Annotated in this window: 48 protein-coding genes, 1 tRNA gene and 12 pseudogenes (2 of these 61 only partly in view); 33 read left to right on the top strand and 28 right to left on the bottom strand. The window is 44.7% G+C overall.

What is annotated here, in order from left to right:
* Nucleotides 1-267: the 3' portion of a M28 family peptidase gene (locus tag AC0IYG_RS28885; protein WP_471714521.1), read on the top strand. The gene continues 732 nt to the left of window position 1, outside the view; only the last 267 of its 999 coding nucleotides appear in the window; the start codon falls outside the window, past its left edge; it ends in the stop codon at nt 265-267.
* A gap of 45 nt (nt 268-312) precedes the next feature.
* Here AC0IYG_RS28885 and AC0IYG_RS28880 read toward each other — a convergent pair whose 3' ends face one another.
* From AC0IYG_RS28880 to AC0IYG_RS28855, 6 genes are all read right to left on the bottom strand, one after another.
* A complete protein-coding gene (locus tag AC0IYG_RS28880) occupies nt 313-603 on the bottom strand; it encodes a hypothetical protein (protein ID WP_471714520.1) in 291 nt (96 codons plus the stop codon).
* A gap of 95 nt (nt 604-698) precedes the next feature.
* Entirely contained in the window at nt 699-1016 is a 318-nt protein-coding gene (locus AC0IYG_RS28875; protein ID WP_471714519.1) for a hypothetical protein, read from the bottom strand.
* Between the two features lie 59 nt (nt 1017-1075).
* Nucleotides 1076-1210: a hypothetical protein gene (locus AC0IYG_RS28870; RefSeq protein ID WP_471714518.1), complete on the bottom strand. Its 135-nt coding sequence runs from the start codon at nt 1208-1210 to the stop codon at nt 1076-1078.
* A gap of 7 nt (nt 1211-1217) precedes the next feature.
* Nucleotides 1218-1523: a hypothetical protein gene (locus AC0IYG_RS28865; RefSeq protein WP_471714517.1), complete on the bottom strand. Its 306-nt coding sequence runs from the start codon at nt 1521-1523 to the stop codon at nt 1218-1220.
* The gene (locus tag AC0IYG_RS28860; RefSeq protein ID WP_471714516.1) at nt 1495-2034 is read right to left on the bottom strand and encodes a hypothetical protein; all 540 of its coding nucleotides are present in this window, start codon (nt 2032-2034) and stop codon (nt 1495-1497) included. Before AC0IYG_RS28860 ends, AC0IYG_RS28865 begins: the two co-directional genes overlap by 29 nt.
* A complete protein-coding gene (locus tag AC0IYG_RS28855) occupies nt 1940-2293 on the bottom strand; it encodes a transglycosylase domain-containing protein (protein WP_471714515.1) in 354 nt (117 codons plus the stop codon). The genes AC0IYG_RS28860 and AC0IYG_RS28855 overlap by 95 nt, the downstream gene beginning before the upstream one ends.
* 398 nt (nt 2294-2691) lie before the next feature.
* Here AC0IYG_RS28855 and glpK point away from each other — a divergent pair.
* The 7 genes and pseudogenes from glpK to AC0IYG_RS28820 all read left to right on the top strand — a co-directional run bounded on the left by glpK (nt 2692) and on the right by AC0IYG_RS28820 (nt 11696).
* Nucleotides 2692-4218: pseudogene (gene glpK / locus AC0IYG_RS28850) on the top strand (glycerol kinase GlpK).
* 130 nt (nt 4219-4348) lie between these two features.
* The gene (locus tag AC0IYG_RS28845) at nt 4349-5158 is read left to right on the top strand and encodes an exonuclease domain-containing protein (protein ID WP_471714514.1); all 810 of its coding nucleotides are present in this window, start codon (nt 4349-4351) and stop codon (nt 5156-5158) included.
* Between the two features lie 105 nt (nt 5159-5263).
* A pseudogene (gene nuoK, locus AC0IYG_RS28840) lies at nt 5264-5618 on the top strand (NADH-quinone oxidoreductase subunit NuoK).
* 30 nt (nt 5619-5648) lie between these two features.
* A pseudogene (gene nuoL, locus AC0IYG_RS28835) lies at nt 5649-7568 on the top strand (NADH-quinone oxidoreductase subunit L).
* A 46-nt stretch (nt 7569-7614) separates the two neighbouring features.
* Nucleotides 7615-9061: pseudogene (locus AC0IYG_RS28830) on the top strand (complex I subunit 4 family protein).
* 6 nt (nt 9062-9067) lie between these two features.
* A pseudogene (locus AC0IYG_RS28825) lies at nt 9068-10466 on the top strand (NADH-quinone oxidoreductase subunit N).
* Nucleotides 10467-10580: 114 nt separating this feature from the next.
* Complete coding sequence (locus tag AC0IYG_RS28820) at nt 10581-11696, top strand: polysaccharide biosynthesis protein (protein ID WP_471714513.1); 1116 nt, start codon at nt 10581-10583, stop codon at nt 11694-11696.
* Between the two features lie 16 nt (nt 11697-11712).
* Here AC0IYG_RS28820 and AC0IYG_RS28815 read toward each other — a convergent pair whose 3' ends face one another.
* Together AC0IYG_RS28815 and AC0IYG_RS28810 are read right to left on the bottom strand one after the other, a co-directional pair.
* Nucleotides 11713-12066 carry an alpha/beta hydrolase family protein gene (locus AC0IYG_RS28815; RefSeq protein WP_471714512.1) on the bottom strand — a complete coding sequence of 118 codons (354 nt, stop codon included), beginning with the start codon at nt 12064-12066 and terminating at the stop codon, nt 11713-11715.
* Complete coding sequence (locus AC0IYG_RS28810; protein WP_471714511.1) at nt 12029-12643, bottom strand: alpha/beta hydrolase; 615 nt, start codon at nt 12641-12643, stop codon at nt 12029-12031. The genes AC0IYG_RS28815 and AC0IYG_RS28810 overlap by 38 nt, the downstream gene beginning before the upstream one ends.
* Nucleotides 12644-13007: 364 nt before the next feature.
* Here AC0IYG_RS28810 and AC0IYG_RS28805 point away from each other — a divergent pair, with 364 nt between their 5' ends.
* From AC0IYG_RS28805 to AC0IYG_RS28780, 6 genes and pseudogenes are all read left to right on the top strand, one after another.
* The gene (locus AC0IYG_RS28805; protein WP_471714510.1) at nt 13008-13781 is read left to right on the top strand and encodes an alpha/beta fold hydrolase; all 774 of its coding nucleotides are present in this window, start codon (nt 13008-13010) and stop codon (nt 13779-13781) included.
* A 111-nt stretch (nt 13782-13892) separates the two neighbouring features.
* Nucleotides 13893-14261 carry a CBS domain-containing protein gene (locus AC0IYG_RS28800; protein ID WP_471714509.1) on the top strand — a complete coding sequence of 123 codons (369 nt, stop codon included), beginning with the start codon at nt 13893-13895 and terminating at the stop codon, nt 14259-14261.
* A complete protein-coding gene (locus AC0IYG_RS28795) occupies nt 14221-14520 on the top strand; it encodes a hypothetical protein (protein WP_471714508.1) in 300 nt (99 codons plus the stop codon). Before AC0IYG_RS28800 ends, AC0IYG_RS28795 begins: the two co-directional genes overlap by 41 nt.
* A 109-nt stretch (nt 14521-14629) precedes the next feature.
* The gene (locus AC0IYG_RS28790; protein ID WP_471714507.1) at nt 14630-15505 is read left to right on the top strand and encodes an NAD kinase; all 876 of its coding nucleotides are present in this window, start codon (nt 14630-14632) and stop codon (nt 15503-15505) included.
* 11 nt (nt 15506-15516) lie between these two features.
* Nucleotides 15517-16537, top strand: a pseudogene (locus tag AC0IYG_RS28785) (dipeptide epimerase).
* Between the two features lie 55 nt (nt 16538-16592).
* Entirely contained in the window at nt 16593-17636 is a 1044-nt protein-coding gene (locus tag AC0IYG_RS28780; RefSeq protein ID WP_471714506.1) for an aminotransferase class I/II-fold pyridoxal phosphate-dependent enzyme, read from the top strand.
* A gap of 1 nt (nt 17637) precedes the next feature.
* Here AC0IYG_RS28780 and tatC read toward each other — a convergent pair whose 3' ends face one another.
* Together tatC and pdhA are read right to left on the bottom strand one after the other, a co-directional pair.
* The gene (gene tatC, locus AC0IYG_RS28775) at nt 17638-18507 is read right to left on the bottom strand and encodes a twin-arginine translocase subunit TatC (protein WP_471714505.1); all 870 of its coding nucleotides are present in this window, start codon (nt 18505-18507) and stop codon (nt 17638-17640) included.
* A 137-nt stretch (nt 18508-18644) separates the two neighbouring features.
* Nucleotides 18645-19679, bottom strand: a pseudogene (pdhA, locus tag AC0IYG_RS28770) (pyruvate dehydrogenase (acetyl-transferring) E1 component subunit alpha).
* Between the two features lie 129 nt (nt 19680-19808).
* Between pdhA and recF the strand changes: the two are divergent.
* Nucleotides 19809-20913, top strand: a pseudogene (gene recF / locus AC0IYG_RS28765) (DNA replication/repair protein RecF).
* Here the strand turns inward: recF and AC0IYG_RS28760 are convergent.
* The 3 genes and pseudogenes from AC0IYG_RS28760 to AC0IYG_RS28750 all read right to left on the bottom strand — a co-directional run bounded on the left by AC0IYG_RS28760 (nt 20910) and on the right by AC0IYG_RS28750 (nt 22581).
* Nucleotides 20910-21191 carry a type II toxin-antitoxin system RelE/ParE family toxin gene (locus AC0IYG_RS28760; protein WP_471714504.1) on the bottom strand — a complete coding sequence of 94 codons (282 nt, stop codon included), beginning with the start codon at nt 21189-21191 and terminating at the stop codon, nt 20910-20912. The pseudogene recF and the gene AC0IYG_RS28760 overlap by 4 nt on opposite strands.
* Nucleotides 21151-21420, bottom strand: coding sequence for a hypothetical protein (locus tag AC0IYG_RS28755; protein WP_471714503.1), 270 nt, complete (start codon nt 21418-21420; stop codon nt 21151-21153). Before AC0IYG_RS28755 ends, AC0IYG_RS28760 begins: the two co-directional genes overlap by 41 nt.
* Nucleotides 21421-21512: 92 nt before the next feature.
* A pseudogene (locus AC0IYG_RS28750) lies at nt 21513-22581 on the bottom strand (mannose-1-phosphate guanylyltransferase).
* 235 nt (nt 22582-22816) lie between these two features.
* Here AC0IYG_RS28750 and AC0IYG_RS28745 point away from each other — a divergent pair.
* The 3 genes from AC0IYG_RS28745 to AC0IYG_RS28735 are packed head-to-tail and all read left to right on the top strand — an operon-like array spanning nt 22817 to nt 25900.
* On the top strand, nt 22817-24568 hold the full coding sequence (locus AC0IYG_RS28745; protein ID WP_471714502.1) for a carboxypeptidase-like regulatory domain-containing protein: 1752 nt from the start codon (nt 22817-22819) through the stop codon (nt 24566-24568).
* Between the two features lie 2 nt (nt 24569-24570).
* The gene (locus AC0IYG_RS28740) at nt 24571-24900 is read left to right on the top strand and encodes a TonB-dependent receptor domain-containing protein (RefSeq protein WP_471714501.1); all 330 of its coding nucleotides are present in this window, start codon (nt 24571-24573) and stop codon (nt 24898-24900) included.
* 49 nt (nt 24901-24949) lie between these two features.
* The gene (locus AC0IYG_RS28735) at nt 24950-25900 is read left to right on the top strand and encodes a hypothetical protein (protein WP_471714500.1); all 951 of its coding nucleotides are present in this window, start codon (nt 24950-24952) and stop codon (nt 25898-25900) included.
* Here AC0IYG_RS28735 and upp read toward each other — a convergent pair.
* Nucleotides 25897-26548: pseudogene (gene upp / locus AC0IYG_RS28730) on the bottom strand (uracil phosphoribosyltransferase). The gene AC0IYG_RS28735 and the pseudogene upp sit on opposite strands and share 4 nt — an antisense overlap.
* A 71-nt stretch (nt 26549-26619) precedes the next feature.
* Here upp and AC0IYG_RS28725 point away from each other — a divergent pair.
* The 9 genes from AC0IYG_RS28725 (at nt 26620) to AC0IYG_RS28685 (ending at nt 34564) form a co-directional block, all read left to right on the top strand.
* Nucleotides 26620-26913: a hypothetical protein gene (locus AC0IYG_RS28725; RefSeq protein WP_471714499.1), complete on the top strand. Its 294-nt coding sequence runs from the start codon at nt 26620-26622 to the stop codon at nt 26911-26913.
* A 325-nt stretch (nt 26914-27238) separates the two neighbouring features.
* Complete coding sequence (locus AC0IYG_RS28720; RefSeq protein WP_471714498.1) at nt 27239-27424, top strand: hypothetical protein; 186 nt, start codon at nt 27239-27241, stop codon at nt 27422-27424.
* Nucleotides 27425-27637: 213 nt separating this feature from the next.
* Nucleotides 27638-28453, top strand: a complete 816-nt coding sequence (locus AC0IYG_RS28715; protein WP_471714497.1) for a hypothetical protein — start codon at nt 27638-27640, stop codon at nt 28451-28453.
* Between the two features lie 45 nt (nt 28454-28498).
* A complete protein-coding gene (gene nadC, locus AC0IYG_RS28710) occupies nt 28499-29362 on the top strand; it encodes a carboxylating nicotinate-nucleotide diphosphorylase (RefSeq protein ID WP_471714496.1) in 864 nt (287 codons plus the stop codon).
* Nucleotides 29363-29386: 24 nt separating this feature from the next.
* Nucleotides 29387-29710 (top strand): hypothetical protein, encoded by a 324-nt coding sequence (locus tag AC0IYG_RS28705; protein WP_471714495.1) that lies wholly within the window; start codon nt 29387-29389, stop codon nt 29708-29710.
* Nucleotides 29707-31470 carry a ComEA family DNA-binding protein gene (locus AC0IYG_RS28700; protein WP_471714494.1) on the top strand — a complete coding sequence of 588 codons (1764 nt, stop codon included), beginning with the start codon at nt 29707-29709 and terminating at the stop codon, nt 31468-31470. The genes AC0IYG_RS28705 and AC0IYG_RS28700 overlap by 4 nt, the downstream gene beginning before the upstream one ends.
* Nucleotides 31471-31531: 61 nt before the next feature.
* Nucleotides 31532-33682, top strand: coding sequence for a DNA helicase RecQ (recQ, locus tag AC0IYG_RS28695; protein WP_471714493.1), 2151 nt, complete (start codon nt 31532-31534; stop codon nt 33680-33682).
* A gap of 31 nt (nt 33683-33713) precedes the next feature.
* Nucleotides 33714-34097 carry a RidA family protein gene (locus tag AC0IYG_RS28690; protein WP_471714492.1) on the top strand — a complete coding sequence of 128 codons (384 nt, stop codon included), beginning with the start codon at nt 33714-33716 and terminating at the stop codon, nt 34095-34097.
* A gap of 152 nt (nt 34098-34249) precedes the next feature.
* The gene (locus tag AC0IYG_RS28685; protein WP_471714491.1) at nt 34250-34564 is read left to right on the top strand and encodes a hypothetical protein; all 315 of its coding nucleotides are present in this window, start codon (nt 34250-34252) and stop codon (nt 34562-34564) included.
* Here the strand turns inward: AC0IYG_RS28685 and AC0IYG_RS28680 are convergent.
* The 6 genes and pseudogenes from AC0IYG_RS28680 to AC0IYG_RS28655 all read right to left on the bottom strand — a co-directional run bounded on the left by AC0IYG_RS28680 (nt 34554) and on the right by AC0IYG_RS28655 (nt 41488).
* Nucleotides 34554-38132 (bottom strand): annotated as a pseudogene (locus AC0IYG_RS28680) (DEAD/DEAH box helicase). The gene AC0IYG_RS28685 and the pseudogene AC0IYG_RS28680 overlap by 11 nt on opposite strands.
* A 318-nt stretch (nt 38133-38450) precedes the next feature.
* On the bottom strand, nt 38451-38654 hold the full coding sequence (locus AC0IYG_RS28675) for a hypothetical protein (RefSeq protein WP_471714490.1): 204 nt from the start codon (nt 38652-38654) through the stop codon (nt 38451-38453).
* Between the two features lie 13 nt (nt 38655-38667).
* Nucleotides 38668-38892 carry an NUDIX domain-containing protein gene (locus AC0IYG_RS28670; protein ID WP_471714489.1) on the bottom strand — a complete coding sequence of 75 codons (225 nt, stop codon included), beginning with the start codon at nt 38890-38892 and terminating at the stop codon, nt 38668-38670.
* A gap of 39 nt (nt 38893-38931) precedes the next feature.
* Nucleotides 38932-39515, bottom strand: a pseudogene (gene lpcA, locus AC0IYG_RS28665) (D-sedoheptulose 7-phosphate isomerase).
* A gap of 15 nt (nt 39516-39530) precedes the next feature.
* Nucleotides 39531-40187 carry a tRNA (5-methylaminomethyl-2-thiouridine)(34)-methyltransferase MnmC2 gene (gene mnmC2, locus AC0IYG_RS28660; protein ID WP_471714488.1) on the bottom strand — a complete coding sequence of 219 codons (657 nt, stop codon included), beginning with the start codon at nt 40185-40187 and terminating at the stop codon, nt 39531-39533.
* 32 nt (nt 40188-40219) lie between these two features.
* Nucleotides 40220-41488 (bottom strand): aspartyl protease family protein, encoded by a 1269-nt coding sequence (locus AC0IYG_RS28655; protein ID WP_471714487.1) that lies wholly within the window; start codon nt 41486-41488, stop codon nt 40220-40222.
* A 297-nt stretch (nt 41489-41785) separates the two neighbouring features.
* On the opposite strand from AC0IYG_RS28655, the gene tpiA reads away from it, so the two are divergent.
* On the top strand, nt 41786-42547 hold the full coding sequence (gene tpiA, locus AC0IYG_RS28650) for a triose-phosphate isomerase (RefSeq protein ID WP_471714486.1): 762 nt from the start codon (nt 41786-41788) through the stop codon (nt 42545-42547).
* A 6-nt stretch (nt 42548-42553) separates the two neighbouring features.
* On the opposite strand, the gene AC0IYG_RS28645 is transcribed toward tpiA, so the two are convergent.
* The 4 genes from AC0IYG_RS28645 to AC0IYG_RS28630 form a co-directional block, all read right to left on the bottom strand.
* The gene (locus tag AC0IYG_RS28645) at nt 42554-43600 is read right to left on the bottom strand and encodes an OmpA family protein (protein ID WP_471714485.1); all 1047 of its coding nucleotides are present in this window, start codon (nt 43598-43600) and stop codon (nt 42554-42556) included.
* Nucleotides 43601-43687: 87 nt separating this feature from the next.
* Nucleotides 43688-44446: a DUF5672 family protein gene (locus AC0IYG_RS28640; protein ID WP_471714484.1), complete on the bottom strand. Its 759-nt coding sequence runs from the start codon at nt 44444-44446 to the stop codon at nt 43688-43690.
* 12 nt (nt 44447-44458) lie between these two features.
* The gene (locus AC0IYG_RS28635) at nt 44459-45436 is read right to left on the bottom strand and encodes a glycosyltransferase family 2 protein (protein WP_471714483.1); all 978 of its coding nucleotides are present in this window, start codon (nt 45434-45436) and stop codon (nt 44459-44461) included.
* 73 nt (nt 45437-45509) lie between these two features.
* Nucleotides 45510-46781: a hypothetical protein gene (locus AC0IYG_RS28630; protein ID WP_471714482.1), complete on the bottom strand. Its 1272-nt coding sequence runs from the start codon at nt 46779-46781 to the stop codon at nt 45510-45512.
* A 122-nt stretch (nt 46782-46903) separates the two neighbouring features.
* On the opposite strand from AC0IYG_RS28630, the gene AC0IYG_RS28625 reads away from it, so the two are divergent.
* From AC0IYG_RS28625 to AC0IYG_RS28610, 4 genes are all read left to right on the top strand, one after another.
* Nucleotides 46904-47455: a hypothetical protein gene (locus AC0IYG_RS28625; protein ID WP_471714481.1), complete on the top strand. Its 552-nt coding sequence runs from the start codon at nt 46904-46906 to the stop codon at nt 47453-47455.
* Between the two features lie 12 nt (nt 47456-47467).
* On the top strand, nt 47468-48256 hold the full coding sequence (locus AC0IYG_RS28620) for a cysteine hydrolase family protein (RefSeq protein ID WP_471714480.1): 789 nt from the start codon (nt 47468-47470) through the stop codon (nt 48254-48256).
* A gap of 117 nt (nt 48257-48373) precedes the next feature.
* Nucleotides 48374-51238, top strand: a complete 2865-nt coding sequence (gene uvrA, locus AC0IYG_RS28615; RefSeq protein WP_471714479.1) for an excinuclease ABC subunit UvrA — start codon at nt 48374-48376, stop codon at nt 51236-51238.
* A 92-nt stretch (nt 51239-51330) separates the two neighbouring features.
* Nucleotides 51331-52167 carry a fumarylacetoacetate hydrolase family protein gene (locus tag AC0IYG_RS28610; RefSeq protein ID WP_471714478.1) on the top strand — a complete coding sequence of 279 codons (837 nt, stop codon included), beginning with the start codon at nt 51331-51333 and terminating at the stop codon, nt 52165-52167.
* A gap of 62 nt (nt 52168-52229) precedes the next feature.
* Here AC0IYG_RS28610 and AC0IYG_RS28605 read toward each other — a convergent pair whose 3' ends face one another.
* From AC0IYG_RS28605 to era, 3 genes are all read right to left on the bottom strand, one after another.
* A complete protein-coding gene (locus tag AC0IYG_RS28605) occupies nt 52230-52610 on the bottom strand; it encodes a hypothetical protein (RefSeq protein ID WP_471714477.1) in 381 nt (126 codons plus the stop codon).
* Between the two features lie 328 nt (nt 52611-52938).
* Nucleotides 52939-54249 (bottom strand): ribosome biogenesis GTPase Der, encoded by a 1311-nt coding sequence (der, locus tag AC0IYG_RS28600; RefSeq protein WP_235161860.1) that lies wholly within the window; start codon nt 54247-54249, stop codon nt 52939-52941.
* Nucleotides 54250-54313: 64 nt separating this feature from the next.
* The gene (gene era, locus AC0IYG_RS28595; RefSeq protein ID WP_471714476.1) at nt 54314-55237 is read right to left on the bottom strand and encodes a GTPase Era; all 924 of its coding nucleotides are present in this window, start codon (nt 55235-55237) and stop codon (nt 54314-54316) included.
* A 161-nt stretch (nt 55238-55398) separates the two neighbouring features.
* Between era and AC0IYG_RS28590 the strand changes: the two genes are divergently transcribed.
* Nucleotides 55399-55471: transfer RNA gene (locus AC0IYG_RS28590), tRNA-Met, on the top strand.
* Between the two features lie 56 nt (nt 55472-55527).
* Here AC0IYG_RS28590 and AC0IYG_RS28585 read toward each other — a convergent pair.
* A protein-coding gene (locus AC0IYG_RS28585; RefSeq protein ID WP_471714475.1) for an ABC transporter permease crosses the window boundary here: on the bottom strand, nt 55528-57671 show its 3' portion. Its footprint extends 265 nt past the window's final position; only the last 2144 of its 2409 coding nucleotides appear in the window; the start codon falls outside the window, past its right edge; it ends in the stop codon at nt 55528-55530.

Raw genomic sequence — 57671 nt, 5'->3', positions numbered from 1 at the left:
ACAGCGAGCAGACTTGGTTACAACAATTTCTTTATCAACGAAAGAGGCGGTTCCATCACGGATGACCATTTGGCCGTAAATAAAATTGCCAAAATCCCGATGATCGACATTATCCATACGCGTGCTAATAACATGTCAAAAACATTCTTTGACCAATGGCATACGAATGATGATACAATGGAACACATTGATCCTAAGACATTAAAGGCGGTTGGACAAACATTGATTCAGGTCGTATATCAGGAAGCCGAAGGCGAAGCGCTGTAACATTACATTTTCTTTACAGTCACCCAAATATTCGAATTCCGGCCCTTATCGTCGCTGCACGAGATCTTTACGCTGTCCCAATGGAAGGCTCACAAAAACGCTTTCATGCGGAGCTGATTTCTTGCTCAGCTTATCATTAATATACCAAAAAACTTCCTGCACGTCATTGGACGTCTGGCAAGCCAGCTGAATTTGCTGCGGCTCGTCAGGTCGTAAATAATATTCGCTCCCGTCATTCGGGCTCACAATCAAGGGCGGACCTTCGTCGAACACGCGCTCGCAATCGAGGTAGTTGCGGCGGGGGAATTTTTTGGTAAGGGATTTTTTGCAGCTCATTATAGGCAATCAATTCCGGCGCCAGATTAGCATATGCACGTTTTTCAAATCCATTTTCCGGAATGCAATAAGTGCAGTAAGAAATCTTCTCTGCCTTATCCGTAAAAATCCATACTCAAATGCTGGCATTTCTTATAAGCAGAAACACCTGTAATGTATTGATCCAGAATCTGATGCGTGCAAAAATCAGAGGGAATGTCGCCGCTCTCCGCACAGACTTTTCTTAATGATACATTGGCAGGCGTTTGATACCAGCCTTTTGGCGAATTATAATCCAATGCATTGAAAATAGAGGAGAACAGCAATGGTGTGGCCGTGTTCGCACCACTCAACTCGGGAACGCCTTCGCCGGAAAAATTTCCTACCCAAACGCCAATCGTATATCGGCGGTTGTAACCAGATGCTCCACGCATCCCGCTTTCCGTAAGAAGTGCCCGTTTTCCAGGCGATTTTGGGCAAATGATAGGTGTTATCAAAGTTCGTAGGCAAATCGGGCCGGGTGATTTGGGTAAGAATGTTGGTTAATAAATAGGGCGGCTTCGGGGGAAATGATCGGCGTTCCTTTCTTGTCCAAAGGCGTTTGCGATGTGTAACGTAATTTTTTCAATTCGCCTTCATTGGAAAAAGCTGCAAATAAACGCGTTGAACTCTTCCAATGTCACGCCACATCCGCCCAGGATCATAGAAAGTCCAAGGTCTTTTGCCTGCTTGTCAATGGTTTTGAAACCCGCTTTTCGCAGTTTTGAAATTAAAATGGGTGTGCTTACTTCTTTCAAAATCTTAACCGCCGGAATGTTCAAAGAATTGGCCAAGGCAAATTCCGCGGTAACCGGGCCATTGAAATGTTGATCAAAATTCTCCGGTTCGTAACCGCTGAAATTGCTTGGAACGTCATTTACGATGTTTTTCGGAGTGATCATTCCCTGATCGAATGCCGTTGCATAAATCAATGGTTTCAAGGCGTCTTCCCGGCGAACGAACCGCCCGAATACCGTCCACCTGACCGCCATCAAACACATCATGAAAATCCGCCGAGCCAACGTAAGCCTCCACTTCCATCGTCTCATTATTCACCACCAGCACCGACGCATTGTGAATGTTCATCATCTTTCGTCGGTTAATGTAATTTTTAACCTGCTCCTCTATCTGGCTCTGCAACTGAATTTTTAGCTGACTATGAATCACAGGCTGATCCGGATTTTCTTTTTTCAATCTCAACGCCAGATGCGGAGCTAGCTTAGGCGCCTGCAAACGCTTTATGACCAACGGCTCATTCAAAGCATCCTGAACAATGTTTTTATCAAAAAGCTGCTCGTATTCAAACCGGCGTAACCATTCATTTCTGGCCGCTACCAATGCTTCGTTCCGCGTTCCTGGTCGCAGGCTCGACGGACGGTTCGGCACAATCGTCAATGCAGTGATTTCCGACAAACTGAGCAGCTGAGGCGGTTTTCCCGAAATACAGCAGCGAAGCCGCCTTAATGCCTTCAATGTTGCCGCCATAAGGCACCAGATTGAGATACATTTGCAGGATCTCGGCTTTCGAATAATGCAGTTCAAGCTGGAATGCTCGATGTATTTCAAGGATTTTGTTCAGATAGGTCCGTCGGCGCGGCTCTAAAAGTCGCACAACCTGCATGGTAATCGTGGAGGCGCCGGAAGTTCTTCGGCCGGTGAAAATGTTGCGCATTCCTGCCCCGGATAATCGCGAAAGGATTTACGCCCGGATGATAGTAGAAATATTGGTCTTTCCTTATAAATCAGTGTTTTACGAAGCAAGGGCGTGATATCTGCGACATTCGTGTAGAAGCCGCCATTTATCTTCTTTGCTTAAAAAAGCGTGGATCACATTGCCTTTGTGGTCGGTAACCTGCGTCGCATAATTGATTTTGGGCTGAAAGCTGGAAAGGCGAAATCGACAATTAGAAACAAGCAAATGGCGGCCAGCAAGATCAGTCCTGCCATTTTGAATTTACGCTTCATTTTCAGAATGTGTGTGAGGGTTCATTTGGGTTCTGATTTGTCGCTATCAGGTAATTTTCTCTAATTACTGACTTTATTGCAAAAAAAGCCAATCAAAATACCACCATGTCGAAATACGTAGCCGCCATTGACCAGGGAACGACCAGCACACGTTGCAGGACTTTTCAATCACCAGGGTAACATTGTTTCAGTAGGGCAAAAGGAACACGAACAAATTTACCCGCGTATCTCCGGGCTGGGTGGAGCATTAATCCGACCCAAATCTGGAAAAATACATTGGAAGTGATTGCGATTGCAAGGATTAATGTGTCGGCAACGGCGGCGGACATTGCGGCGATTGGCATCACCAATCAACGGGAAACGACGGTGGTCTGGAACAGACGCACGGGAAAACCTTATTATAATGCATTGGTTTGGCAAGATACAAGAACGACTGAATTCAGTAGCAAAATACGAACGGGAAGGCGGTTTGAACCAGTTCAGGGACATTACCGGACTTCCGGTTTCCACCTATTTCAGCGGCCTTAAACTAAAAAAATGGCTGCTCAACGATAATGTGGAAGCAATCCGGGAAGATGCTGAAAAAGGCGATGCCGTTTTTGGTAATATGGACACATTCCTGATCTGGCACCTCACCGGCGGGACGCATGGCGAGGGCGGCATCGACACGTAACAGACGTCACCAATGCAAGCCGCACGCAACTCATGAATCTCAAAACGCTGCAATGGGACAAGGAAATGCTCGCGGATTACGACATTCCCGAAAATATGCTCCCGGCCATCAAAAGCAGCAGCGAAATTTATGGTTATGTAAACAATGAAATCCTGCCTGGCGTGCCCGTTGCGGGTGATCTGGGCGATCAGCATGCCGCGTTGGTTGGTCAAACCTGCTTCAAACCGGGCATGGCCAGAAACAGCTTACGGAACCGGCTGCTTCCTGGTTATGAAACACGGGTAACGAGCTTAAAACCTCTGAAAATGGCTTGCTAACAACGATTTCTTGCAGATTTGGCGACAATCCGGTCCAGTATGCACTGGAAGGCAGTGTCGCGGTCACCGGTGCATTGGTCCAATCGGTCCGGGACAATTTGGGTTTGATCAAAAAAAGCAGCGACATTGAAAAATTCGCGCGAAAACCGTCGAAGATAATGGTGGCGCTTACTTCGTCCCTGCGTTTTCTGGTTTGTATGCGCCTTACTGGCGGAATGATGCCCGCGGCGTCATTGCCGGGTTAACACGTTACGTCAACAAAGGCCACATTGCACGGGCCGTTCTGGAAGCATCTGCATATCAGACTGTTGACGTTGTACGAGCCATGGAACAAGACTCCGGCATTGAACTTACGTCCCTACCGCGTCGACGGCGGAATGGTTGCCAACGAACTCCTCATGCAATTCCAGGCCGATATTCTTAAACACCCAAGTCGTGTCACCAGCCATCGCCGAAACCACCGCATTAGGAGCAGCCTACGCCGCCGGCCTCGCTGTTGGTTACTGGAAAAACACCGACGAACTCACCGCCAACTGGGCCATAGCCCACACCTGGAACCCGGATATGGAACAAGAAACCAGGGATAAATTTTACAAAGGCTGGCAAAAAGCAGTTACCAAATCTTATGGGTGGATGGATTAAGCGTTCTTTGCTTCTCACACCGGATAGCAGGATTTTAACTTTTTTATAATCTATATAAACTAACCTCTTTCTTGCGCTATCTTATGTTTCGGCGTAACTTCACGGCTCGAAAATCTAATTTGAGTGCCCTATGCATACCCTCCGTCTGAAAAAGCCGCTCGCTTTTTTTGATCTTGAAACGACCGGAGTCAATATCGTCCGCGACCGTATTGTTGAGATATCTGTCGTAAAGGCACTTCCGAACGGCGAAACCGAAATCCGTACAAGAAGGATCAATCCTGAAATGCCTATTCCGCTGGAAAGCAGCCTTATCCACGGCATTTATGACGAGGATATCAAGGACGCGCCTACATTCAAAGGCATTGCCAAAAACCTGGCAACATTCCTGGAAGGCTGCGACCTGGCTGGTTTCAATTCCAATCGATTTGACATCCCGATGCTTGTGGAGGAATTCCTGCGTGTAGGCGTTGAGTTTGATTTGAAAAACCGCAAAACGGTTGATGCACAACGCATTTACCACATGATGGAGCCTAGAAACCTGGGCGCTGCTTATAAATTTTATTGCGGCAAAGAGCTTCTGAATGCACACAGCGCAGAAGCGGACACCGTTGCTACATTTGAGGTTTTACAAGGTCAGATCGCGCGTTATGAAGGGGTGAAAGTCGTTGATTCACACGGCGTTGAAACCGAACCAATCAAAAATGACGTGGCCGCACTGCACGAGCTGACAGCTTCAAAACTGATCGATTTCGCAGGCCGTATGTGCTATAACGATAAAGGAGAAGAAGTTTTCAATTTTGGTAAACACAATGGAAAGAAAGTAGTAGATATTCTAAAAAACGAGCCTTCTTTCTTCGACTGGATGATGAAAGGTGAGTTTCCGTTGGACACCAAAAGAAAACTGACCGAAATTAAACTAAGGGCATTAACCCAGCGCTGACATAATCGTTACGAATCTGACTTTAGTAAGTAGTATTTATGTCTATTTTTGCCGGAAATCTATTTTTGACTATTTTAACCGAATATCCAACAAGGTAAACCTGCTATCATCCCAAACCCCAATATTCCAGAGGTCAATATACCGGCGGTTATTCAGAACATTCCACTTCAACATTATCTAATTCTCAGCACTTTACTTTTTGTGATCGGCATTATTGGCGTGTTAACACGGCGCAATGCGATCATCATTTTCATGTCCGTAGAATTAATGCTTAATGCTGCGAATTTGCTCCTTATTGCATTTTCATCTTACAGATCTGATCCTTCCGGGCAGGTTTTTGTGTTTTTCATTATGGCCGTTGCCGCTGCGGAAGTGGCCGTCGGGCTTGCTATCATCGTGATGATTTACCGGAAACACAAGAAATACGGACATTGGATTTCTTAACAAACTGAAGTGGTAAGCATCCGCTAATAAAGATTAAATATTTAACATGTCTGCATCATTACTCATTCTGATTCCCTTGTTGCCGCTGATCGGTTTCCTGATCAACGGAATCGGATTTAAGAATATACCCAAAGGCGCTGTCGGAGTTATAGGAACATTGGCTGTTGTGGCTAGTTTCGTGCTGTCTGTGATGACGTTCCAAGCATTTTTAGCCACTGGAAGTCAGCCCATTATTGTTCCGCTTTTCGACTGGATCTCCTGTAGGCGACCTCAACATTCCATTCTCTTTCCAGATCGATCAGCTTTCGCTTTTGATGCTCATGATCATTACCGGAGTGGGTTCGCTGATCCACATTTATTCCATTGGTTACATGCATCATGACGAAGGTTTTGGTAAGTTTTTCGCTTATCTGAACCTGTTTTTGTTCTTCATGTTGCTGCTCGTTTTGGGTTGCCAATTACGTGATCATGTTCATTGGCTGGGAAGGCGTTGGATTGTGCTCTTATTTGCTGATCGGGTTTTGGAATAAAAACACGAAATTACAATAACGCTGCTCGTAAGGCATTCATTATGAACCGTGTAGGAGACTTGGGTTTCCTGTTAGGGATTTTCACGATCATTTCCACATTCGGTTCGGTTGAATATCTTGAGGTGTTCAGCAAGGCAACGGATTTTGAAATCGGTGATCCGATCATCATTACCATTACATTGTTCCTGTTTATTGGTGCAATGGGAAAATCGGCGCAGATTCCACTTTACACGTGGTTGCCAGACGCGATGGCAGGTCCAACACCAGTTTCTGCACTTATTCACGCGGCGACGATGGTTACGGCGGGCATTTATATGGTGATCCGTTCCAATGTCCTCTATTCGCTGGCGCCGTCTACATTAGAAATCGTCGGCATTATCGGTGCGGCAACAGCATTGTTCGCAGCTTCGATTGGTCTATTACAAAATGACATTAAGAAGGTTTTGGCTTATTCGACTGTAAGTCAGTTGGGTTATATGTTCATGGGCTTGGGCGCGATGGCTTATTCGGCTTCCATGTTCCACGTAATTACCCACGCATTTTTCAAAGCATTGCTATTCCTTGGAGCCGGAAGCGTGATTCACGCCATGTCTGATGAGCAGGATATCCGTTCGATGGGTGGCTTGCGGAAAAAGCTTCCGATCACGTTCCTGACATTCCTGATTGCAACCATCGCAATTTCTGGAATTCCGCCATTTGCAGGGTTTTTCTCCAAAGATGAGATCCTTGCCCATGTTTTCGAACACAACAAATTACTTTGGGGAATCGGAGTTTTAGGCTCATTAATGACCTCTTTCTACATGTTCCGTTTACTGTTCCTGACATTTTTCGGAACATTTCGTGGGACGCATGAGCAGGAGCATCATTTGCACGAATCGCCTGCATCCATGACTATTCCCTTGGTTATCCTGGCTGTTTTATCCGCATTAGGCGGTTTTATTGGTGTTCCGGAAGCATTGCACGGCACGCATCATTTGGCCGAGTTCATGAGTCCGTTATACGACGCATCGCGCATGGTTAATCCTGAGGCCTTCTTGCCAACGGAACTTTCACATTCAGAGGAATATTTGTTAATGGGCGTTTCGGTGGCCGTAGCATTGGTTTCGGCAGTTGTGGCTTATGTCATGTATGTTCAAAAAGCATCCGTTCCAGCTCCCGACTCTCAGCCAAAAACAGCATTACAGGGTTTGGTTTACAACAAATATTATGTGGACGAGCTTTACGACAATGTGTTTGTGAAGCCAATCAAAACCTTATCCAATATCCTTTACAGTTTCGGAGAATTTTTCATTGATCTCGTTGTAAATGCATTCGTCCGGCTGACGCAGTTTTTCGCAGGACTTTTGAAAAAAACACAGACAGGATCCACGGGAGACTATGTTTTTGCGATGGTTCTGGGCATTGTGGTCATATTATTCTGGAAGCTTTTACTTTGATCAATAAAATCCGTTCACCATTTGTTGCTGACCGTTGACTTAAAATATGCTTACTCTTCTTTTAATACTTTTACCCATTGCCACAGGTGTTCTTACGCTGCTTTCAGGCGAACGCCTGGCGAAGCAGGTTGCTTTGGTGAGCGGTTTGGCCATACTAGGCGTTTCAGTGGCCACGTGGCTGCAATTTGATCCGGCTGCGGGTACGCAATTTGGTTTTAAATATGCCTGGCTGGCATCAGGAGGCATTTCCTTCGCCGCCGGCATTGATGGGATCAGCCTTGTGCTGGTTTTGCTTACAACATTTCTGACCCCGCTTATTATACTTTCGGCATTCAATCACGATTACAGAAAACCGGCTTCATTCTATTCGCTGATTCTGTTTATGGAAGCAGCATTAATCGGGGTTTTCACTTCAACTGATGCGTTTTTGTTCTATTTGTTCTTCGAAGCAGCGCTGATTCCGGTTTATTTCCTTGCTGCGATCTGGGGTGAGAAAATCGTTTGAAAGTAACATTCAAGTTCTTCATTTACACCATTTTCGGAAGCTTGCTAATGTTGGTCGGACTGGTTTATTTGTATTACCAAACACCCGGCACGCATACATCTGAGATCACGGCATTTTATCAGCTGCAACTTCCGCAGCAAACACAAGGTTTCATATTCTGGGCATTCTTCATTGCATTTGCGATTAAAATGCCATTATTTCCTTCCACACCTGGCAGCCCGACACTTACACAGAATCGCCGACGCCAGCAACCATGCTGCTTTCAGGGATCATGTTGAAAATGGGGGTTTACGGTCTGATCCGGTTTTTACTTCCGATCGTACCGGGAGGCATGGAAATCTGGGGCACGATGGCGATGGTCCTTTCAGTGATCGGCATTATTTACGGTTCTATCATTGCCATTCAGCAAAGCGATATGAAGCGTCTGATCGCTTATTCTTCCTTCGCGCACGTGGGCTTGATGGCAGCAGGTGTTTTCTCTTATTCGATCAATGGCTTGCAAGGCGCATTGATTCAAATGCTTGCGCACGGGATCAATGTAATCGGTTTGTTTTTCATCATTGATATTATCTATTCCCGCACCAAAACGCGTTATCTGGATCAATTAGGGGGAATTACGCAAAGCACGCCGCATTTGAGCGTTTACTTTATGATCTTGCTGCTGGGAAGTGTTGCGCTTCCTTTGACCAATGGTTTCGTAGGCGAATTCCTGCTTTTATCGAGCGTTTTCCAATATGACGGCTGGTTAGGCACGATTGCCGGTCTTACCATCATTTTAGGCTCAGTTTATATGCTGCGCATGTTCCAAAAATCAATGTTTGGGCCGCGTTCCAAATGGGTTGAAGGTTTTCAGGACCTGACCATGAGCGAGCGCGCTGTGCTTTTGCCTTTGGTTATCATGGTTTTCTGGATTGGCATTTATCCCAACACGTTTCTGAAATTAACAGAGCCAGCTGTAAGCCAGCTTTTACAAATGGTTAATAACTAATAAAATATGTATCCCATTATATTATTGTCCGTTCTTGGCGTCGTAACCCTCTTTTTGGGCTTTTCGAAATCTAAGAACATTTTACTTCCTGCCACATTATTCTTCCTTGTCCTTGCCATAGCCAGCAATTTTCTGGAATGGAACAAGGGGCCGTTGCTTTACTTCTACGACATGCTCCGGGTTGATAATCTGACACTTGCATTCAATGGCATTGTGTTGTTGTCAGCATTTATGATTGTGGCCATTTCTGGCGGTTTTCAAGACAATGCAGATTCCGAGCCTGCAGAATATTATGGATTGATGCTTTTTTCACTGGTTGGCGCATTAATGATGATCGGTTTTGAGCACATGATCATGCTTTTCATCGGGGTTGAAATTTTGTCTGTTGCCATGTATGTTTTGACAGGAAGCAACAAGCGTAACCTGCGTTCCAATGAAGCTGCATTGAAATATTTCTTGATGGGCGCGTTTGCAACAGGATTTATGCTTTTCGGGATTACACTCATTTATGGTGCAACGGGTTCTTTCAAACTTGTTCACATTCAAGGCTTTGCTTCCAATATTCAGGCAAATAGCCAGCCTTACATTCTATATGCAGGCTTGCTGCTTTTGCTGATCGGCATGCTGTTTAAAGTTTCTGCCGCGCCGTTCCACTTCTGGACGCCGGATGTTTACGAAGGAGCTCCGACGATCTTTACAACATTCATGTCAACGATCGTAAAGACAGCAGGTTTTGCAGCACTTTTCCGATTACTAAGCACTTCTTTCAGTGGTGTTTACAGTTTCTGGTGGGTTGTTATTGCGGCCATTGCCGTCCTCACATTACTCGTCGGGAACATTGGTGCAACGAGCCAAAACAGCTTTAAAAGAATGCTGGCTTACTCAGGGATTTCACACGCAGGTTACATGCTGATCGCATTAACGGCATTGACAAAGCCTTCTCAAAGCGCTATCGTGTTTTATTCGCTGGCCTATTCGCTGTCAACGATCTGCGCATTTGGTGTGCTGATGTTGGTTTCGAAAGAAAAAACATTCGAGGGATTGCCTAATGAGCGTTATGAAGCATTTAACGGCTTGGCCAAAAACAATCCGCTCCTCGCATTCATTCTGACTGTTTCAATGCTTTCCCTTGCCGGAATCCCGCTTACAGCCGGTTTCTGGGGTAAGTTTTTCATTTTTACAAGCGCAGCAGACAGAGGGATCATTTGGATCACGGTCATTGCCGTTCGTGATGTCAGCCGTTGGTATTTACTATTATTTCCGCGTGATCATCTCGTCCTATTTGCGAGAAGGCGATTTGTTAAAGATCCGTGTTGCGCCGTTTTACCAGGCCATTTTATTGTTGGCAACCGTCTTAACCATCTTGTTTGGACTTGCACCCGGCATATTCGAAGGGTTGATTTAATCATCCTAAGCATTCACAAAAAAAGAGCTGTAAAATTTACAGCTCTTTTTTTGTGACCGATTTTCAAGCGCCGCGTATCAATGTAAAATCCGCTTTATCGATTTTACAAAACATATGCAACATCCTACTTCTGGCGCGCAGCGCTTACACGAACATTGCGCTTTTACTGTTGAAGATTTGTTGGGCAGAGCACCCATTGCACTGGACATGTCCAATGTCCGGGAGGAAATTGAAGGCAACAAAATCCTGATCACAGGCGCAGCAGGCTCGATCGGGAGCGAGCTGGTGATGCAGTTAGCAACTCTTAATCCAGCCACATTGATCTTAATTGACCAAGCCGAAACGGCTTTGAATGATCTCGATTTACAATTACGGCAGGAGTTTCCAGCGTTGGACATTCGCTCTTATGTCGCCAGCATCATAGATTCTTTTCGAATGGAGTCGATTTTCCGCCGGACGCGGCCGAATGTTGTCTTCAATGCAGCTGCTTACAAGCATGTTCCCTTGATGGAAAGTCATCCTTATGAAGCCATTAAGGTCAATATTTTTGGCGTTGAGATCCTCGCCGGCCTTGCTATGGCCTATCATGTGCGAAAATTTATCTTCATATCAACAGACAAGGCCGTAAATCCTGCGAGCATTATGGGTGCAACAAAGCGTGTCGCAGAAATGTATTTGCAGTCCCTCAGCCAGTCTAAACAGACTGCAACGCAATGGATCATCACCCGCTTCGGCAATGTGTTAAGGTCGAATGGCTCGTTTATGCTGACATTTGAAAAGCAAATAGAAGCAGGCGGCCCAGTCACCGTTACACATCCGGAAGTGAGCCGCTACATGATGACTGCTTCCGAAGCTTGCCAGCTCGTGTTACAAGCCAGCGCAGTGGGACTGAGTGGACAAATATTATTTGTTGATATGGGCAAGCAGATCTTGATTGCGGATATCGCAAAAAGAATGATTCAATTTTCAGGATTAAAACAAGGCGATGATATCCAAATCATTTACACCGGGCTGCGCGCTGGAGAGAAGCTGCATGAAGAGCTGTTCCTTTCAAAGGAAAAAGCATCAGCCGGCAAAAACACATCGATTCGGGTCATCGCAGCAGAAAACACAGATCTTTGTTCGAAATCAATGTTAGACATGCTGAGAAACGCCCTGCAAAGTGGCGACGATTTAATAATGATTGACGCGCTGAAAACCGCTGTTCCTGAATTCGGAAAGGGCTCCTGAGAGCCCGAATTGTAAATTACTTTACCGGTAATAATTCATTAACCTTCATCCAATGCAGACAACGTCCAAACCACTCGCCTAACTCAGGCGTTTTGGGATAACCATGCTGGCCTTTTGAATATATGTGCAGATCGGCCGCAACGCCATTTGCGATCAACGCCTCGTAAAATTTAATGCTGTTTGAAACAGGCACAACCGTGTCGTCGCCCGCGTGCGTCAGAAATGCAGGCGGCGTCGTTTTTTTAACTTGCAGTTCATTGGAAAAATAACGGATCTTATCCATTCCGGGCGTTTCACCCAGCAGGTTGCTGCTCGAACCTTTGTGACCCGCTTTATCCAGCAATGTGATAACAGGATAAACAAGCACCATAAAATCCGGACGAACGCTTGTTTTTCTTTGGATTATCAATGAATGTGCTATCATAATGTGTTCCCGCCGTTGCAGCGAGATGTCCGCCCGCTGAGAAGCCCATAATTCCAATCTTATCCGGATTGATTTTCCATTCCTTCGAATTTTCCCGAACGGTCTTGATGGCTTGCTGGGCATCCTGCAACGGTCCGATGGATTTGTCTTTCATAATCTTTTCATCCGGCAACCTGTATTTCAAAATAATCGCCGCTATTCCCGATTTGTTCAGCTCTTTGGCGATCCTGTAACCCTCCCACTCCATGACCAGCACGCCGTAACCGCCTCCCGGACAAACGACGATGGCCGTTCCCGTCGCATTCGCTGCGGGCGGCAAATAAACGGTCAATGTTGGCTTGGAAACCTTTCTTATCACCTGGTCTTTATTCGTCTCCTCGTCCGGCCCGGAGATTGAATTTGGTATTTTATCGGGATAGAGCGGCATCACCGTTTGGGCAGTCACATGCGATGTTGTAGCCAAAACCGTCACCATAAGCACACAGCAGCCGGCAGACAAGCGGAGCATTAATTGGAATAACATATTAATTAATCGTTGTTTTAATATTTTTCTAATCGGTATAACTCTAAATTCTAACTAAATTTCGGTTACACATACGGATCTTGTATTGGAAGCACGACGGATCTGCTTTTTACCTGAACCGGCCGGAAGTGATATTGAGAGCGGATCAGTGCCAGAGTCAAACCAAATTGCACCTTTCAATGTTATGATTCGTGTTTTGTGATTATTAATATAATATTTACAAGAAAATAGAATTTGCTTTGTTCCTTTATAGCTGTTACCAATTGAAAAATTTAACTAGTTTTGTAGCTTATGGAAATCATGCACTAGTTTCTTTGATGGGTTATAAAAACTTCCATACATCTTCTAAATCCACAATAACAGAATGAAATATACAGTACATGCAGAGGGCAGGTTTCAGTTAATCGATGAGGGAAAAGGCGAAACATTACTGCTTTTGCATGGCCTTTTCGGTGCATTAAGCAACTGGGACGGCATTATTGAACATTTTTCCAGTCGCTATCGCGTCATCATTCCTTTGCTTCCTATCTACGAACTGCCTCCGCGTGAGGCCGGTCTGGAAGCATTACTTGCATTTTTGGAGGACTTTGTTTCTTTTAAAAATCTGACCAATGTAACCGTTATCGGAAACTCATTAGGCGGCCATATTGGACTTTTGTATACTTTAAAGAACCAGGAAAACGTTCATAAGCTGGTTTTGACAGGAAGCTCTGGTTTATTTGAAAATTCAATGGGCGGATCTTTTCCGAAACGCGGCAGCTACGATTACATTAAGGAACGCGTGGCTTACACTTTCTACGATCCGCAGGTGGCGACAAAAGATCTGATTGACGAAGTTTTTGAAACAACTTCAAGCATTCCGAAATGCATGAGCATCGTCGGGATTGCCAAATCTGCGCAGCGTCATAACCTGGCAAAAGATTTGCATGAGATCAATGTGCCGACATTGCTGGTCTGGGGATTGAACGATACAATTACGCCGCCGCATGTAGGTTACGAATTTAACAGGCTGATCGCTGGCTCAGAGCTTTATTTTATAGATAAATGCTGCCATGCGCCAATGATGGAACATCCTGACGAATTTAATGTTATACTAGAAAGCTTCCTTGAAAAAAACATTTCAGTGCCTGTTGCCTGAGCTGTTTAAAGCCAAGAATTCTTTTAGACGAAAGTTGACACATATATAGTTTTTTTATAGCTTCGAAAAATGACGGACTGACTTATGCTTGCTGCAACCCTGATAAATCCAATGATTCCTGTTCTGAAACTTACCGATTCGGTGAGCACAGCACTGGACTGGATGGATGAATTCAGTGTAAAACAGCTTGTCGTTGCAGATTCGGGCGTTTATCAAGGCATTGTTTCGGAAGACATCCTCTTCGATGTTGCCGACAGCACGGACACGCTGGCAAGAATCATTATTCAGCATAAAGACATTTTTGCTTCTGACGACCAGCATCCTTACGAACTTTTAAGGCTGGTTAATCAATTCGGATTACAGATAATCCCTGTTTTACACGACGACCGCACTTTTGCCGGAAGCATTTTGCTCAATGATTTGATTGAGCATTTTGTAAATGAGCTGGGTGTTCAGAAAAGGAGCGGTGATTGTGCTTAAAGTGGCAGAAAGAAGTTATTCACTTTCTGAAATAAGCCGTTTAATTGAGTCAAATGGCACAAAAGTGCTCAGCAGCTATTACTCTTCAGGCGAAACTTACAATCCGCTTAACGAAGCCAAGCTTACATTAAAACTCAACCGGACGCACATTACGCCCATCATTGCGACGCTGGAACGCTTCGGCTATGAAATCGAGGAAGCGCATGCCAACGATCCCATCGAAAGTGTCGGAATCAGGAACGTTTGGATATGCTTTTGAGATACCTTGCGACTTAGTATCTTCACATTACTTTCTCCCCTCGCTGTTTTGAATCGGCGTATTTGCGCGTATCTTTCGGAAGAAACAAGATGATCTACTTTTTTCTTCCATGAAAATAGCAATTCACGGACGCAACTTTAATGAGTCTGCCCGCCCGTTCATTGAAAACATGTTCAATGAGCTGTCCCGCCGAAAAGTTGAAGTCCAGCTTTCCAAACCCTTCCGTACTTTTCTGGATCAGAACGGGATCACACACTACTCAGACCTCGTCTACGAAAATCCTGAGCAACTCTTCGACGCACGGCTGATCGTAAGCATGGGAGGCGATGGCACGTTGCTGGAAACCATTTCTCACGTCGGCAAAAGACAAATTCCTGCAATCGGCATCAATGTAGGCCGTCTCGGCTTCCTGGCGACTGTTCCTCCCGAAAGAATCACGGACATGATTTCGTCGCTGGAAAACAATCAATATCGCATTGACGAACGGACGCTGGTTGAAATTGAGTCCAATATAGATTTGTTCGATGGACAGAATTTCGGTTTGAATGATTTTACGATCACCAAAACCGACACATCTTCCATGATTACGGTCCACACTTATCTCAATGATGAATTCCTGAATTCTTACTGGGCCGACGGATTAATTGTATCAACACCAACAGGATCAACTGGTTACTCGCTTAGTTGCGGCGGACCCGTTCTCGTTCCGCATTCACAAAATTTTATTATTACGCCCATTAGCCCGCATAATCTTAATGTGCGGCCTTTGGTTGTCGAAGATACGGCTGTGATCAGACTGGAAGTGAAGAGCAGGAGCAATAATTTCCTGGTTTCATTGGATGCGCGATCGCGCGTGGTGGATGAAAATACTTTGCTAACGGTCCGGAAAGCCGGTTTTGTTGCACGGCTAATCAAAATGCGTGACGACAGTTTCTTAAACACATTACGAAACAAATTATCCTGGGGACTGGATATGCGTAATTAAACCATCAGGCGATGCAATTGCTCTTTCACACATTTGACCTTCAACTCAAACATACTTTCACCATTGCCCACGATTCGCGTGATGTACAGCCTACATTAATCGTAGAGCTCAGCGATAATGGCGTAAGCGGGCTTGGCGAAGCAACCAGCAATCCTTATTACGGCATAACGATCGAGAATATGATCGGGTCGCTGGAAGCTGTAAAAGACATTATCGAAAAAGGTGATTTTGAGAGTGCAGAAAGTCTGTGGGAGTTAACACATCGGTTGTTGAAGTCTAATCCTTTCGCGCAATGTGCATTGGATGAGGCAGCACATGACTTTTTTGCCAAAAAGAAAAACCAGAAATTGTATGACAGCTGGGGTCTGAACATTGATCACATTCCGCTTACCAATTTCACAATCGGCATTGACACGATTGAGAAAATGGTGTCTAAAATGAAAGAGCTTCCCTGGCCGATTTACAAGATCAAATTGGGCACCAACGAAGACCTTCGTATAGTGGCAGAATTGAGAAAAAATACGGACGCCGCGTTTCGCGTTGATGCAAATTGTGCCTGGACAGCTGAACAAACCATAGCATTTGCACCTGAATCAGAAGCGCCTGGGCGTTGAGTTTATCGAACAGCCGCTTGCTGCAAATGACATTGAAGGAATGAAAAAAGTCTTCGCAGAAAGCGCATTGCCAGTCATTGCTGACGAAAGCTGTATTGTGGAGAATGATGTAAAATCTTGCTATGGCCTCTTTCACGGCATCAACATTAAGCTTACGAAATGCGGCGGACCAACTGCCGCAATGCGAATGATAAAAGAAGCCAAGACATTGGGAATGAAAACAATGATCGGCTGCATGACAGAAAGCAGCGTGGGCATTTCTGCAATCGCACACTTCCTTCCTTTGCTCGATTATGTAGACATGGATGGCTCGCTATTAATCAAAAATGATCCCGCTTCCGGAGTGACATTTGATTACGGTCAAATCTTATTTGCAGACCGCAACGGATCCGGCGCAATCTTGAATCCTACAATCTAAATTCGTGAAAACCTCTCACACTAGCCAGCTCCCGGACGAACCGTGCTTACGGAAGATGGGTCGGAATATTTATAGTTTAGCGGGACAGAATTATCTTGGAATGGGGCACGACGAAGTCTTTCGTAGCATCCTTTTAGAAGGTTTTCAGCATTACGGAGCGCATTTTGGAAGCTCACGAAATAATAGTTTAAAGCTTGCGATTTATGAGGAGGCAGAAGTTCAATTAGCCAACTGGATCGGCTCGGAATCAGCTTTGGTTATTGCGTCCGGCATGTGGGCGGGGCAGCTGGTGATGAACGTAATTGAGGACATCGTTTTCAAAACAACTGACTCTCCAACTATTCAATATCATTACGCCCCAAAAGTGCATCCCGCTTTGTGGGGTAAAAATAAGACAGCCAGCTCTGGCACATGGGCTGCGTGGGCAAATGAAGTTGTGAATTTAATTCAGGAAAGTTCGCCAGAAATGGCTCACATCATTTGTACAGATGGCATTGGTTCACCATTGGTTGAAGTATTCGACTTTTCTATCTTTTCCAATTTACCTGATCACCGTTCCAATATATGGATCATTGTTGACGAGTCACATACATTAGGTGTGGTTGGGAATGGCGGCGGGCTTTATAAAACCGTCAACCAGATCGGTAAGGCCAATGTCATCATGGTTTCTTCGCTAAACAAAGCAATGGGCATTCCTGGTGGTGTAATTGCTTGCAATAATGCTGCCTATCATTCGATCCGCTTTTCGCCCTGGTTTGCCGGCGCGTCTCCCCCTGCTCCCGCCTACATATATGCGCTTGCGAAGCTTTTGGAGATCAACCATTATGAGGATGTCAATGCAATTTTAGCCGCTAACAATAAATATTTTGTAGATCAACTCGCCCCAAACTGCTTTGAGCATGTTGCTGCCTATCCGGTTTTTTGCAGTCAGAATCCTGCTCTATTCGATTCGTTGCTTTCTAACGGCATTATGGCTTCGTGCTTCTCTTACCCAAGTCCGACCGATCCACTCATAACGAGACTAGCCATTAGTGCAGTCCACCAAAAAGAAGACCTCGACCGATTGGCCGAGGTCTGTAATCAATTTCAATCTATCTAGTTCAGATATCGCCTGTGCTATTTGCCAACGCTTTTTCTTCTGCTAATTTTTCTCTTTCTACTTTTCCAGCAACCAGAATACTCAATTCATAAAGCAAGAACAAAGGAATTGCGACGATCACCTGGCTGTAAATGTCCGGCGAAGGAGTAATTACGGCTGCCACGATCAGAATCACAATCATTGCGTGCTTTCTGTATTCCCGCATGAATGATGGCGTTAGAACACCAACTTTGGCAAGGACGTAAACCACAATCGGAAGCTGAAATGCAATTCCGCAAGCCAGTGTTAATGTTGCCACCAAAGAAATATAGGACGACAAACTGAATTCGTTAATGATGGACGGGTCCAGCGTAAAGTTTGCAAGGAAGTTGACGGCAAGCGGCGTTACCACGTAGTAACCAAAGAAAACGCCTGAAAAGAAAAGGAATGTTACATAGAACACAGCTCCCCGCGCAGACTGCCTTTCCGATGGTTTAAGTCCGGGCTTAATAAATCGCCAAACCTCCCAGAAAGCATAAGGAAACGCAAAAACCAGACCCGCGATAACGGAAGACGTCATACTCATGGTGAACTGATCACCCACGCCAATTGCCTGTAATTTGAAATTCAACGCCTTGATACAAAGCTCATCATATCCAACTTTGTCAGCCAGCTTACATAGCATCCGGTAAGTCCAGAAATCTGGCTGGGACGGCGCTATGATCACATAATGGTAAATTTCTTTGATATATACGAAAGCGATTATTGCAAAAACAAGAATGGATCCACCGGCTCGAATGACATGCCACCTTAATTCTTCCAAATGCCCGATAAACGACATCTCTTTGCCAACTTCGTCTTCTTCGCTTTCTATTTCCTGATCCAAGGGCATATTAATATATTATAACTAAAATTCTATCTACGAAAAAAAGCAAAAACAAGATTGTTACCTGTTGTTAAAAGCCGAATTTACTTAAAAAACCCGTCGAAATAATCCGGCGGGTTTCATTTAAATTGCTTCAAGTTCGATCAATCCATCACAAATGGATAATCATTCTCTACATAAACATCAGTGTAGGCCTCTTTTGGATCCGGGAATTCTGATTCCTCAGCAAACTGCACGGATTCGGCAACGATTTCTTTCACTTTCTTATCAATGTTTTCGAGATCTTCTTCTGTTGCAAGCTGATTTTCAAGAATCACAGCGCGGATCTGCTCAATCGGGTCGCGGTGTTTGTATTCTTCCACTTCCTCTTTTGAACGATATTTCTGTGGATCGGACATCGAGTGACCTCTGTAACGGTAAGTCCGGAATTCAAGGAATGTCGGGCCTTCACCGTTTCTCGCACGTTCCGCCGCTCTTCCCACTGCTTCGTGAATGGCTTCAACGCTCATTCCGTCAACTGGTTCAGAAGGAATGTCATAGGCTTCACCCAATGTATAAAGTTCCGTAACATTTGAAGACCGCGCAACCGAAGTTCCCATGGCATATCCGTTGTTTTCAACCACGAAAATGACAGGCAATTTCCAGCTCATGGCCATGTTCAATGCTTCGTGAAATGCACCCTGACGAATGGCTCCGTCACCGAAATAGCAAATACAGAGATTTCCGGTTTTGTTATATTTCTCCGCAAAACGCAATGCCCGCTCCCAAAGGAATCTGAGCACCCACGATTCCGTGACCTCCTACAAAGCCTCTTTCTTTATCGAAAATGTGCATGGATCCACCTTTTCCTTTTGTGGTCCCGGTCTTTTTTCCATAAAGCTCAGCCATGATTGCGTTGGGTGATGTTCCCAATGCCAGCGGAATGCCGTGATCGCGATAAGCAGTAATGTATTTGTCGCCTTCTTTAAGCGCTGTTACGGCTCCTGACGAGCAAGCTTCCTGTCCGATATACAAGTGACAAAATCCTCTGATCTTCTGCTGACCGTATAATTGGCCTGCTTTTTCTTCAAAACGACGCTGCAAAAGCATATTCTCGAACCAGAACATATATTGTTCTGTCGGATGCTGTAACTTCTTCTGGGTTCTGATTTTTTCTTTTTTTCAGTAACGGTGGCCATGTATTTGGTTCTCGTTTATAAAGACAGAACTTTGTCTTAAAGTTTGAGGTTTGAACAGAGTCTGTTTTTTGCCGTACTCACGCAATATGATTTGCGAAAATAAGCATAAACTAAATAACAAAGAAGTTCATGTGGCTAGAAAAGCTCCATCTTACATACTTTAAAAGCTATGAAGAGAAAGCCTTCACCTTTGGAGAACATGTAAATTGTCTGGTTGGGGAGAACAGGGAGCGGAAAAACAAACCTCTTGGACGCCATTTATTTTCTTAGTCTTACCAAAAGCGCATTTCACAATCAGGATGCCCTGGGAATTCGACACACGGCCGATTTTTTTGTTCTGGATGGCGTATTCAAAGATTCTGGCCGAAATACGCAGATCACTTGCAGCATGCAGCGCGGCCAGCGCAAGATTTTCATGGCCGACAAGAAGAATTATGACCGGTTAAGCGATCACATTGGCCTTTTTCCTCTTGTTTTAATTGCGCCTAATGACACGGACCTAATCCGCGACGGCAGTGAAGAACGGCGGCGCTTTTTCGATGGCGTCTTGGCACAGGCAGCCCCAGGTTATCTCACCGATTTTCTTCAATATAACAAGATCCTAAGCCAAAGAAATGGACTTTTGAAGCTTTTTGCGGAGCGAAATTACGTGGATGAAGACTTGCTGGAAACTTACAATGAGCCGCTGATCATCCTTTCGCAGCGCATTTATAACCATCGCAGCACATTCATGAGCCGGTTTGTGCCGCTCTTTCACAACAGTTACGATTTCCTCAGCAGCGGCCACGAACAGGTCGACGTTATTTACGAAAGCGAAGTCGCCAGCGAAAACTTCGCTGCGGAATTCAGGAAAAATCGGGCTAGGGACTTACATGCCCAACGCACCGGAAAAGGGGTTCATAAAGACGAATACACATTCGAAATTGACGGCGTTACATTAAAAAAATTCGGGTCGCAAGGCCAGCAGAAGTCTTTCTTAATCGCATTGAAGCTGGCGCAGTTCGAATTGTTAAAAGAAGAAAAAGAAAAAACCCCCATCCTGTTACTGGACGACATTTTCGACAAACTTGACGACCGCCGCATCCAGAAACTGATCGAACTAATCGACACCGGCTTCCTGGGCCAGGTCTTCATCACCGACGCAAGACCGGAAAGATCACAGAAGATTTTGGAGAAAGTGAAGGCGGATGTAAGGTTTTTTGAGATTGAGAAGGTGCTGCCAGACAAGGATTAAACCTTCCTTCTCGAATCAATCAGGTTAAGGATCAAAATTGTATTTTCAAATACGGTATAAAACAAGCTTTGGTGCTTGCCTAATACCAACTCGCGAACAGATGGCAATAAGGCGTAAGGTTTACCTATAAAATGAAACCGTTCCAGGTTTTTCAAACTGGCTTCAAGATCATCCGTAAATTTTTCAGCACTTATTTCGCCCCAGTTATCATAAATGTAGGATACTGTTTCAAAGTAATTATCCTTTGCGAGCGGAGTCCATTTTATCTCGTAAGCCACGCTTTACTTCTGTTAAGACATCGTTGTTGGAAATCAATTGTCCTAATTCTGCTTGAAGTAAAGATTGGTTGAGTTCTTCGAGTAATTCCGGAGAATTTGCGTCAATGCCGTTGTCCACATTCTGATGTTCCATAAAAGAACGTATCGAAAGCAGTAAGTCTTCCATACGGTTTTCATCCACTTCGTTAACAAGTCGGATTACCTCAGATTTCAACTCCCGGTTAGACATAGAAAGCATTGTTTAAATTGCAATACTAAGACAAATCTACACATTAAAAACAAAAAAGCCAGACCCCTCGATCTGGCTTTAATCACCTTATTTTAAACATACTTCACATCCAACTCCTTCGCCTCGGCGACAAACTCTTTCACTTTTTGTTCGTCTTCTTTTCGGCAGATGAGCAGAACGCCGTCGTACTCAGCGACGATGAAGCCGTCAAGGCCATTGACAACGACTTAGTTTGTCCTTCGGAGTTTTAATGATTGAATTTGTTGTGTTATGCAGGATCAAATTTCCATCGGTAACGTTCTGATTTTCGTCTTTTTCGGAAACTTCATAAAGTGACTTCCAGGTTCCGAGATCCGACCAGCCGAAGTTGCTTAATACAACGTGCACATTATCCGCTTTTTCCATAATGCCATTGTCGATGGAAATGCTGCCGCAATGTTGATATGCTCTCTGGATGAAACCATCCTCTGTTTCCAGATAATAATGTCCTTCTCCGCCTTCAAAAATCTCAGCAATGTTGGGCTGAAATGATTTCAAAGCTTTCTTAAAAGCATTGACATTCCAAACAAAAATCCCTGCATTCCAGACAAAATCTCCGCTGTCCAAAAACTGCAATGCAAGTTCCAGATGCGGTTTTTCGGTGAAAGATTTTACTTTCTTAACCGTCATCTTATCGGGAATGTATTGAATGTAACCATATCCCGTGTCAGGACGGCTTGGCTGAATCCCGAGTGTTACTAAAATATCTTCATTCCGTGTTGCACCCAGCGCAATGCTAATCGTGTCGCGGAAATTTTCTTCTTTTAAAATAATGTGATCTGCTGGCGCTACAACCACATTCGCATTGGGATTTTTGGAAGCGATCTTGTAACACGCGTAAGCAATGCAAGGCGCAGTGTTCCTGCGATTTGGCTCCAACAAAATCTGATCGTCGGTCAAAGCAGGAATCTGCTCTTTTACAATGTCCTTATATTCCTGACTTGTAACGATATAGATATTTTCGATCGGGCAAACGCCGTCGAAACGCTCAACTGTCTGCTGCAAAAGTGTCTTGCCGGTTCCTAACACATCGTGAAACTGTTTAGGGAAATCGGTTCTGCTGAAAGGCCAGAACCGCGTACCAACTCCACCGGCCATTATAATAACATAAGAATCCTGCATTGTGAAAGGTAATTTTATTTATCCACACTATGAAAAACTACCCAAAGCTACGGATAATGCGTCAGTTATGTCCAATTACCACGTATCAAAGACTTCTGAATTTACTAACAGTGACGTTTTGCAAAGATAGCTCGACATCATAGCAAAATCATTTAAAGAAAAAATAGCATATTATTGCTATGGAAAAGCTAATATTGATTTATCTTGCTAAGACAACAACAACCCACTGAAAACCATGAAGAAAAACTCTACTATGCTAAAACTATGCCCTTGCATTTTGCTTTTTCTGATACATTACGCCGCATTTGCACAGGTCAATATTGAAGGAAAAGTCACAGAATCTACTACAAATGAAGCGCTTGCGGGCGTTAGCATTCAGGTTAAAGGAAAAGTGATCGGGACGATCACAGATAATAAAGGACAGTTCAAACTCACGACTACAACTAACCCGCCTTTTGCGCTAATCATATCTTACGTAGGTTTCCAAACGCAGGAAATTGAAATCACTGGCGGCATTTCCAAACTAGACATTAAGCTTGCCGAACAGGTCGTATTAGGTCAGGAAATCATCGTTTCTGCATCCAGGGTCGAGGAAAGTGTAATGAAATCTCCCGTCGCGATTGAGAAAATGGACATTCGTAACATCAGGGAAACGCCTTCTGCCAACTTTTACGACGCGCTTGCGAATCTTAAAGGCATTGATATGACCACGCAGGGTGTTTTGTTCAAATCTGTTAACATGCGCGGATTTGGCAGCACGGGAAATCCGAGGACGGTTCAAATGATCGACGGAATGGATAACCAGGCGCCGGGACTTAATTTTTCACTTGACAACATCATTGGAATGTCAGAGCTGGATGTTGAAAATGTAGAAGTTTTGCCGGGAGCCGCGTCTGCACTTTATGGGCCTAATGCCATTAACGGGCTGATTTTAATGAATAGCAAGAGTCCGTTTTTATATCAGGGATTAAGCGCAAATGTCAAATCAGGCGTCATGCACGAATCGAACCGCTCGAAAGCCACGACGCCGTTCATCGATGGCACCATCCGTTATGCAAAGGCTTTTAATAACAAGATCGCTTTTAAAGTCAACCTGTCTTACATTAAAGCAAAAGACTGGGAAGCAACCAATTACAATAACTTAAATGTCGGCGGCGCGTCGGATCCACGGCGTGGAGCTGGAACTGACCTGGATTACGATGGCGTAAATGTTTACGGTGATGAAGTGCAAACAAACATTAATGCCGTCGCAGGCACGCTGGCGGCGAATGGTCTGATTCCACAATCGGCCGTAGCGCTTGTTCCAAGCACATTCGTAAGCCGAACGGGTTATCAGGAAAAGGATCTGGTGGATTATAATACCAAAAGTTTTAAGGCCAATGCCGCCGTTCATTATCGCATTAATGAAAAAATTGAAGCAATTGCGCAAGTCAATTATGGCTATGGAACAACGGTTTACACCGGAACGGGCCGTTATTCACTGCGCGATTTCAATCTGACCCAGGCGAAACTGGAACTAAGAGGCGACAATTTTACTGTTCGGGCTTACACGACGCAGGAACGGTCGGGCAAATCCTATCTTGCCGGACTTGCTGCCGTTTCCATGCTGAATGATTTTAAGCCGCATAGCACCTGGTTTGGACAATATGTTGGCGCTTTCGCAACGGCCAGAGCATCCGGGGCACCAGAAGAGCAGGCACATCTCGCCGCCCGTCAATTTGCTGACAAAGATATGCCGATGCCCGGAACGGCTGCTTACAACCAGCTTTTGGATAAATATAGAAATATGCCCATTGTGAACGGTGGAGGTGGATTTGCTGATAAAACGAACCTTTATCACGTGGAGGGTTTTTACAATTTTAAGAATGAGGTCAAATTCGTTGAACTGCTTGCTGGCGCGAATTTCCGGCTTTATGAGCTGAGGTCGGCGGGAACATTGTTTGCGGATACGAAAAGAAGGCAGAAACGGCAAAATTCCAATCACTGAATATGGTGCCTTTTTACAAGCTGCGAAAAACACTTTTAAGCGATCATTTGAAGCTGACGGCTTCCATCCGTTATGATAAAAACGAGAATTTCGAAGGACAATTTACACCCCGGATTTCAGCCGTAACCACATTTGGCGAGCATAACATCAGACTTTCTTACCAAACCGGTTTCCGCATTCCAACGACCCAAAACCAATATATCGACCTCAGAACGCCATCGGGAACATTGATTGGCGGACTGCCGGAATTTGATCCACAGATCAATCTTTCCAATGGGATATTAAGACAAAACTTCATCGGAAGCCGCCATTTCGCAAGTTATTGCCAATGATCCGACAATTGTTCAGAATGCCACAAATTATGCCAAAGGCGCAGTAACATTGCAAGCCACCAATGCGATTACGCAGGCAGTTACAACCCAAGTTACTAATGCTGTAAACCAAGGTGTTGCGTCTGGCGCAATCCCTAATACACCGGCTGCCATCCAGGCAGCCATTACTGCGGGTGTCAATCAGGCATTGCCGGGTGTGCTGGCAACGCAGTTGCCCGCTATCCTTGCCGCACAGGTGCCAGGACTGGTCCCGAACCTGGCTAAGGTTTATGCATTGGAAAAATTACCAAAATACAAACCCGTTAAACTGAAACCGGAGCGCATTGCTTCTTATGAGATTGGTTATAAGTCGGTTATCGCCAAAAAACTGTTTATTGACGCTTACTACTACATTAGTCAATACAGAAATTTGATCGGAGGAACTGTGATTGTGGTGCCGACGGCTGCCGCGGCGCCAGGTTTGCCCATTGAGTCGGGCATTGGCGTGGGGAATTTCAATGGTTATTCAAGAACAGTGAATACGACTGAGACGATCACGACAACCGGTTTTGCGCTCGGCCTGACGTACGCTTTGCCAAAAGGATTTAACATCGGAGGAAACGTGGCAAATAATGAGCTGAACGACTTCAAACCCTCAGCAGAAGTGCAATATTCACAATTTAACACGCCAAAATATCGCTATAACCTGTCATTCGGCAGACGGATCACAGCAAGTAACGCATTCGGTTTTAATGTTGCTTACAAATATCAGCAGGCATTTATATGGGAGTCGAGCTTTGTAATTCCGACGACGACGGATGTTCCGATCTTCTCGAATACACGGGTTCCGGCGGTGAGCGTGCTGGATGCGCAGGTAAGTTATAAGGTCAATGCGATCAAATCCATTATCAAACTGGGCGGGACCAATTTGTTTGGCAATTCATACATTCAAGCATATGGAAGCCCGAATGTTGGCTCAACCTATTATGTATCAATCACTTTTGACGAATTATTGAATTAAGCGTTACTTTTCACCGTGCAGCCAGGTACGCCGGCATCGCCGAGGCCTGGCACGATATACCATTGCTCATTCAGCTTTTGATCGATTGCACCAAGCCGAGACGGCAATGCGGAATGCGTTTTTGCAAATAATCAACGCCTTCGGGACTGGCAATCACGGATGCAATGTGCGTTTGCGCAGGAATGCCGAAGCGTAACAATGCGTGATAAACTTTTTCCATAGACCGGCCTGTGGCCAGCATCGGATCAATGAGAATTAAAATTTTGCCGGGTAAGATCAGGACTTGTAATGTAGTCCATTTCAACTTCGAACTCTTCCTCAGCATTGATATGATGTCCGCGATAAGCACCGATAAATGCATTATCCGCTTTGTCAAACATGTTAAGAAAACCCTCGTGCAATGGAAGTCCGGCCCTTAAAATCGTCGCCAGCACAACTTGTTGCAGCAATGTCCGGGATGGAGCCACACCCAATTGTGTTTCTACTTGTTCGGTTTTGAATGTCAGCGTCTTCGACAATTCATACGCGAGCAACTCTCCCACCCGCTCCAAATTCCGACGAAATTTCATCGTCTTTTTGCACATTTACGTCACGCAATTCGGCCAGATAATGATCGGCGATAGAAGGTTTTTGGGAAAGTAAAAACATAGTTCGGTCAGTTTTTTAAACTACTCCATGCAAGATAATACAAATTCATTGACGTAATTTGGAACAGTTATTTGAAAAATAATCCGCAAACGCTGAATTGTGTGAACGACAGATTTTTTTTGCCTATGGATCAAGGGATTATCCGCGTTTTCAAAATATTGATTTTAAGCTTAATATCCTTGTCGTCCGTACATGCACAAAGCTCCTATATTCCTTTTAATGACGATTATTACCATCTGATTGATCGATTAGAGATCAAAAGAGGCAAGTTTACCGAAGGTTTTCATTCTAATGTCAAGCCCTTTGAACGCAAAGCCGTTGTTGCACTGACCGACTCCATATTAAAGAAGGGACCATTAACCTGACCGACCGCGACTGGGAAACGATCGATTATCTCAGAGAAGACAGCTGGGAATGGACGAATGGAATGATTGCGACAGATTCCCTGAAATATGACAAATTAGCCAGATTAGGCCTATTTAAGGATCCGCCTGCCGGCCAAAAAGAAGATTTTTCAATCACCCCGCCGATCTTTACAGCATTCATAACAAAGATTTTGACCTGCATTTCAATTTTACTACAACCAATTTCATAGGCGACGACAACAGTTACGGCAAAAACTTTGGCGAAAACAAAGACATTACACTTTCACAAATATGGGGAACAAGTCGTGGCGTTGAAATCCGCGGTATGATCAATGAAAAGCTTGGGTTTTATACTTACGTGACGGATAGTCAGGGACGTTACCCGCGCTATGTGAATGATTTCAAAAGGGATGAATACAGTTTCCCCGGCGAAGGACTCGCCGAAAGAAACACGCAACCTGTGGAATCGACTTTCTTACAGCAAGAGGTTACATTACATTCCGCCCGTTAAAAAGCATTAATGTTAAGTTTGGGCACGATCACAATGTTTTTGGGAGTGGTTACAGATCGTTGATTTTATCAGATAACAGCAGTCCTTATTTGTTTCTAAGGCTTGATACACAGCTTGGCAAGTTCCATTATACTAACTTGTTTACCAGCATGATCAACTCTCAGGGCAACAGCGAGCTTTTAAAGAAGCAAAAAATTCGCCGCAATCCACCATTTGAGTGTTAACCTGACCGACAAGATCGATGTTGGTGTGTTCGAAGCCGAAGTTTTTAACCGCGATTCGGTCGGCGGAGGTTATGATCTGAATTATCTGAACCCGATCATTTTTTACAGATACGTAGAATCTTATCTTGGAAGCCAGGATAATGCGCTTTTGGGTTTTGATTTTCGCTGGCTCGTGGCAAACAAAGCTTCTATTTACAGTCAATTTGTTTTGGATGAGTTTTTGACAAAATTCCTTTTCAACGGAAGCGGCTCGTGGACAAATAAATACAGTTTTCAGCTGGGTGGAAAATACGTTGATGCATTTGGCGTGCCTAACCTCGATTTGCAAGCGGAATACAATCTCGTGCGTCCTTACACTTACTCGCATAAGGACGGCGGTCGGAGTTACGTGCATTACGGGCAATCGCTCACGCATCCGCTCGGTGCTAATTTCAGGGAATATCTGGGCATAATCCGTTACAAAGCCACATCAAGATTGTCTTTATACGGAACAATAATGATGGCCAATCAGGGTAAGGACCCGATAAATAGTGATGTGAGCTTCGGAGGTGACCTTCTCAAGAGTTATGAGAACCGGAATGTAAACCGTGATGGTGACCTGAATCAGAAGATCGGTCAGGGAATTAAGGCTTCGACTGCTTATACAGACTTGCGCGTGAGCTATTCACTGGCACATAATTTGTTCATTGACGGCCGGTTCCTGAAAAGAAGAATTACATCTCCGAATGAAACCATTGCGGCCAAATCCACGGTTTGGTCATTGGCGCTACGCTATAATATGGCTTTCCGCCAGCAGACTTATTAAGACTACGTTTTTCTACACCATTAGCTTTTATTAACCCATAATTATATGGAAACCAATCCCCATGAACTTCGCGATCTGATCAGGCTTGCTTTGTTGGAAGACATTGGTGACGGTGATCATTCGTCACTTTCCTGCGTGCCCGAAAATGCAATGAAGCGTGCGCAGCTGCTTGTAAAACAGGAAGGCATTCTGGCCGGTGTTGAAGTCGCACAAATCATTTTCGAAGAGACTGCTTCAATATATAATTATCCCCCGCTAAAAATAAATGTGTTACTTCTTGACGGCACTTACGTCAAAAGTAAAGATGTGGCATTTACCGTTGAAGGCAATGCACGTCTGATTTTGAAAGCTGAGCGCCTGGTACTCAACACAATGCAGCGCATGAGCGGCATTGCCACTTATGCGCATCAGATGACTGAATTGATAAAAGATTTGCCGGTAAAATTACTCGACACCAGAAAAACGACACCGAATTTCAGGGTTTTTGAAAAAATAGCTGTGACAATCGGAGGCGCCGTAAACCACCGGATGGGCTTGTATGACATGATTATGCTGAAAGACAATCATGTGGATTATGCAGGCGGCATTGAACCGGCGATTTTACGCGCAAATGATTATCTGGAGCAGACGGGCAAGAAACTCAAAATCGAAATCGAGACCAGAAATCTCAAAGAAGTCGACGAAGTGCTGCGTGTGGGGAAGGTCGATATTATAATGCTTGACAATTTTTCGCTGGAAGATCTTCGTGAAGCCGTGAAACGCATTGGCGGACAATACGAAACGGAAGCTTCCGGAAATATTACTGAAAAAACCTTGCGGGCGGTCGCAGAAACCGGTGTCGATGGCATATCGAGCGGCGCGCTGACCCACCAGGCAAGAAGTGTTGATTTAAGTTTAAAAGCCTTTTAACCGCTCCATTTAACCCGAAAGCGTATGATTAAACGAAATACATTAACCTACGCTTTTAAAATTACCTTCCGCATTTTCCTGCTGGTTCCTATGTCGCTTTGTGCACAGGATCCGCCCAGAAAGGAGATTGACATCAATGTCTTTATCCAAAATGCACTTCCCGATGCCTCAGAAGATTCGGATTATGCGGATCTGTATGAGTCGCTTTTCCAATTGTATGCTGAGCCGCTGGACATTAATTGCGTTTCGAGGGACGAGCTGGCGGCTTTGCTGCTGCTTTCCGAAAACCAGCTGAATGCATTCTTTGCTTACCGCGAAAAGCTCGGTCCGCTGCTTTCTCTTTTATGAGTTACAGGCCATTCCGGAGTTTGATCTCGAAACAATTTTCCGCCTGCTGCCTTTCATTACGCTTCAAGCGCAAGCCGTTTCACTTTCCGAATCACTGGAAGAACCCTTCTCAGCATTTCCTGATGGTCCGTTCGGGAAAATTACTGGAAAAGCAAAAGGGCTTTTCAGCCGATGCCACTTCGCGTTATGCCGGAAAAACGTTTTACGGATATCTAAAATACCGGAATTCACGCGCCGGGGCTTACAGTTACGGCATTACAATGGAAAAAGATGCGGGCGAATTGCTCTGGGACTGGCAGGGAAAGCATCAGGTTTTCGGTGTGGACTTCTCTTCATTTCATGCCCAGATCATGAATCAGGGAAAGTTTCGGAACATGATTGTCGGTGATTATCAAATGCAGGCCGGACAAGGATTGGTTTTCGGCTCCGGGTTTTCGTTAGGTAAAGGGTCCGAAGTCATCGGAACCGCATATCGCAGCACATTAGGCCTGAAACCTTACACATCGGTTTTAGAAGCCAATTTCTTTCGCGGAGGAGCGATGACATTTAATGTTAACCCAAACTTTGAAATCACAGGCTTTTATTCCAATTCAAAAAGAGACGCAACGACAAATGTGCCAAGCAGCGGTTCAGACGAACATTTAGCAAGTTCGCTCCCAGTCACAGGTTATCACCGGACAGCCAGCGAGCGCGAAAAACACAACAATTTTACTGAACAAAATGTCGGGGCGCATTTGCTTCATAAACTCCCTTCACGAGCCGGACAAGTGGGTTTGACGCTTATAAATACATTTTATGAAATCAAGCTTCAAAAACGAAACGCGCTTTACAACCATTATGAATTTTCGGGAAAACATAACATTGTCATTGGTCTTCACGGTGATTACAGATGGCAAAATTTCCACTTCTTTGGTGAAGCTGCGCGTTCAAAAAGCGGCGGCATTGGTGTGGTGGGCGGAATGGTGATGGCACTGGGCAAAAAGCTTGATTTCAGCTTGCTAGGAAGACATTATGACCGCGATTTTCACACATTTTACGGAAATGCATTCAGCGAATCAGCACGCCCGATCAACGAAACGGGCGGTTATGCGGGGTTGCGTTATATGCCTTCACGCCGATGGCAATTCAGTGGATTTTATGACTATTTCAAATTTCCGTGGCTGAAATATCTCGTCGATGCGCCTTCAAAAGGCTTTGATTATTATCTGCACATTCTCTGGAAACCCAATAAACGGTTCAATGCTTACGCGCTTTTTCACCAGAAAAATAAGCAGCGGAATCCGCCGGCGGATGAAGAAACGGACATAAAACTGGCAACTACGCTCCGCAGGACGGCCACATTCAACCTGGAATATGAAAAGCCGCTGCATTTTTCGCTAAAAACGCGTTTTCAAAGCGGTAATCTTCTTTATTTAAAAATTTCGAGGTCCAATGGCTTCACGATTTTGCAGGACGTAAGCTGGCATTTTCCAAAAGTTGAATTAAGTGCGCGTGTTGCTTACTTCAAGACGGATGATTACGACAGCCGGCAATATGTTTACGAAAAAGATATGCTTTACGCGTTTTCAATTCCGGCTTATTACGACACCGGCACCAGACATTATCTGATGGCGCGATACGCACTTTCAAAAAATATGAAGCTCTGGCTCAGGTGGTCACAGACGCGATATGCCGATTTGGACAAAATAAGTTCGGGGCTTAATGAGATAAAAGGAAGCAAAAGAAGCGAGTTGAAAGCCCAGGTCATGTATCAGTTTTGACAAAATATAGTTTTGATAGGCCGCAATTAATCCCAAAATTTGAACCTCATTTTGAAAACCAATGCCAGATAACAAACTAGAAGCACTAAAAAAATACTTTGGTTACGACTCATTTCGACCACAGCAAGCCGAAATCATTGACACCGTGATGGCAGGAAACGACTGCCTTGTGTTAATGCCGACCGGTGGGGGAAAATCGGTTTGTTTCCAGATCCCGGCATTGCTGCGCGAAGGCCTTACCGTCGTCATTTCACCCTTGATCGCATTGATGAAGGACCAGGTGGAAGCATTGCGCGGAAATGGCGTAAACGCCGCTTTTCTGAACTCATCATTATCCGGCGCAGAGCAGGATAACGTCATGTGGCAAGCCAAAGTCGGTGAGCTGAAACTGCTTTACATTGCCCCTGAACGGCTTTTTTCAGGAAATACTTTCGATTTTCTGCGTGAATGGAATGTCACCTTATTTGCCATTGATGAATCACATTGCATTTCTTCCTGGGGCCACGATTTCCGCCCGGAATACAGGCAGCTGAATACGCTGAAAATGCGGTTTCCGAACACCCCAATCATTGCATTGACCGCAACGGCAGACCGCGTCACACGGCGCGACATTCTGAAACAGCTTAACATTCAATCCGCAGAAACATTTATCGCCAGCTTCGACCGTCCTAATCTGAGTCTAAGTGTGCTTCCCGGCAGAAAACGGATGCAGCAGATTCAGGAATTTTTGAGAAAACACGAAGGTCAGGCTGGCATTATATATTGTTTGAGCCGCAAAGGCACCGAAACGGTTGCAGCGAGTTTGAAAAACGCGGGCTTCAAAGCGGAATATTATCACGCAGGATTGGAGGCGACGAAGCGATCGCGCGTGCAAGAGCAGTTTTTGAAAGATGACATTCAGGTTATTGTGGCCACGATCGCATTTGGAATGGGCATTGACAAATCCAATGTGCGCTGGGTGATCCATTACAATTTGCCGTCGAATGTTGAAAGCTTTTACCAGGAAATCGGACGGGCAGGACGTGATGGCTCGGCTTCGGACACCGTTTTGTTTTACAGCTTTCTGGACATCATTACGCGCCAGGATATGATCAACAATTCGGATCAATCGGCCGAGCAAAAGGAACTGCTTCATGCCAAACTGAACCGTATGAAGCAATATGCAGAAGCGGATATGTGCAGAAGGCGCATTTTGCTCAGCTATTTTAATGAAGCCGTTGAAACGGATTGCGGCAATTGCGACGTCTGCCGAAATCCCCGAACCAGGTTTGACGCGACGGTTATTGCACAAAAAGCATTGTCCGGCATTGCACGCACAGACCAGAAAATAGCAATGGGGATGCTGATCGACATTTTGAGAGGCAGCCGTAACCGGAATATTTTGCAGCACGGCTACGACCGGCTCCCAACATTTGGCGTTGGAAACGAGCTGCGGGGTGAGGAATGGGTCGAATATATTGGTCAGTTGCTGAATTCCGGCGTGATGGACATTGCTTATGACGAGGCGCATGCATTTAAGCTCAATCCGGTCAGTAAGCAGGTTTTGAAGGGTGAGCGCAAGGTGGAGCTTGTGAAATTTATCCCGTTAAGCGAGCGGAAAGCCAAAGAAGAAGAGCTTGTTCCGAAGGAAAAACCGAAGCAGGAAATCATCCGTGATGCATTGTTTGAACAGCTGCGTTTGCTCAGGAAACAAATGGCCGATGCGTTGGGCGTTCCGCCTTACGTCGTTTTCAGCGATGCGACGATTTCGGAGATGGCACAAAAGAAACCGGTTTCCGAGGCGCAAATGAAGGCGATTTCGGGCGTGGGCGCTGAGAAATTCAGGCGTTATGGAGAAACATTCATTAACGAGATCCTGTCATTTGCGAAGGAAAACACCAAGCCCGGAACACGCGTCATCAAAGGAATGACCTACATTGACACGCTCGACTTGTATAAAGAAGGTTACTCTTTAAAAGTAATTGCAGAAAAACGGGATCTGAGCACGGTCACGATCATTTCACATTTGATCAAGCTAAAAGATGATGGTCATGACATTGATCTCAAAGCGCTGCTTGATCCAAAGGCATATATAACCATTACGGAAGCGGCACAAGAAATTCAGGTTGGAAAAAATGATCCGCTCAAACCGCTTTTTGAATTGCTAAATGAGCAATTCGATTACGGTCAGATCAGGCTCGCACTAGCACTATTTGAAGAAGCCGGGAATTAAACCGTATATTTACATTATACTAATACCACAAATGTCAAGACAAAATATATTATCCGGGTCACCGTGGGAAGACAAAATGGGTTATTGCCGTGCAGTTCGCATTGGCAACATTGTAGAAGTCGCCGGAACCGTCGCCATCGTTGACGGTGAAAATGTGAAAGCAAATGATGCCTTCGCACAGACCAATAACATCATTGAGCGGATTGAGAAGGTGCTTTCTGATGCTGGCGCAAGTTTGAATGATGTGGTGAGAACGCGGATTTTTACCACAGATATCACATTATTTGATGAAATTGCCCGCGCTCACGGCGCCTATTTTAAAGACATTAAGCCGACAACCGGAATTTATGAAATCAGCAAACTGGTGTCTCCGGACTACTTGGTTGAGATTGAATTTACGGCAATAGTTCAGTAGGCTCTTAGAATAATTAAAAAAAGCCTTACAATTGACAAGGAGGTTTTTTTTGTACTTAAATAATTTTTCAGGGGTTACAACCATTTGGCTCGAAAATTGCTCTATGTGTTGTAGTTGTCTTACTAACACCCTAAAAAATTAGACATCTTATTATGAAAAACAAACATACGTTGCTCATCGCCACCTTTTTACTGGTACTTTGTGTAATACAAAAAGAAGCACGCTACAAAGCGATGACTGGTGGGAATGTAGAAAAAATATACAATGCGCCCTCAGTTGATCAAAATGGAGAGCTGGCCGATGTACAAACTGCCAAATTTTCAGATGTTCAGGCCGTGAAGGTTTCTTCGAAAGGAAATTTATTTGATTTTGCGTCATTAGACAGCACTTCGCAATCCATGAGTTCTACCAAGCTTTTGAATAACAGCTTACTGAACATTTCAGCTGGCAAGATGCTCAATAACTAAGAACATTATGGTGGCTTAACTGGAAGAGCCCCATAATGTCTTCCTGACTTAGTTTCTTAATAAAACCAGATTCTCCTCCTACCAAATCTTCCGCCAGATCCTGCTTACGCTGTTGAAGTAACAGGATCTTTTCCTCAATTGTGTCTTTACAAATCATCTTATAAGCAAACACTTTGCGCGTCTGCCCAATGCGGTGTGTACGGTCAATCGCTTGTCTTTCAACGGCTGGGTTCCACCACGGGTCCACAAGATAGACGTAATCTGCTTCGGTAAGGTTAAGTCCGACGCCGCCTGCTTTTAAGCTCATCAGGAATACACGGCAAGTCTGATCGTTTTGAAAACGGTTGACTCGACCGGCCCTGTCAACGGTCTGCCCGTCCAGATATTCGTAAGGAATGTTAACCTTTTCAAGATGCTTACGAATCAGATCCAACATTCCTAAGAACTGACTGAAAATCAATATTTTGTGATTAGAGGCATTTTCCTCGATCTCTCGAACAATTTCTTCCAGCTTCGCTGACTCGTTCCCATAATCCTCATCTCCTGACAAAATAGCGGGAGAATCGCAGATTTGTCTCAGCTTCAAAAGTGCTTCCAGAATCAGGAAACTGCTTTTATTGAGTCCTTCCGTTGCTAGTTTTTCTGCAATTTCCAGACGATATTTTTCTCTGAATGTGTCGTAAACTTTCCGTTGCTTATTGCCCATTTCACAGAACAAAATGGTTTCTGTTTTATCCGGCAAATCGGTTGCAACTTCCTCTTCGTGCGTTTCAGCATGAATGGATAAACGAGCTTGCGTAGTTTAGCCGCTTTTTCCTTGTCCTGATATTTATCAATCGGCGTCGCATATTCACTGCGGAAGAAGTCCGCATGGCCCAGCATTCCGGGATTAAGGAATTCAAATTGCGAGTAAAGATCGAATGTGTTATTCTCAACCGGCGTTCCCGTCATCGTCAAACGGTTCTTTGCGTGCAGCAAACGCGAGGCTTTTGAAGTGAGCGAATCAGGATTTTTGATCGCCTGCGCTTCGTCGAGGACAATGTAATTAAAGTCAAACTTACGAAGCAGCTCCACGTCACTGCGCATGGTGCCGTATGTGGTCAGGATAACGTCATAATTTCGGAAAAACTCAATGTCCTTCCTGCGCGTCATGCCGCGGTGCACATATAAGCTCAGATCGGGCGTAAACTTTGCAGCCTCAGCTTGCCAGTTGAAAATCAGCGTGGTAGGAACTACGACTAAGTTCGTATGTTCCGGATTCAGGTTTTTTTGCTGTTGCAGGAAGGTTAGCATTTGCAATGTTTTCCCTAATCCCATGTCATCGGCAAGGCAACCGCCCCAGCCGAATTCATCCAGAAAATGAATCCATTTATAACCCTCTTCCTGATATTGTCTTAACGTTGCATTGACATTCTCCGGCAGGGCAACATTTGGAATTTGTTTGAAATTGAGCAGCTTTTGCTTCTTTTCATAAAGCTCTCTGAAAACCTCTTCATTATCTGTTTCAGAAACCAGCTCATCAATGAGTGAGAAATGTATTTTGGACAAATGGATCTTTTCACCATTTACGCGTCCAAATTGCAACAGCGGTTCCAGTTTACTAATCCATTCTTCAGGCAAAACGCCCAATGAACCATCTTGCAACTGGACGTAATTCTGCTTTTTGAGCAATGCTTTTTTCGCATCTGCCAAAGAAATGCGCTGATCGCCAAACATGATCTCTACTTCCATATCAAACCAATCGATTCCGGAAGATGCGTGCACCTTAACCGTTCCGCGATTCGGATTGAACTTCATTTTTTTCAGGTCTTTGAAACCCAAAAGATCATAATGCTTCTTATTGACGGCATCCACAAAATTGAAAAGCCACCCGCCTTTCATCACCTGATCCAGCGGAACGTAAAAAAACGGCTGCCCAGATTGGTTCGCAAATGACGGATTAAGCGTCTTCATCCATTCCCAAACTGCGTTTTCTGCGGGCAGATCGCGTTCGAGCATGGTAATGTGATTGTCTTCAAAACTGATCTTGCTTCTTCGCTGATCATGCAGGAAAGTCACCTCGGCGTTTTCGTCATTTTCATCTTTGTAAACGAAAGATGGCACAATAAGCAAATTGGCCTCGTCTTTCTTGAGGAAAATGCGCGGTTTCCCAAACTTCAATGGCCGGTTAAGCACCTCGTGTCGCGTCTGGAAAATAACGTCAAATTGCTCAGAAACCGGAATGATCCATTCTTTGAGGAAATCCTCTGAAAAATCTTTCTTAACCTTTATTTTATAACCCGTCTGGCTCAGGTAAGCGACCATTTCGGCCTCGCTAATGCCCGCCCAGCGGAAGAGAATCTTTTCATTATAAATGCCCAGCCAGAAACTGTCGAGTGAAATCACTTTTTCCAGTTCCAGCGGACTTCCTGCCGTGAGCTCGACATACGGATTGAGCGTGATAAACTCCTTATCCTCCGTCAGCACAAAGAAAAGCTTAACGGGTTCGCGATGCAACTGCAGCTGTGTAAGCTGGTTGTTGCTTGTCACATAATCACTCTCGGCCAGGTAAACACGCTCAGGATCAAGGTCATTGAAAACCCTGTTCAGCTGCTTACCGACATAATTTCGTGCTTCGTAACGTTGCTCTGCGCTCACGTCATCAAAGTGCAGATAAGCATTATAAGCCCAGCCCTGCTTACGGATGAACTTTTGCAAACCTTCTTCCCAATGCTTCGCCACACGCACAAGCCGTGCATCTGCATCCGTTAAAACCGGGATTTCATCGGCTGAATAATAGTGACTTGAACCGCCTGCAATGTTGCGAATGTTGGTGATCTTCTCAGATTTAGAGCTGTGTTTGACAGAGAAAACGCCAAAACCAATGTCTAAAAGATGATTTTTGCCTTTTGACCAAAAAACAAAAATCGAGATCCGGTCTTCATCATCCTGCTGACCGTCTGCCGAAACGCTGAATGTATTGTTTTGCGCAGGCAAAATACGCTCACGCAATGTTCCCCAATCCTGGTAAGAACCCACTTTCTGCAACGCAGGGTCCGATTTAATCAAATATAAGCCGCCATCTTCGTCGAGCTTGAATTCAAACTTTCCCTTAATGTCGTCTTCAAGTGAATAACCATATTCGGCCAGCAAATTGTTTTTTTCAACCGTAAGGTCGCGCATGACTTCAAAAGCGCGTTCGCCAAGTTCTTCACGAAGTTTCAGCAACACTGCCAGCTTGTGCTCACACAAAGGAACCCAAAGCTTTTGGTCGCAAGTGCAGGAAGTGTGGACTTGTTTTGTGCTTTTTATGCGCTGAAAATCAACCTTATAGTCAACTTCATGATGCGTTACAATGCATTGTGCTTCGCCTTCTTTTGCAGAAACGATCGTTACATTTTGGATAGATTCCCGGTTTTTCCAGGTGTCTTCCAGGACCAGATTTCTCAGTTGAAGCTCCTTAATCTCTGCCAATTCGATCACCGTGCTGCTCATTTCATGAACAACCTGCTTGATCGTCGGCATTTTATCGAGAATATATAATATTGCTGCCACGCGGTGCTTGCAAAGCCCGGCTTTGTCGGGACATGAACACTCGGTTGTGATTTGCGGTGTGAGAAAATCGCGGATGAAAATCTGGTAAAACTGAATAGAATAGTCGCTTTTGACCTTGAATTCGGCGTTACCAGGACCGTTATAGTCGAGCTTGGAAACCTTTAATCCCCCGCTGCTATAAATGGAACGCCCCCTTGACAATACATCCTTTTCCGCCCGTCTTATTAAGAAGTTGGATAATTTCTCCTTCTTTTCGTTTTCCATTTACCCTGCTGCCATTTAAAATGCAAAAGTACGGTTTGTTTCTCTTTTATAGAAATGAAGAGAAAATATATGGAAATCCGAAAATCTGCTATTTGATATAAGGTTGATCAATCACGCCAATGTGGCCCGCTTGAACCGTTTTTTCATAATAATCGATGATTTGCTTTCCAACATTGGGATACAAAAGCTTTTCCGCCAATGCAGCCACCGGCAGCCAAACCATCTCCAAGGCAGTCGTTTCCGCGGGATTAAGCTGCGGCTCGCCAGCAGTAATGTCGGCAAGGAACACCATATGCAATGTTTCCTTACTGATTTCGGGCCAGATTACTTCTTCCGCAAAAAACCATCTGATTGACTGCCGCATTAATGCCGAGCTCTTCATTCAGCTCGCGTATGAGTGCTTCTGCAAGGCTTTCACCCGGATCGGGATTGCCGCCTGGCAAACCGTAGACTTCCTGATTTCCATAGCAATAACGCAATGTCAAGACATGCTCATTTTGTAAAATTATAGCCGATGGACGAACATTCATTTGATTCGGGGTTGGTGTGCAAAGGATAATATAGGCCAATTATTCCTGCAAAACCATTTTTTCAATCAAAAGCATGAAAATATGGATCACCTTAATGTGTATTTCCTGAATGCGGTCGGCATAACCGAAATGCGGCACGCGGATCTCCACATCAGCCACGCCAGCCAGTTTTCCCCATCTTTCCCAGACATTATGATCACTTTCATGCCTTTCGCCCTCGCCGCTTCCGTTGCTTTGATAATGTTTGCAGAATTTCCGCTCGTGCTCAATCCAAACAAAACATCTCCCGGCTGCCCGAGGCCTTCGATAAATCTAGAAAACACAAATTCGTAACCATAATCATTGCTCACGCAACTCAGATGGCTCACGTCAGAAATGGCGATTGCAGGCAATGAACGGCGATTATCCCGATAACGGCCGGTTAATTCCTCAGCGAAATGCATGGCGTCGCAATGTGAGCCACCATTTCCGCAAGATATAATTTTGCCATTTGCAAGGATGGCATCGGCCATGAGCCGGGCCGCAGTTTCAATTTTTTCAATCTGAACCGGATCGTTTAGAAACTGGTCCAGCACGCTTTGCGCCTCTTTTAATTCCTGGCTAATGATATTTTTGTAATCCATTTTTCTGTAATAATGTTAATTTTTAATGGCTTTGAGCACGTGCGTTTTACGCCCAGGGCCCTTATGCCTCTCGACGGTGAATCCGCCTGCGCGAAGTGCCCGCTTCACAATTCCTTTGGACGAATATGTTACTAATACCCCCCCTGTCCTGGTTTGGGCCGCTATTTTTGTAAAAATTTCCTCTTTCCACAGTTCCGGCTGAGCCCTTGGATCGAAGGCATCATAATAAATAACATCGAATTGAATGTTCGTTTCGAAGTCTTCCAGTCTGATATTCTGCTTATTAAGTGTAAAATAATCAGAAACGTGGCAGTCCACATTCCACGGACAGTCGTGAAGGGCAACGAAATTACCGTGCCCGCTCAGCGTTTCGTAATTTAACGAAGAAGCCTCGTCCCGGGAAACGGGAAAGGCTTCAACTGCGACGTAATAAATGTTTTTTTGAAGTAAATCGGCGAGCTTCCAGGTAAGAAAAGCATTTAAGCCCGTTCCAAAGCCCATCTCAAACACGTAAGCAGTGGAGTCTGCTTTTTCAAGGATCGGGCGTAAGCCAAGATTAATATAAATGTGCTCTGCTTCCATCAGAGCACCTTGTAAGGAATGATATTGCTGGTTATATTGAGCGCTGTAAAGCGAATGAGAACCGTCTTCTGTTACGATCAGGCGTTCCAAGGTTAAGCCACGTTAATTTGGCTTAAAAGTAACTAAATCATTCTTTTCAGGGTAATTTGGGTAAAGAAAATATCCCCTTTCCGTTTTACCAGCAAGTCGATATTCCGGCCATCGCCGCGTTGCAGGAGCTTGTAAATTTCACTCACATTCAGGTCAGTTGCAGCGTGATCGTCGATAAATAAAAGCTGATCACCTTCCAAAAGTCCTGCCTTTAATGCCGGAGAATCATCTGCAACGTGATTAACAATGTACGAACGCAGATCAATTCCTTCGGCTCTGATTTCCATACCGCTCATATCGTGCTCGAACTTTTCGCGCATCCGGCTTTTTACCGGTTTGAGCACCATATAGCTTTCTGAATAATTCATCGTCACTTTAAAACGGCGCAGCAATTCACAACCAATGTTGCCTTGACGCGATTGCCCGGCCCGCAATTTCGAGCCAAATGCAATGCTGTCGGGGAAAGACGCCACAATGTTATCCATTGTAAATCTGCCAAGTCTCACTTTATCGATCCGGCCCAGATTCCCATTAATGACTCCGTTCAAGCCACGGCCTAGTTGTGCGCGGATGACTTTTTCCGGAAGTCTGAAAGATTCTTTCGGGGTGTTATTTAATAGTAATGCATGCCCTGCGCCCGTGTCGATCAAAACGCGGATCGGATGTTCGCGACCGTCTGCAAAAAGCGTAACGGCATCCGTAAACGGCTTGGTGTCTTCTATAATCAATGGATGCTTATCCCCTTTGCTGGGCTTGTAGCGATATTTATCAGGACGCATCAGGATCAGTTCCTTTTTGGAAAAATCAATGGTTACGACGAAATTATTGAAGATCTCGTAGCCAAAAATGCCGTGAACGGGGACGCCCACATATTCCGAAAGTCTGAGAAAATCATCTTCCAAGACCACAATGTTCTGGTGATTGGCTTTAAGCCGGCCCATTGAAAACTTATTATCAATGGCGACGTGTGCAGAAATGCTTTTGCCTTCCCCTGCGCCGGTCAAATTAACTTTTCTGGTTAACCGGAGCTTGTCTGGTTTAAGCACATGAGGATCTGTAATGATAATGGAGCTGACACCGGTGTCCAATATAAAACGAAGCGAATCAGTGTCGTTGATCTTTGCATAGAGCAGGATCAAATTGGAATGCAGTTCAAAAGGGATGCGGGTAGATTTGTGATTTTTATCTAGAAAGTAGCCATACTTTTCCTCTGAAACCGGGGGAACATCTTCTGTTTTTGCGAATGAAATGCTGCTGGTAAAAAGTATGATCGCTACAACTAACCACTTAGACGTTTTCATCGTGGCCTCCTTTCTTTAAATTCTAATTGCTAAGATTCCTGTATTAACTTCACAAAACGCTGATCATAAATGGCTTAACTCTGTCTTTATTCTCTTTTGCGTACACTAAGTATCAAATTCGCTCCAATCGGTTATTAGGGTAAAATTAATGCATTTGCCTTAATTAAACACAAATAAATCTTTATATGTGCAAATTTTCTGACATTTTTGAGAACATTGATTGATAATAATGTAAATGATGAAATTATGGTAATTTTGTTGCGTTAAAAGGCGTTTTTTCACAATAAAAATTTTCTCATGCGAAAAAAAATTGTTGCAGGTAACTGGAAGATGAATAAGGTTCTGGATGAAGCAGTTGCGCTGACTTCTGAACTCGTAAATATGGCCAATGATGAGGTTCAAAGTGACGTAAAAGTGATCCTTTGTCCTCCTTCCATTTATCTCACTACGATCAAAAAATATCTGGAAAGTGCACCCAACTTTGCCCTTGCCGCACAAAATTGTTCTGATAAGGTCTCAGGTGCATATACGGGAGAAATTTCCGCACAAATGCTGCAATCGATCGGTGTGGAATATGTGCTGATCGGGCACAGCGAGCGCCGTCAATATTTCAATGAAAACAATGCACTTCTTGCTGAAAAAGTAAACACAGCGCTTGCAAACGGCGTTTCTCCTATTTTCTGCTGCGGCGAATCGCTGGATCAGCGTCAGAATGAAGATTACATTGGATTTGTAAAAAACCAGATCACAGAATCTCTTTTCCACCTTTCAGAAGAGCAATTGCTTTCGGTCGTTATTGCTTACGAGCCAATCTGGGCGATCGGGACGGGCCTGACCGCTTCTGCTGAGCAGGCGCAAGACATGCATGCTGCTCTGCGTCAGCACATTGCTTCAAAATATGGTGCTGATATCGCGGAAGAAATCTCGATCCTTTACGGAGGGAGTGTTACAGCAGCGAGCGCTCCTGAATTATTTAGCTCCCCGGACATCGACGGCGGCCTGGTTGGCGGCGCATCCTTGAAATCCAGGGAGTTTACAAATATTATTAAGGCAAGATAAGCAGCATTACATCTGGGTAACTACAAATTCAACCCTTCTGTTTTTACTGCGTACGGCCTCGGAGGTGCCTTTTCCCAACGGACGGGTGCCTCCGTAACCTTTTGCTTCAATGCGGTCGGCAGCAATGCCTTTTTCAATTAAATATTGCCGCACCGATTCTGCACGTTTCCGCGACAAATCAAGGTTTTTGTCAAAATCACCCACATTATCGGTGTGCCCTTCAATTCTGATCCTGATCGACTCACTATCCTTCATCAATTCCACGAGTGTATTAAGCTCTTCGTAGGATTCCGGAAGCAAATCAACTTTTGAGGTTTCGAAATAGACGTTAGGCAAACTGATTGTCTTCCCAACCGCGATTTTACCAAGTCCACCCTTTACTTTTTCCAGCTCGCTTGCCGTGTCTTCCGCTGCAACCGGCTTTTCGACAGGCTGTGGTTTTTCAGCCACTTTTGGTTTTTGAGCGGGGGCAGGCTGCGCAGGTTTTTTGACCGGCTTATCCACTTTTGCAGCTGCTTGCGGCGATTTTGCGTCCTTTTTCAGCGGGTTCTTAATGTGGATCCCGTAAAAATTCCACGACTGACTTCCGGCAGAACTCCGGCCCTCATAAAAATCAAAAACCTCAATTCCTGGATCCAATCGTTCGAAATAAGCAACGAAATTGACTGTATCGCCGGGCATTATTTCTTTCGTTCCGGAAGTTGGAATGTTGTCGGCTTTGATAAATTTAAACTTTACATCAATCTCACCAGGCTTGTATAACCTCGTTTCAGGATCCAGCCAGATGGTTCCTGCATTCTGCTGCTGAAACTGCTGCTGTTGCCTGGGACTAAGTTTAAAAGGAAGATTTTTCGGCTGAACCTTCGTTGCCGCCTTTTTTTCAACAAACTGAAAATGTATGATGGTTTGATTATCAGTCAGTTCCACACGCCTGATTTTGACGTAAGGCACGGACTGCTCTTCAACCTTGGGGTTATTTGTGATTTGTCCAAAACCTGGACTGAATGAAAATACAATGGCAAATGCACTCGCCAAAAGCACTTTGAAATTCATGACCGTAAATGTTAACTTTTTAAAAACTCACTGCAAGAACGCCCGAAGATTCCTGATAGTTTGTTAAAATTTGTTAAACAACACAACTTACTGATTTTCAATAATGTAAGCCGACCAGAATTGCGGATCATAACGTTCCCAGGCGTGGCAGCCAAAAGGCAGTTTGTGTTGCATCAGTTCATAAGTCGCCGCCGGACTTTTTTCAAATGCAAACGCTAATGCAGTGAGCCAGGAAGGTGTTTTCAGGAAAAGCTTCATTGGAATGAGTCGCGTGGCTTCCTGAGAAAAAAGCATGTCTTCATTGCCTACCCAAGCGGGATAAACGGCATTGTAAATCTTTAAATAACGAATAAACGCTGGAATGCGCCGAAGCGAAAGCCCGCCATTTAAGACAAAGCGGTTACTCGAAAGCGAATTGGCAAATGTTTGATGAGACTCAGCGCCAAGCGAATCATATTCCGGCTTGTGCAATGACGGCGCGCCGATGTAATCAAAACCTTTCGCGCACCATTCAGAAAGCTCATCCCGGAACACGTAAGCATCTAACTGATAGATTAATATGAATTCATAATCAGAGAAAAGCTTATAAAAATCAATGGAAATCATGAGCCTATTATAAGCCGCAATGCCATTGAAATGGCCGTCATCGAGGCTTATCAATTGAATCGTCGGATAAGTTTCCGTCACAAAAGTCAGATCCAGGCTGGCAGGTTTCACAATCCGGACCGGATAATCGCCCAAAACCCGCATACATTGCTTCAACGACAATTTTTCGTTGTCGTTCAGCGCTGATTGATAAACCGGGATTACGACAGCAACGGAGGCCTTCGTCTTGTTTGATTTCACTATGCCTGAATTTTATTCCAACAAATCGCCGATTGCAGGCAGCCACCAGTCTTTGCTGCTGAACTTATAATATCCTTTTACCAGATCCGTAACAATCGGGCTAAGCCTTCGAATGCGTTTATCGGGTAGTGAAGCGCGCTTGAAAAAGTGCCTTTGAGATAAATATAATTTGATCAGCTTTTCCCTTGGGACGTAAGGAAGCGCTTTGAGCAGCAGATAAAGATCACGCAGTTTGGCTGCTTTTTCTTCCAGCGGAACGAGCTTTTTCTTCCTATCACGCACAAAGCGGTCTTTCAGCTGCACTTTTTCGATTTTATTTCCAAAACCAACCTGCTGGCTGGCGTGAATGCGGTAATAAATGAGCGTATCTGCAATAAAATCGATCTTATTTTCAAGGCTGAGCACCATAGCGATCCACGCGTCGTGAATTAAGTCAGGAACATGCGTTGGAAATGGCATTAAGCGTTCCAGAGAAGATTTTCGGATGGCCAATGTTGCGCCGGTTACCACAAATCCGTTGAAAAGAATTTCATGCGGTTTGCCGTTTTTCCACTTATTCTGACAAGCGCTGTTGAATTCGATCTCTTCCCAGATCGTGGTCCCGACCGAAACCGAATCGTCATCAATTTTCATGGCATCAGAAAAAACCGCATCTTTATCGGGATGCGATTCAAGATAATCTACTTGTTTCTGAACCCTGTCTGCCCGCCACTTATCGTCCTGATCACACAATAGAATAATGTCTCCTGTGCACAGGGAAAGGCATTTTTCAAAATTCTTAGTTGAGCCAAGATTCACTTCGTTGATGTAAATGTGAACCGGAAAAGTATTTTCTGCCGCAAAAGCTTTGATAATTTCAATGGTGTTATCCCTCGACCTGTCATCGCATACAACTAACTCATCAATCGGAAGTGTCTGATCAGCAATGCTCTTCAACTGCTCAGACAAATATTTTGCCCCGTTGTAAGTACACAAAGCCACTGAAATCATAAATGTGTTTATAAATTAAAAACGCTGCAAGTTAGCAGTCTAAATACACTATCGCCAAACCGTAAGGCGACTTTTACAAAAAGTCCTCATTAAGCCTGGATTCTTTCAAATGGCCCAGCCTGACCACTTTTTTGTCGACCGCCCATTGCATTACATCCGAATAGCCCTTTGCCTCGTGGTAATAAATGAGCCGCGTGTTATGGTCTTTCTGCCATTTTGCGACGCGAGTCTCCAAATCCTCGTTCATTACAATGAGCGATTTACGGTTATTGTAAAAAACCGTTCCCCACAGTAACAAGGCAAAAACGCCCAAAGCAAGCAGATGACGCTGTTTTAGCACTTTGAGATCAAGAAATATCAATAAAAGAATAACGGGAATTGTTGCCGTAAAAAACATGTAACGAGGCGCTACGCCACCCGCCGCACGTGTTTCAAATCTGGAAATGGAAATGATAACGCCTGTGAGTATGGGCAACGAAAGCAGGCAATATAAAAGCGGATTTTGAAAAGCATAACCATTAAAAAACAACCAGATCCAGGTTATTAACACGGCCGCGCCAACGCCCATGCAAATATAAATGTTGAAATATTCGTTCGTAGAGGGGTTTATATAAACAAAACTACCCATGAAAGTGAACAGCAGCCGCGCTGCCCATTCGACATTGAACGGCACTTGTCCGCTGCCCGCAATCTCGGGTCTCGGGAAGAATGTGATCCATAATAATAGAGCTGAAACGGCGCTCCATACAATCAGCAATGTCCTTTTTTTCTGAGCAAAAAGCATAAATGCGCCGAGGAAGAGCGCCAAAAAACCATTTCCGAAAGAAAAAACGGCGATGGCAACGGTCAATATGGAGAGGAAAAAATTTTTGCTTTTAATGTTCTGCGATTTGTTGAGCAGGAAAAGGCTGAGAAAGCAGAAGAAAAAAACCGTATAATGCTGAATTCCTCCCCAATAATAGAATGTGACCTGCCAAAACGCGAGACTGAACAAAAACGCACAGGCAAACAGCATGCTATCGCCGCTTAGCAGCCTGTTTTGCTTCATGATGCAAAGCATTAGGATAAAAAAAGCAAACAGAAACAGGTTTTGGAAAAAGACGAGATTAGCAAAATCAACGCGTTGAAAAATGCTATAATATGCTGCGGCGGCTGACTTGGAAATGATGATCCGGTGCTCGTTATGGCGGCTGAAAAGGATTTCAATTTTTCCGGCAAATGTATAATCGTCAAAAAAAATGCGTTTTATAAAACCAATTGTGGTGTCGTAATCGTCGAAAGAAGGGAGATTAAGCGTGTTGGTAAAAAGTGTGCATGCGAAGATTAAAAAAATGGCAATACTCAAACTGATTGAGAGATATTTAGGCATATCTGATATTTTTGTCAAAAACTGGACGGGCATTCTGCACCACATAAAGTTACGCCCCGATTTTTGAGATTCTAAAATAAAGTTCACAAAAGCACATAATGGCATTACCCGATCAACTTAAAAAGGCGATTATCCAGATGCCGGCCAAAGAAAAGGATAAACTGCTGCTCAGGCTGATCACAAAAGACAAAACGCTCTCCGACAGACTTCATTTTGAGCTGATTGAGGACAGCGCGACCATTCCGGAAAGACGTGACGAAATTACCGGCCGCATTACCAGGACTTCAAAATCCAATCAAAACACGCCCGGCTGGATCTTGATGGACATGCGCAATCTGAGTGGCGACATTGCTTATCACGTAAAGGTTACCAAAGATAAAATCGGCAGCATTGAGCTCAACCTATTCTTAATGAACACTTTCATGGAAGAATATGCCAACATTTTAAAAACCTATTCTTCCCGGGCAGACACTTGCGCGCTATATCTTGCCAAAAAAGCACAGGTAATTTTAAATGCTTTCAATAAGCTGGACGAGGATTATCGCGTGGATTACATTAAGGATACAAACCGCATGTTAGCGTCTATTTATACGCTTTGTTCCAAAATGTACGCGCGACAAATGGAGCTGCCCAAAGAACTTGAAAGCTAAAAGATCTTTCTCATGAAAAAGACAGCATTATTGCTCATAGATGCACAGTTTGATTTTTGTAATCCGAAAGGAGCGCTTTTCGTGCCCGGCGCAGAAGCCGACGTGGAAAGGATCGCCCGGCTCATTGCATTGGAGGGTGAAAAGATCGATAGTATTTTCGTGACATTGGACACGCACCGCGTGCTGGACATTGCGCATCCGCTGTTTTGGCAGGATAGCAACGGAAACACGGTCGCGCCATTTACGCTGATCACCTCCGATAATGTAAAAGCAGGGAAATGGACTCCTCGTTATGAGCAGGATTATGTCCTTCGCTATCTTGAAACTCTCGAAGCCGAGGGTGAATTCAAACATTTCATCTGGCCGGAACATTGTTTGATCGGCTCAAAAGGCGCGGCGCTGGACGACACAATTATGGACGCGCTCCTGGCCTGGACGCACAGAACGGGCCGCGATTATAAGGCAATTATTAAAGGAACAAATCCCTTAACCGAGCATTTTGGCGTTTTTCGGGCGCAGGTTCCGGTTTCTAATGCGCCCGAAACAGAACTGGATCAGGCGTTTATCAATGAACTTGCCGCATTTGATCAAATTCTGGTGGCAGGCGAAGCGCGCTCACATTGCGTAGCGACGAGCATTAACCAGATCCTGAAATATGCGCCGGAGCTTGTTCCAAAGATCGTGATCCTGTCGGATTGCATGTCGGACGTGACCAATTGGGGCCATCTTGCTGACCCTATTTTTGAGGAAGCAGCCGAGAAAGGAATGACTTTTTTGAAAGCCAATGCAGTCCAGCTTTAATCAGGCTGCATTGCGATATTCCCTCCCCAAAAGCCAAACTAAATAAATGTACTTTTGGTTAGTATAAAGATCGGTGCATGATGAAACTTGCATCGGCTTTCCATCTGATTTTCTCTTATGATGCAATTACCTGTACCGCGGATTGAAGCTGCCCAATTCGATGATTTGGATCCAAGGCAATACATTCTAATCAAAGGTGCCCGAGTTAATAATCTCAAAAATATTGATGTCGCGATTCCGCGAAATAAGCTTGTTGTTATCACGGGGCTTTCAGGATCCGGCAAATCTTCCCTCGCTTTTGACACACTTTTTGCCGAAGGGCAGCGCATGTATGTCGAAAGTTTGAGCAGTTATGCACGCCAGTTTCTGGGCCGCATGGAGAAGCCGGAAGTGGAATATATCAAAGGAATTTCCCCCGCCATTGCCATTGAGCAAAAGGTCAACACAAGAAATCCGCGCTCGACGGTTGGGACTTCAACTGAAATTTACGATTATCTCAAACTGCTTTTTGCCCGCATCGGACATACATACTCTCCTATTTCGGGTGAGCTCGTCAGAAAAGACACTGTAACCGACGTGGTCAACTTCATGCTGGCACACGAGGAAGGCTCGCGGGTGATGATCCTGGCGCCTATGCTTATTCGCGAAGGCCGCACGCAGCAAGAGGAGCTTACAATTCTGCTTTCCAAAGGTTACAACCGTATTTTCTTGAATGATGCAGTTGTTTCCATCGAAGACATTGTTGAAAATCCGGATAATTATTCTCAAGCTGGAAATCAGATTTTTATATTAATCGACCGCGCAGGCATTAAGCACGATGACGAAGACACGCAATATCGTCTGTCAGATTCTGTGCAAACTGCTTTTTTTGAAGGTGAAGGCATTTGCATTGTCGAAGTTGTGAATGGTGAGAGAAGGGTTTTTTCAGACAAGTTTGAATTGGACGGAATGTCTTTTGAAGAACCGACTGTCAACCTTTTCAGCTTTAATAACCCTTATGGCGCTTGCAAAAGGTGCGAAGGTTTTGGTAAAGTTTTGGGCATTGATCCTGATCTCGTGATTCCTGATAAGGGACTTTCGGTTTACGAAGGCGCGATTGCACCCTGGCGCACCGAAAAAATGAGCGAATGGCTTACGCCGCTCGTTCGCAATGCTGTTAAGTTCGATTTTCCGATTCACAGACCCTATAAGGACCTCTCCAATGAGCAAAAAGAGCTTCTTTGGACGGGTAATCAATATTTCCAGGGCCTTAATGACTTCATTGCAGAGCTGGAAACACAGACTTACAAAATTCAATACAGAGTAATGCTTTCGCGGTTCCGTGGCCGCACAACCTGCCCGGACTGCCGTGGATCTCGTTTACGAAAAGATGCTTCCTACGTAAAATTGGGCGGCGCTTCCATTACGGATCTCGTTTTAATGCCGATTAAAGATGTTTCTGTGTTTTTCCAAAAACTGGAAATCGGTGAGCATGACCGGCAGATCGCAAGACGCGTATTAACCGAGATTGAAACACGGCTCGAATATATGAACCGGGTTGGTTTGGGTTATTTGACATTAAACCGACTTACAAGCACATTGTCCGGAGGTGAATTTCAGCGCATTAAGCTGGCCACTTCCTTGGGAAGCGCATTGGTGGGCTCCATGTATATTTTGGATGAGCCCAGCATTGGACTGCATCCGCGCGACACGCAGCGCTTAGTCGGCGTGCTTGAATCTTTGCGCGATCTTGGAAATACAGTGATCGTGGTGGAGCACGAAGAAGAAGTCATGCATGCTGCGGATCAGATCATTGACATTGGCCCAGAAGCCGGCACTGGCGGCGGACACGTGGTTTTTCAAGGCAATTGGGAAGATATTTCTGACTTGAAAAACGCTGGTTATATCGATAATGATGATTCCGGCGTAAAGTCGCACACATTGGATTTCCTTTTGGAAAATGACTCGATTCCGGTTCCGACGATCAGGAGAACTTCGCTGCATTCGCTGCACATTAAGGGAGCAAGAGAAAATAACCTGAAAGAACTGGATGTAACAATCCCGCTCAATATGCTGACTGTGGTGACCGGCGTCAGTGGCTCGGGCAAGTCAACATTGATCAGAAAAATCCTTTATCCTGCATTAATGCGCCTTAAAGGTGAATTTAGTGAGGAAGTAGGACGGTTTGACGAGCTTACCGGAAGCATTGACAGGATTGAAGCCGTTGAAATGATTGACCAGAATCCTATTGGAAAATCTTCACGCTCGAACCCGGTTACTTACATTAAGGCCTACGATTATATCCGTCAGATGATGGCTGATTTGCCATTATCCAAAGCGCGGAGTTATAAACCTTCGCATTTTTCATTCAATGTGGACGGCGGGCGTTGCGAGATTTGTCAGGGCGAAGGTCAGGTGAAAATTGAAATGCAGTTTATGGCTGACATTTATCTTAAATGTGAAGGCTGTAATGGCAAACGATTCAAGCAGGAAATTCAGGAAGTGCGTTACAACGAGAAAGATGTGGCCGAAATCCTGGATATGACTGTGGATGAAGCCATTGAATTTTTCAGGCCAACTGAACCAAAACTGGTTGAAAAGCTGATGCCTTTGCAGGAAGTGGGGCTTGGATATGTAGGCTTAGGACAATCTTCGAACACATTGTCGGGCGGGGAAGCGCAGCGTGTGAAGCTGGCTTCTTTCTTAGGAAAAGGCTCTTCCAATAAAGGAAAGACGCTTTTTATCTTTGACGAACCAACAACCGGACTGCATTTTCATGACATTAAAAAACTTTTGAAAGCCATTAATGCATTGGTAGATCAGGGCGACAGCGTGATCATTATCGAGCATAACATGGAAATCATCAAAAGCGCCGACTGGATCCTGGATCTCGGTCCCGAAGGCGGAGACGGCGGTGGATATCTCACATTTGCGGGAACGCCGGAAGAAATGGCGAAGATTGATGACAATTATACAGCCGCATTCCTGAAAGACAAAATTTGACCAAATAGCCTGATTACAGCGAAGAATCGTAGATTATGCAGTAAAGACAATGAGGAAAAGCCTTATTGAACCGAAACCAAAATGCGATTTCTATGAAGTTATATAAAACCGAAAACGGCATTCTGCTCGAAAGAGACGATCTTTTCTATCGTTTGCATGAAACCGACTGGGATCTGGCAGTGAACCGGGATGATCTTTACGAGTGGCTCGAAATTCAAATTGAAAGCCTCATTCCGATCACTTTTACGGACGATATTCCGATGCCCGAAATCCTGGCGCCGATTGGTTCTCAGGAGGTTTGGGCGTCGGGCGTAACTTATTTCAGAAGCCGCACGGCCCGCATGGAGGAATCTGAGAAAGCAGGCGGTGGCAGTTTTTATGACCGCGTATATGAAGCCGAAAGACCCGAGCTTTTCTTCAAATCGACTGCCTGGCGCGTGATAGGCAACCATGGAACCGTCCGCATCCGCCGCGATTCCACCTGGGACGTTCCCGAACCAGAACTAACATTATTTGCATCCTCATCGGGAACATTGGTGGGTTACACCATTGGAAACGACATGAGTTCGCGGAGCATTGAGGGTGAAAATCCTTTGTATTTGCCTCAGGCTAAGTCATATACAGGAAGTGCAGCCATTGGCCCTTGCTTATATGTGCCGGAATTTCCGCTTGGTGAGGATACGGTGATCGACATTGCCATTGTCCGCGCTAGTGAAGAAGTTTTCAGCGGCGAAGTGACATTATCCCAGATGAAACGCAAGCCGGACGAGTTGCTTCGTTATTTGTTTCTTGAAATGGCCTTCCCGCACGGCGCTTATCTTATGACCGGCACCGGCATCATTCCCCCATCCGATTTTACATTACAACAAGGCGATATCGTTCATATTTCCATCGAGCCTATTGGAACACTTACAAACACAGTGGGTTAAAAAAACAAAAGCTGCAACTTTAACAGTTGCAGCTTTTTAGTTCATGGTGAATGTTGTCTCGATCAGCTCGGCAATCCGATGAATGCATAAATCGTGCAGCGAACGAATGAGACTAGTTTTGTAACGATCGAATCATCAGAATCGCTATCTTCTTCATTGGTAAAAAATGATGAAGGACCTGCTTCCAGAATTCTTTCATTCAATGTCATCGCCTCCGTATTGCTTGCAAACTGAGCAGTGAATGCGGTAACGCGCTTCACGCTGGCATGTTTAACAACTTTTGAAGGTTTCGCTTTTTTCGCAACCATGCGTTCGCTTGGCTGAATGCACTCTTTGCCTGCCTGTAACTTTTTGTGTGCTACAAACATGTTGTGCGAGTATCCGGTTGCCCCAGCCTGTAAGCTGAAAAGAACTAGGAGTGTAATTATTTTAAGTGTTTTCATGGCTATGTTTCGGTCGTTCAGAGAAAAATCAGGATGCGATTTCGTTGTAACTAATTGACTCTACAAATATATATGTTTTAATAGGTATCTTGCAATACATAGTACCTTGTTTTTAACAATTTTTAGGAAAAATTTTTTGAGCACCTAAAAATGTTGAACGGCAGCACCTTCGTATTAACAGATGTAAATATAATTTAAAAGGTTGCAGCTCGCGGGCAAAAAAAGACGAAAACGCGTAATTTACCCGCTGAAATGTAGTAGATAACCGATAAAACAAAAACGCCGGACTGTGAAGCCCGGCGTTTTATTACGTTATAGTTTGATTATCTTATTTTTCCCGGAAGAAAATCGTAATCGGCACACCCGAAAAATCGAAGTTTTCGCGCATTCTGTTTTCCAGGTAACGCAAGTAAGGCTCCTTCACGTGTTTCGGATTACTGCTGAAAAACACGAATGTCGGCGACGGCGTTGGCAGCTGGATCATATACTTAATGTTGATATACTTTCCTCTATCAGCCGGCGGCGGATATCTTTCAATTTCAGCCTGCATCACCTCGTTCAATTTTGAAGTCGTGATTTTCTTGGTTTTGTTTTTATAAACTTCCATTGCCTTCTCCATCACCTGGTGAATGCGCTGTTTTTCAACAACGGAAGCGAAAATGATCGGCATGTAGTTCATTGGAGCAAGTCTTTCCAAAAGCGCTTTTTTGAATGTATCAGCCGTTTTGGAATCCTTTTCAACCAAGTCCCATTTATTGACCATGATCACAATGCCCTTCTTCGCCTTATCAGCCTGACCGATAATGTTCATATCCTGACCTTCAAGGCCCAATGTTGCATCCAAAAGAATGATACAAACATCCGATTCCTCCATCGCCTTCACCGAACGCAATGTGGAGTAATATTCAATGTCTTCGTTAACGCGCGATTTGCGGCGAAGTCCGGCAGTATCCGTTAAGATAAACTCCATTCCAAAAGCATTATAATGCGTGTGGATGGCGTCGCGCGTTGTGCCCGCAATGTCCGTTACAATGCTCCTGTCTGTTCCTGTGAGCACATTCAGGAAAGAAGATTTACCCACATTCGGCCTTCCCATAATCGCAATACGCGGGATTCCAGCCTCGGGATCTTCAACGCCCGGTGTCTCAAAATGTGTGATCACCTGATCCAACAACTCACCCGTTCCAAAGCCTGTTTGTGCAGAAATAGCAAATATCTGATCACCAAGCCCTAACTCGTAAAATTCAGCAGCAGACTGGTAACGCTCCTGCGTTTCGGCTTTGTTAGCAACCAGATAAACCGGCTTTTTAACGCGTCTAAGCACATTTGCAAAATCTTTGTCCAGATCCGTAAGCCCCGTCATCGTGTCCACCATGAACAAAACCACCGTGGATTCTTCTAATGCAAGCTCAACCTGCTCGCGAATTGCGCCTTCAAAAATATCTTCTGAACCAACGACATAACCGCCGGTGTCGATTACCGTAAAATATTGATCGGTCCATTCACCGTAACCATAATGGCGGTCACGGGTAACGCCGCTCTGGTTGTCCATAATTGCCTTACGACTCTCCGTAAGGCGGTTAAATAATGTGGATTTGCCCACATTCGGACGCCCAACAATTGAAATAATATTTGCCATTTTGTATTAATTAATGTGGTCCAAACGGTTCGCAATCAACCGTCCTTCTTTCTTTTATTATAAATTATTCGTCGTAGCCAAACTGTCTTAGTTTGTTTTCCTTACTTCTCCAATCCGGCTCAACCCGCACGTGTTGTTCCAGAAATACTTTTTTGCCAAAAAACGCTTCCATATCAATCCTTGCCTGCGTCCCGATTTTTTTCAGCATTTCACCTTTTTCTCCTATAATGATCCCTTTCTGGCTTTTGCGTTCCACAAGGATTTCCGCGCGGATCACGATCATGTCGTCCCGTTCTTTGAATTCTGAAATTAAAACTTCGGAGCTGTATGGAATTTCCTGGCGATAATTAAGGAAGATCTTTTCGCGGATGATTTCCGAAGCAAAGAAACGCTCCGGCTTATCTGTAAGTTCATCCTCGCCAAAATACGGCGGGTGGAAAGGTAATCTGGTGATTACGGCATCAAAAAGGGTCGCAATGTTCGCTTGATGCAATGCAGAGATCGGCACAATGGCATCCGGCTGGATTGCCGCTTCCCACTCAGCCATTTTCGCATCCACATGCTCCTGATCAGAAAGGTCAATTTTATTCAAAACCAGCACAACCGGCGCGTCGGCACGTTTCAGCAAAGGCAAAACTTCATGATCTGCCACTTTCTCTCCGATCTCGGCTACGAACAAAACCACGTCCGCATCTTCCAATGAGCCTTTTACAAAAGTCATCATAGAATCATGCAGCTTATAAGCCGGCTTGATCACGCCGGGCGTGTCCGAATAAACGAGCTGAAACGGGATATCTTCATGCTTACCATTCAGAATGCCCATGATGCGGTGGCGCGTAGTCTGGGCTTTCGATGTAATTATTGACATCCTTTCGCCCACCAAAACGTTCATTAATGTGGATTTACCAACATTAGGTTTACCTATAATGCTGACGAAACCAGCGCGGTGGTTGCGGAAAGGAACTGCTATTTCTGTCTTTTCTTCCATGTGTTACTTAAAAATCACACAAAAGTACGGTTTTCCGCCTAGGAAATTGCTATAAATGATTGTTAAGGAGCATGATTACAAAAAATCCGCATTTATTTTTCCCTCAAAACTTGCGTTATATTCCAAAATAGTCGTATGTTTGCACTCCAATTCAACAACACCGCGGGATGGAGCAGTTGGTAGCTCGTTGGGCTCATAACCCAAAGGTCGCTGGTTCGAGTCCAGCTCCCGCTACAAGAGAAAGGTCGCAAACGAAAGTTCGCGGCCTTTTTGCGTTTTAATTCTTGCTCCTACTCACTCTTCAAACTCTTCACCGGATTCAGCATTGCTGCTTTTATTGCCTGATGACTAACTGTAAGCAACGTAATCCCCAAAACGCTTACACCCGCCGCGATGAAAATCCACCAGGAAATGGCTGTGTGATATTTGTAGTTATTGAGCCAGTTGGTCATTGTATACCAGGATATGGGCGCAGAAAGCAGGCAGGAAATAAGGACTAAGGAGATAAATTCGAGTGACAGCAGGCTCCAAAGGTGTAGAATGGATGCGCCGAGCACTTTGCGGACGCCTATTTCCTTGGTTCGCTGCTCGGCCATGAACGATGCCAGGCCAAAAAGCCCCAGACAACTGATCAGAATGGCGAGTGCAGCAAATGCTGAGGCGAGGTTACTAATGCGTTCTTCGGACTCGAATTTGAAATTATATTCCTGGTCTACAAAATCGTAATTAAATGGCGCGTCAGGGCTGTGATGCTTGAAAACTGCTTGAATGTTTTTCAAAGCTTGCTGTGTTTCTCTTGCAGGATCGAGCCGGATTGTGACAAAATCTCCTGCGCGTGGACGGATAAAGAAGATCGTTTGGCGGACCGGTTCGTATGGGGACTCCATGATCATATCCTTCACTACGCCTAAAATGCGGAAACTTTTGCCTTCCCATTTAACGGTTTCACCGATTGCAGCCTCAACGTTCGGGCTATTCAAACCCATGAATTTTACAGCCGTTTCATTTAACACAAATCCATTAGAGTCGGTTGGAAAACTTCTTGAAAAGTCCCGGCCTGCAACGAATTTCCAGTCGAGCGTTTTGCCAAAATCGTGCGAAATGCCGATGGTGGCGAACTCTGCTTCGAGATCGGGATCTTTGCCTTTCCAATCAAAACCAACATTGGCTGACCTCACCTCGGTGGGTGGCCCCATGGACTCGGCCATGGCGGTTATGGTGCCCGTTTTCAGCAAATCGTGCTGCACCGCTTCGAAATGGTTGTGAATGTCGGGCGTGTTGACGTGAATGGTCACGAGGTTTTCGCGATTATAACCAATGGGCCGGCTCTTAGCGTGTAAAATCTGCTTGTAAACGACAATGGTGCCGATTATCAATGTGATGGACACTGTGAATTGAAGCACAACCAACACTTTTCTAGGGAGAACAGCTGCTAATCCGATGCGTGCGCCGGTGCCTTTTAATGTTTTTACAGGTTGAAAAGAAGACAAATAAAACGCTGGATAACTGCCGGCAATGACGCCGGTTACAATGCTGAAAGAGATTACGACAGCCCAGAAAATCGGATCCGACCATAGCATAACCATTTCCTTATCAGCCATCCGGTTGAAAAATGGCAGCGTTATCTGGACAACAAGCAAAGAAATAACAAGCGCCAGCAGAACCACCAAAAACGATTCACTAAAAAACTGAGCGATCAATTGCCGCCGCAACGAGCCGATTGCCTTCCTAATCCCAACTTCCTTCGCACGCTTCTCCGACCGCGCAGTGCTGAGGTTCATAAAATTAATGCACGCCAAAAACAGCACGAAAACGCCTATAATGCCAAAAAGCCAGACAAATTGAATTCTTCCACCCGTATTGACGCCATTTTCCCAATCAGAATACAAATGCCAGCGGCACATGGGATGGAGCAAGATTTCGGGCTTGAACCGAAGCTCATTTTTGTCAGCCTTTGTTGCCTTAATGTCTTTGATTTTCGCAGAAACAGCCTGCAAATCAGACTTTTTAGACAGCTGCGCGTATATTTGAAATGAACTGCTGGACCAATTACTGTTGTCCTGCGCATCCTTAACCCAGTCCGTTGAAGCAACATATAAATCCCACGGCGCTATGAAACGCACTTCTTTGAACTCCGAATTATATGGAAAGTCTTGATAAACGCCCGTAACCTTCACATTTGACTCATTATCAAGCTTAATCACCTTATTAAGCGGATCTGCAGTTCCGAAAAACGCATTGGCGACGGATTCAGCAAGCAACATCGAACCCGGTTCTTTCAAGCCCGCGCGCGTGCCCCGCACCATTTGTAACGAAAGCATTTCTGCCACTTCGGGCGACATAAAATTGCCCGCTTTGATAAATTTCGCATTTTTATAAGCCAAGATATGCCGCGTCGTCCAGGACGAAAGCACCACATTTTCAAAATCTTCGG

The organism is Dyadobacter sp. AC419, assembly GCF_979253085.1.
Note: the sequence above shows the minus strand (reverse complement) of the source record. Positions and strands in the feature narration are given on the sequence as shown.

What these genes read in the sequence shown, in the direction of transcription:
- AC0IYG_RS28880 (WP_471714520.1), bottom strand. Translation starts at nt 603, where the DNA reads ATGAGCTGCAAAAAATCCCTTACCAAAAAATTCCCCCGCCGCAACTAC.
- AC0IYG_RS28875 (WP_471714519.1), bottom strand. Translation starts at nt 1,016, where the DNA reads ATGCGTGGAGCATCTGGTTACAACCGCCGATATACGATTGGCGTTTGG.
- AC0IYG_RS28865 (WP_471714517.1), bottom strand. Translation starts at nt 1,523, where the DNA reads ATGATCACTCCGAAAAACATCGTAAATGACGTTCCAAGCAATTTCAGC.
- AC0IYG_RS28855 (WP_471714515.1), bottom strand. Translation starts at nt 2,293, where the DNA reads ATGCGCAACATTTTCACCGGCCGAAGAACTTCCGGCGCCTCCACGATT.
- AC0IYG_RS28845 (WP_471714514.1), top strand. Translation starts at nt 4,349, where the DNA reads ATGCATACCCTCCGTCTGAAAAAGCCGCTCGCTTTTTTTGATCTTGAA.
- AC0IYG_RS28820 (WP_471714513.1), top strand. Translation starts at nt 10,581, where the DNA reads ATGCAACATCCTACTTCTGGCGCGCAGCGCTTACACGAACATTGCGCT.
- AC0IYG_RS28815 (WP_471714512.1), bottom strand. Translation starts at nt 12,066, where the DNA reads ATGGTGCTTGTTTATCCTGTTATCACATTGCTGGATAAAGCGGGTCAC.
- AC0IYG_RS28810 (WP_471714511.1), bottom strand. Translation starts at nt 12,643, where the DNA reads ATGTTATTCCAATTAATGCTCCGCTTGTCTGCCGGCTGCTGTGTGCTT.
- AC0IYG_RS28805 (WP_471714510.1), top strand. Translation starts at nt 13,008, where the DNA reads ATGAAATATACAGTACATGCAGAGGGCAGGTTTCAGTTAATCGATGAG.
- AC0IYG_RS28800 (WP_471714509.1), top strand. Translation starts at nt 13,893, where the DNA reads ATGATTCCTGTTCTGAAACTTACCGATTCGGTGAGCACAGCACTGGAC.
- AC0IYG_RS28795 (WP_471714508.1), top strand. Translation starts at nt 14,221, where the DNA reads ATGAGCTGGGTGTTCAGAAAAGGAGCGGTGATTGTGCTTAAAGTGGCA.
- AC0IYG_RS28790 (WP_471714507.1), top strand. Translation starts at nt 14,630, where the DNA reads ATGAAAATAGCAATTCACGGACGCAACTTTAATGAGTCTGCCCGCCCG.
- AC0IYG_RS28780 (WP_471714506.1), top strand. Translation starts at nt 16,593, where the DNA reads ATGGGTCGGAATATTTATAGTTTAGCGGGACAGAATTATCTTGGAATG.
- tatC (WP_471714505.1), bottom strand. Translation starts at nt 18,507, where the DNA reads ATGCCCTTGGATCAGGAAATAGAAAGCGAAGAAGACGAAGTTGGCAAA.
- AC0IYG_RS28755 (WP_471714503.1), bottom strand. Translation starts at nt 21,420, where the DNA reads ATGTCTAACCGGGAGTTGAAATCTGAGGTAATCCGACTTGTTAACGAA.
- AC0IYG_RS28745 (WP_471714502.1), top strand. Translation starts at nt 22,817, where the DNA reads ATGAAGAAAAACTCTACTATGCTAAAACTATGCCCTTGCATTTTGCTT.
- AC0IYG_RS28740 (WP_471714501.1), top strand. Translation starts at nt 24,571, where the DNA reads ATGGTGCCTTTTTACAAGCTGCGAAAAACACTTTTAAGCGATCATTTG.
- AC0IYG_RS28720 (WP_471714498.1), top strand. Translation starts at nt 27,239, where the DNA reads ATGATCAATGAAAAGCTTGGGTTTTATACTTACGTGACGGATAGTCAG.
- nadC (WP_471714496.1), top strand. Translation starts at nt 28,499, where the DNA reads ATGGAAACCAATCCCCATGAACTTCGCGATCTGATCAGGCTTGCTTTG.
- AC0IYG_RS28705 (WP_471714495.1), top strand. Translation starts at nt 29,387, where the DNA reads ATGATTAAACGAAATACATTAACCTACGCTTTTAAAATTACCTTCCGC.
- AC0IYG_RS28700 (WP_471714494.1), top strand. Translation starts at nt 29,707, where the DNA reads ATGAGTTACAGGCCATTCCGGAGTTTGATCTCGAAACAATTTTCCGCC.
- recQ (WP_471714493.1), top strand. Translation starts at nt 31,532, where the DNA reads ATGCCAGATAACAAACTAGAAGCACTAAAAAAATACTTTGGTTACGAC.
- AC0IYG_RS28690 (WP_471714492.1), top strand. Translation starts at nt 33,714, where the DNA reads ATGTCAAGACAAAATATATTATCCGGGTCACCGTGGGAAGACAAAATG.
- AC0IYG_RS28685 (WP_471714491.1), top strand. Translation starts at nt 34,250, where the DNA reads ATGAAAAACAAACATACGTTGCTCATCGCCACCTTTTTACTGGTACTT.
- AC0IYG_RS28675 (WP_471714490.1), bottom strand. Translation starts at nt 38,654, where the DNA reads ATGGTGTTCCTTGCCGACATTACTGCTGGCGAGCCGCAGCTTAATCCC.
- AC0IYG_RS28670 (WP_471714489.1), bottom strand. Translation starts at nt 38,892, where the DNA reads ATGAATGTTCGTCCATCGGCTATAATTTTACAAAATGAGCATGTCTTG.
- AC0IYG_RS28655 (WP_471714487.1), bottom strand. Translation starts at nt 41,488, where the DNA reads ATGAAAACGTCTAAGTGGTTAGTTGTAGCGATCATACTTTTTACCAGC.
- tpiA (WP_471714486.1), top strand. Translation starts at nt 41,786, where the DNA reads ATGCGAAAAAAAATTGTTGCAGGTAACTGGAAGATGAATAAGGTTCTG.
- AC0IYG_RS28645 (WP_471714485.1), bottom strand. Translation starts at nt 43,600, where the DNA reads ATGAATTTCAAAGTGCTTTTGGCGAGTGCATTTGCCATTGTATTTTCA.
- AC0IYG_RS28635 (WP_471714483.1), bottom strand. Translation starts at nt 45,436, where the DNA reads ATGATTTCAGTGGCTTTGTGTACTTACAACGGGGCAAAATATTTGTCT.
- AC0IYG_RS28625 (WP_471714481.1), top strand. Translation starts at nt 46,904, where the DNA reads ATGGCATTACCCGATCAACTTAAAAAGGCGATTATCCAGATGCCGGCC.
- AC0IYG_RS28620 (WP_471714480.1), top strand. Translation starts at nt 47,468, where the DNA reads ATGAAAAAGACAGCATTATTGCTCATAGATGCACAGTTTGATTTTTGT.
- uvrA (WP_471714479.1), top strand. Translation starts at nt 48,374, where the DNA reads ATGATGCAATTACCTGTACCGCGGATTGAAGCTGCCCAATTCGATGAT.
- AC0IYG_RS28610 (WP_471714478.1), top strand. Translation starts at nt 51,331, where the DNA reads ATGAAGTTATATAAAACCGAAAACGGCATTCTGCTCGAAAGAGACGAT.
- AC0IYG_RS28605 (WP_471714477.1), bottom strand. Translation starts at nt 52,610, where the DNA reads ATGAAAACACTTAAAATAATTACACTCCTAGTTCTTTTCAGCTTACAG.
- der (WP_235161860.1), bottom strand. Translation starts at nt 54,249, where the DNA reads ATGGCAAATATTATTTCAATTGTTGGGCGTCCGAATGTGGGCAAATCC.
- era (WP_471714476.1), bottom strand. Translation starts at nt 55,237, where the DNA reads ATGGAAGAAAAGACAGAAATAGCAGTTCCTTTCCGCAACCACCGCGCT.